The organism is Bradyrhizobium sp. SZCCHNS3052, assembly GCF_032484495.1.
In the GTDB taxonomy this organism is placed as follows: Bacteria; Pseudomonadota; Alphaproteobacteria; order Rhizobiales; family Xanthobacteraceae; genus Bradyrhizobium.
Window position 1 is genome coordinate 172745 of the sequence record NZ_JAUETB010000009.1, and the last position, 57671, is coordinate 230415.

Below are 57671 nucleotides of genomic sequence, written 5' to 3' on the forward strand. Positions count from 1 at the left end.
TCCATCATAAGGAGACGACGATGGCGCACGACGACGACCAGACGAAACTCAGCCGCCGACAAATCGTCGGCACCGCCGCGCTCGGCGCGGCCGGCGTTGCCGGCAGCATCGGCCTCGGCAAGAGCGTCGAGACCACGCCGGCCGCCGCACAGTCGCGACCGGCGCAAGGCGCCGGCAAGGCGGAGGTCGCGCCCGGCCAGCTCGACGAGTACTATGTATTCTTCTCCAGCGGCCAGACCGGCGAGTTGCGGATCGTTGGCATGCCCTCGATGCGCGAGCTGATGCGCATTCCGGTCTTCAACCGGTGCAGCGCCACCGGCTGGGGCCAGACCAACGAGAGCCGCAAGATCATGACCGAGGGGCTGCTGCCCGAGACGCGCGAACGGCTCAAGGACCGGCTCGGCATCTGGATGAACGGCGACTGCCACCATCCGCACATGTCGTTCACCAACGGCACATATGACGGCCGCTACATCTTCATCAACGACAAGGCCAACACCCGCCTCGCCCGCATTCGCACCGACGTGATGAAATGCGACAAGATCATCGAGCTGCCGAACCAGTACACCATCCACGGCATGCGTCCGCAGAAGTTCCCGCGCACCGGTTACGTTTTCTGCAACGGCGAATATGAGGTGCCGCTGCCGAACGACGGCAAGGTGCTCGACGACAAGTCGAAATACTGGTCGATGTTCTCGGCCGTCGACGGCGACACCATGAAGGTCGCCTGGCAGGTGATCGTCGACGGCAATCTCGACAACACCGACTGCGACTACCAGGGCAAATATGCGTTCTCGACCTGCTACAACTCGGAGAAGGGCGTCACCTTGGCCGAGATGACGGCAAGCGAACAGGACTGGGTCACGATCTTCAACATCAAGCGCATCGAGGAGGCCGTCAAGAAGGGCGACTTCAAGGAGATGAACGGCGTTCCCGTGATCGACGGCCGCAAAGGATCGCCTTACACGCGCTACGTGCCGGTCTCCAACAGTCCGCATGGCCTCAACACGGCCCCCGATGGCATCCACGTCGTCGCCAATGGCAAGCTGGCGCCGACGGTCACGGTGATCGACGTCCGCCTGATCGACAACCTGTTCGACGACAAGATCAAGCCGCGCGACGTCGTCGTGGCCGAGCCGGAGCTCGGCCTCGGGCCGCTGCACACCGCCTTCGACGGCCGGGGCAACGCCTACACTACGCTGTTCCTTGACAGCCAGGTCTGCAAATGGAGCCTCGATCTCGCCAAGCGCGCCTTCAAGGGCGAGAAGGTCAACCCCATCATCCAGAAGCTCGACGTCCACTATCAGCCGGGCCACAACCACGCCTCGATGGGCGAGACCAAGGAAGCCGACGGCAAATGGCTGCTGTCGCTGAACAAGTTCTCCAAGGATCGCTTCCTGAATGTCGGCCCGCTCAAGCCGGAGAACGACCAGCTGATCGACATCTCCGGCGACAAGATGGAGCTGGTGCATGACGGCCCGAGCTTCGCTGAGCCGCATGACGCCGTGATCGTGCACCGCTCCAAGCTCGAGGGCCGCGTGACCTCGATCTGGAAACGCGACGACCCGTTCTTCGCCGACGCCCGCAAGCAGGCCGCAGCCGACGGCGTCACGCTGGAGAGCGACGCCAAGGTGATCCGCGACGGCAACAAGGTGCGCGTCTATATGTGGTCCAGCGCGCCCGCCTACGCGCTCGAAAAGTTCGAGGTCAAGCAGGGCGACGAGGTGACGGTCTATGTCACCAACATCGACGACGTCGAGGATCTGGTGCACGGCTTCTGCATCGTCAACTACGGCGTCAACATGGAGATCGATCCGCAGCAGACCTCGTCGGTGACGTTCATCGCCGACAAGCCCGGCGTGTACTGGTATTTCTGCACATGGTTCTGCCACGCCATGCACATGGAAATGCGCGGACGCATGCTGGTCTCGCCGCGGAACGCGTGAGGGATGCGGCGCATGCGCCATATCAAGACTCTGGGGCTGGCGGCGCTCGTCGTCGCCGGCCTGCCCTTCTACGCCCGGGCGGCGACTCTGCAGGTCGGAGCTGACAACACCGACCTGCAGGCCCTGCTCGACCGCGCCGCCGACGGCGACGAGATCGCGCTCGCCACCGGCACCTATCGCGGACCGCTACGGATCAGCCACCGCTTGACGCTGGCTGGGGCTCCGGGCGCCGTGATCAGCGGTGGTGGCGAGGGCAGCGTCATCACCGTGGCGGCGCCGGGTACCGTCATTCGCGGCCTCGCGATCGACGGATCCGGCCGCGCGCTGGAGAAGATGGATTCCGGCATCTTCGTCGAGCAGGCCGCGCACGACGCAGTGATCGAGAACAACCGCATTGAAGGCAATCTGTTCGGCATCTATCTGCACGGATCAGCCAACGCCATGGTCCGTCACAACAGCATCATCGGCCTGCGCGCGACGCGCGGCGGCGTCACCGGCAACGGCGTCTCCGTCTGGAACGCGCCGGGCGCCAAGGTGATCGACAACCAATTCCGGTACGGCCGCGATGGCGTGTTCGCCATCACCAGCCGCAACAACGTCTTCAGCGGCAATCGCTTCAGCGACCTGCGCTTCGCGGTCCACTTCATGTACACCAACGACAGCGAAATCTCCGGCAACGTCTCGACCCGCAACATCATCGGCTATGCGATGATGTTCTCCAAGGCGCTCGTCGTGAGGGATAACGTCTCGGATCACGACCGCGACCGCGGCTTGCTGTTCAACGCGGCCAACGGCTCGCAGATCGCCGGCAACAGCGTGATCGGTGGGCTGCAGCCGGCAGAGCGCTGGGCCACCGCGGAGAACCGCGGCACCGACGAAGGCGTGCCGCAGGCCGATGCGAGCACGGCCACGCCGACCGCCGGCGCCCGTCCCGGTCCCGAGAAATGCGTGTTCATCTACAACACCAACAACAACCATATCACCGACAACTGGTTCGAAGGGTGCGAGATCGGCGTTCACTTTACCGCCGGCTCCGAGGGCAACGACATCAGGGGCAATGCCTTCGTCAACAATGCCAGCCAGATCAAGTATGTCGGCACCCGCCATCTCGACTGGTCGAAAGACGGCCGCGGCAATTATTGGAGCGACAACCCGGGCTTCGACCTCAACGGCGACGGCATTGCCGACACCGCCTATCGGCCGAATGATCTGATCGACCGCGTATTGTGGACCGCGCCGGCCGCCAAGGTCCTGATCAACAGCCCGGCGGTGCAGGTGATCCGCTGGGCGCAGGCGCAGTTTCCCGCGATCCTGCCCGGCGGAGTCGTCGACCGCCATCCCCTGATATCGCCGCCGGCGCGCCGCGCCGCTGCAGAAAGCGGGCCCCGATGACCGCGACGATCCATGTCGCCGACGTGATCAAGCACTACGGCAAGGTCGAAGCCGTGAGGGGCGTCTCGTTCGATCTCGCCGCCGGCGAGATGGTCGCGCTGATCGGCCACAACGGCGCCGGCAAGACGACGCTGATGAAGATGATGCTCGGGCTGATCCGCCCCACCCGCGGCACCATTGCCGTACTCGGTGAAAATCCAGCCGCCGGCGAGTTCTCCTCGCGGCGCCGCCTCGGCTACCTGCCGGAGAACGTCGCCTTCGATGCCGCGCTCACCGGCCGCGAGACGCAGAGCTTCTACGCCCGCCTCAAGCGCGAGCCTGTGAAGGGCGCGCTGGCGCTGCTCGATGTCGTCGGGCTGGGCGACGCTGCCGGACGCCGCGTCAATACCTACTCGAAGGGCATGCGCCAGCGCCTCGGCTTGGCACAGGCGCTGATCGGCCGGCCACGCGTGCTGCTGCTGGACGAGCCGACCACCGGTCTCGATCCCGAGCTGCGCCAGACGTTCTACGAGGTGATCCAGAAGCTCGCCGCCGAGGGCACGACGGTGCTGCTGTCATCGCATGCGCTGACCGAGCTGGAGGAGCGGGCCGGCCGTGTCATCATCATGAACAAGGGACTCAAGGTCGCCGACGGCACGCTCGACGAACTGCGCCGCCTCGCGCGACTGCCGACCCGGATCCGGGTCAAGGTCGCTGAGCTGCCGCCATCCGGCCGGCCCTCGTGGCTGCCAGAGACGACCTCCTATCGTCGGGTCAATGGCCACATCGTCGAGATCGACGCGGCGCCGGACGAGAAGATCGCTCTGCTGCGCCGTGCGACGGCCGACGGCACCGCCGTGCAGGATCTCGAGCTCATCCCGCCCAATCTCGACGAGCTCTACGCGCATTTCCTGCGCCACGCGGAGCGTTCGCAATGAATGCCGTGATCACCATCGCCGCGAAGGAAATCCAGCAGGCGATCCGCAACCGCTGGGTGCTGGCGTCGACCCTGCTGCTGGCAGGGCTCGCGCTGTCGCTGACCTTTCTCGGCAGCGCACCGACCGGCACCGTGGGCGCGCGCGCGCTCGACGTCGTCATCGTCAGCCTGTCGAGCCTGACCATCTTTCTGATCCCGCTGATCGCGCTTCTGATCTCGCACGACGCCATCGTCGGCGACATGGAGCGCGGCACCATGCTGCTGCTGCTCAGCTATCCCGTGGCGCGCTGGCAGGTGCTGCTCGGCAAGTTCCTCGGTCATCTCGCGGTGCTCGCCTTCGCGACCTGCCTCGGCTATGGCGCCGCTGCCGTAGCGCTGCTGATCGCCGGCAGTCACTTCGACAGTGACGGGCTCGCGGCCTTCGCCGCGATGATCGGCTCCTCCGTTCTGCTTGGCGCGGTGTTCGTCGCGATCGGCTATCTCGTCAGCGCAGTGGTGCGCGACCGCGGCACCGCAGCGGGGGTCAGCATCGGTCTGTGGCTCGTGCTCGTCCTGATCTACGACATGGCGCTGCTCGGCCTTCTCGTGATCGATCAGGGCCGCAACGTTTCCAGCGGCGTGCTCAGCGCGCTGCTGCTGCTCAACCCGACCGACGCCTACCGGCTGTTCAACCTGACCGGCTTCGCCAATGTCAGCCTGTTCTCCGGCATGGCCGGGCTCGCCGGCAGCAGCACGCTGTCGGTGCAGGTGTTGCTCACAGCGCTGGTGCTTTGGACGTTGGTGCCGCTCGCCGGCGCCGCGCTGGCCTTCTCCCGGAGGGAGCTATGAAACGCCTCGCTTTCGCCGGCTTGCTCATCGCCGCCTTTGCGCTTGCCGCCTGCAACGACAGGCAGGCGGCCGCGCCGCCGCCGCCGATCAAGCTGACGGCGGAGGCGATCGGGCATTATTGCGGCATGAATCTGCTCGAGCATTCTGGCCCCAAGGGACAGATCTTCGCCGCCAGCCTGATCGAACCGGTGTGGTTCTCCTCCGCGCGTGACGCCATCGCCTTCACGATGCTGCCCGACGAGCCCAAGGACATCCAGGCGATCTACGTCTCCGACATGGGCAAAGCCGCGAGCTGGGACAATCCGGGCGCCGACAATTGGGTCGAGGCGCGCAAGGCGGTGTTCGTGATCGGCAGCCGGGTCAGGAGCGGCATGGGCAGCGACGAGGCGGTGCCGTTCTCGGATCGGACCGCGGCCGAGCGGTTCGCTGCCGAGCACGGCGGCCGCATCGTCGGCTTCACCGAGGTGCCCCGCGACTACGTGCTGAGCTCGGCCGACGACAACGCCGGTCTGGCCGAGCCGGGTTCGAAGCAAACCACGGGAGTCCAGCGATGACACATCACCTCTCGCGCCGGCGCTTCATCCGCATCAGCGCCGCATTGGCGGGCCTCGCGGTTGCTCCTTCCAGGACGCAAGCGGCCGACAGCACAAGCGCATCGGTCGAATGGCGCGGCACGCTGCTCGGCGCCGTCGCCACGATCAAGCTTCATCACCGCGACCGGCAGGAAGCCGAACGGCTGATCACGGTGTCGATCGGCGAAGCCCGGCGGCTCGAGCGCCTGTTCAGCCTGTATCTGGAGCAATCGGCGCTGGTGACGCTGAACCGCACCGGCGTGCTGGTGGACCCCGCGCCCGAGCTGGTCGATATCCTCACACGCTCGCAGCGCTACGCCGCGATGACCGACGGCCGCTTCGACCCGACGGTGCAACCGCTGTGGACGCTCTATGCCGATCATTTTTCGCGCCCGGATGCCAATCCCGACGGGCCGCCGCAAGCGGCCGTGCAAGAGGCGCTGGCGCGGGTCGGCCATCAGCGGCTGAGCGTCAGCCGCGATCGCATCGTCATGCCGCGCGGCATGGCGCTCACCCTCAATGGCATCGCGCAGGGCTATGTCACGGACCGGATCGTCGAGCTCCTGCGCAGCGAGGGCGTGCAGCACAGCCTGGTCGACATGGGCGAAGCCCGCGCCATCGGCGCGCGGCCGGACGCTCAGCCCTGGGAGATCGCAATCGCCGATCCGGACATTCCCGACCGGACCGCTGCACTGCTTCCGATCATCGATCGCGCCGTATCGACATCGGGCGCCTATGGCTTCCGCTTCGATCCGCGAGGCCGCTTCAATCATCTGTTCGATCCGCACGACGGCGGCTGTGCGCAGCGCTATCGCAGCGTGACCACGGTCGCCGGCAATGCAACGGCGGCAGACGCGCTCTCGACCGCTTTCAGCCTGATGTCGGAGCCTGAGATTCGTGCCCTGCTGCCCCGCACCGAGGTCGAACGTGTCCACCTGATCGACGCGACCGGAGCGACAGTCGAGCTTGTCGCTTGAATTAGCTGCCGAATCAGTCGAGAGCGCGGCTAGAGGATAACGGTCGCCGGTCGAAGGCTGCACCGCTTGCTGCTAGGACCTGATGCGCGCTGGCGCGGCTGCCTCGTCAAAATCGCGCGGCCATCTCGACGAGCCGCCTGTGCGCCCGCTCACGCGCCACGCCGGTGTGCGCCGCCGGCCCGCTGGTCGGCCCGATCGCCACGAAGTGCAGGTCGCGAAGGCCCATGAAGCGCAGCGCCTCGCGCAAATAGGGCGTCGCGAGGTCGGTACGCCCCCGGCTGATGCCGGTGGTGAAGTCGCCGCCGCTGGCGAGGATCACCAGCGTCGGACGATCCTTCAGAAGCGGCAGGTAGCCACGCGACGGATCGAAGCGAAAGGTGAGACCCGGCTGATTGATGATGTCGAGCCAGTGCTTGAGTTTGTAGGGAATGCCGAAATTCCACATCGGCGTCGAGATCACGACGCGCTCGGCCAGATCGAGCCGCACCGCCATGCGCTCGGCCACAGCGAAGGCCCGGCGCTGGCCGTCGGTGAAGGCGCGGCCGCCCATGCGGGCATATTTCGCCTGCAGGATCTCGCCGTCGAACTCGGGCAGACTCTCGCGCCACAGATTCATCTCGTCGACGTCCCAACCCGGCCGCGCCTGCCTGAAGCGGTCCAGGAAGGCGCGCGCGCCGGCGCTGGATTCCGAATCTGCCCGCGGCGAGGCGACGAGATGCAGCAGCTTTGGCATGCCTCACCCCAGCGCCCTGATCACCGCGTCGGCCGTGGTCACGACAGCAACATTCTGCATGGCGAAGTTGATCGACGCATTGTGCCAGTCCGCGTTCATCGTCGAGCAGCAATCCTCCGGCACCACGATGAAATAGCCCTTGTCGGCCCCGGTGCGCGCGGTGTGCTCCACCGACATGTTCGTCCAGGCGCCGGTATTGATGAGGACGTCGCGCCCGGTGGCCTTGAGAATCGTCTCGAGCCGCGTGCCTTCCCACGCGCTCATGCGCATCTTCTCGACCACGAAGTCGCCGCTGCGCGGCTCCAGGCCGGCGACAGGCGCCGCGCCCCAGCTGCCGCGCACCATCGCCTTGCTGTCGACCAGCCCCTCGAACAGCGGTGCGTTCAAGGTCACGCCGGGCGCGCCCGGCTCGACCACGAACCAGACATGAACGATGACGACGCCGCGCGCACGCGCGACCTCGGCGAGCCGCCGGACATTGTCGACCACGCGCTGCTGCTTGGCATGACCGGGCGCGCCGGAATCCGCGAAGGCGCCACCGTCCATGATAACGTCGTTCTGCAGATCCTGGATGATCATCGCGCAGCGGCGCGGATCGAGCTGCATGTCACCAGATGCCAGCTGCGGCGCCGATGGCGCGGACGTCGCGCTGGACATCGCCAGACCTGCCGTTGACGCCCCTCGACTTCGCGCGCTCATATACGGCTCGTGGCGCGGACCGACCTTGGTCGCGATCGCATAGACCGAATGGGTCGCGGTGAGATAGAGCGTGCGAAACTCGGGACCGCCCCAGGCGAGATTGGCGACGAGCTCCGGCACGCGCACCTTGCCGAGCTGTTCGCCCGTAGGCGCATAGACCCAGACGCCGCCGGGTGCGGTGACCCAGACATTGCCGCGCTGGTCGCATTTCATGCCGTCGGGCACGCCTGGCTCGAGCTCGGAGCGGATGCCGCTGGCAAAGACGCGCCCGTTCGCCAGCGCACCATCGCCGCCGACGTCGAACACGCGGATCACCGCCTGCACCGTATCGTTGACGTAAAGCAGCTTCTCGTCCGGGGAAAAGCACAGCCCGTTGGGCTGGTCGAACAGATGGCGGTCAACCAGCAGCCGCGGCGGACCGCCGCCCGGCGGCACCCGGTACACGCCCTGGAAGCCGAGCTGGCGCGGCCGCTCCACACCGTAGACCGGCATGCGGCCATACCACGGGTCGGAGAAGTAGATCGTCCCGCTGGAGTGGACGCACACGTCGTTGGGGCTGTTCAGCTCCTGGTTCTCGAAATGCGATGCCAGGATCTCGCGGCGGCCGTCGGGACGCTCGCGCACCAGCGACGACGTCGCGTGTTCGCAGACGATCAGATTGAGCTCGGCATCATAGGTCATGCCGTTGCACTTGTTCGACGGCCGCCGCATCTCCACCACGCCACGCTTGGCGTCCCAGCGGCGGCGGACATCAGCCGGCATGTCGGAGAACAGCAGGAACTGCTCGACGGGATGCCAGATCGGCCCCTCGGTGAACTCGAAGCCGGTCGCGACCTGCGCCACCGGCGCGTACGGATCGATCAGAGTTTCGAACTCACTGCGCAACGTCACGTGGGTCATGGGGGCACCTTGTGCTGCTCACGCCGGAAACCAGTGCCGCTGCGGCAGCGACTGCACCAGCGGCCCCGGCACCTGGTCGTGCAGCCGTCCCACCACCACACCGCCTTCGATCTTGGCAGGACGATCGTGCACCGGCAGCAGATAGCGCGAACTCGACAGCAGCTTCTTGATCGCTGCCTTCTCGGCGCGTTTTGTCGTGCCGTGATTGCCGGTGGTGCGCGGCTCGCCATCCTGGATCTCGTTGAACGGCGTCACGATCTGGTCGTTGAAGTCGTAGATGACGTCGCCGCAGATGGTAGCGATGCCATCGGCAGTGTGGACGTGGATGTTCATCGAGCCTTCGGTATGGGCATTCGCAGCGTCGCAATAGACGCCCGGCATCAGCTCCACCGGACCGGTGAGCTCGAGGTCGAGGAAACGCAGCGCGCTCTTGGTGTGCAGCCGGTCGATCAGATGCTTGATGTCGGGCGCCGGATATTGCGGATGCATCAGGCCGGACACCGAGTATTCCAGCTCGCGGCGGTTGAGCACGACCGTCGTGTTCATCGGGAACAGATCGTCCTTCCCGGCGTGATCGATGTGCAGATGGGTGTGGCAGACGTAGCGGACATCGCCCATGCGCACGCCGTGCCGCGCCAATTGGTTCTCGATCATGTTCTCATGGTACTGCAGCCCGCGCATGCCCAGCGTCTCCATGATCTGGTTGGAGCGGTAGCCGGTATCGACCACGACCGGATACGGCCCGCCCAGGATCAGGAAGCCGAGCGTCAGCACCCGGCGGGTGCGGCCGCAATCACGGCCGAGCACGAGGAAGCTCGATTCCAATTCGATGTCACCATAGTCGAGAACCTTGATTTCCAGCGCCATGAGCGTTCCCTGTTGCTTTTGTTGTCGTTGCAGGCGGTATCATCCCAGCCGATAGACGCGCTGCGCCGTCCCTCCCATGACCTGCGCGCGCGCATGCTCGTCGAGGTCCCGGATGGCAGCCTCATAGGCCCCCACCAGTACGCGATAGTCGGTCCAGAGCTTCTCGATCGGAAAGTTCGAGCCGAACAGGCAGCGCTCGGGGCCGAACATTCCGACCGTCTCCCGCACCACGTCGGCGACATGCGCCGGATCGTTGCGGCGAATGAAGGTGCCGAGGCCCGAGAGCTTGCTGACGACATTGCTGCAGCTCGCCAGCCGCTGCATGCCGGCTCGCCATTGATCGCGACCGCGCGTGGACAGATCCTCCAGCATGCCGGCATGCTGGAGGATGAAGGTCACCGACGGACAGCTCTCGGCGAGCGCTGCGGCGCCCGCCATCTGCGGCGCGAAGACCTGCAGGTCGAAGGACCAGCCGTAGTCGGCGAGCCGTGCGATGTTGGCGCGGATATGGGTATCGCTGCAAAGGTCTGGGGACGAAGCGAAACGATAGAGCGGGTTCTCATGCCAGTGCAGCTGCATCCGGACCCCGCGCAGCAGGGGATAGCGCGCCAGCCGGTTGAACTGCGGCCGCGCATCTTCGACGCTCAGATCGGCATAGGCGACGATCGCGTGCGGAAAGCCGTGCTGCTCAGAAGTTCGCTGCACCCAGGCGGCTTCGTCCTCGAAGCCGTCCTTGGCCCAGTTGGTCTGGACGTAGACCGATTGCGTGACGCCGCTGCCGGCGATGTTGTCGAGATACTCCTCGATCGTGTAGTCGCGCCTGATCGGCTCATAGGGGCCGAAAATCCGCGGCTGCATCGGCCCGACCAGCCAGGGCAGATCGGCCTGACGCCAGATGTGGTGATGCGCATCGACATAACCGGTCATGCCGCCCTCCTCTGTGCCAGCGACAGAACATGCGCGACGATGGTCTCGTCCGACCCGCCGGCTGCGATGTCGTCGACGAATGGCGCGATCGCCTGCAACGCCTCGGTCTGCGGCTTGAAGCCGGGCCCCGTCGCGAGCGGCGTCAGCCAGCTCAGGCGCCAGGCGCGCAGCGACAGCCTCCACACGGCGTCACGGAGCACGTGATGGTCACCACGCTCGAGCCCGTCCGAGATGACCAGCACGACGGCGCCCCGCGCGTAGGTCGAGAACCGCGGCACCGCGAGGAAGGCCTGCAGCGCCTCGCCGATACGCGTGCCACCGTCCCAGTCGCTGACGAGATGCGAGGCAGCGAGCAGCGCCTGTTCGCGCCGCTTCAGCCGCAAGGGCCGCGTCACGCGTGTCAGTCGTGTGCCAAGCGTGAACACCTCGGCCTGGGGTACGGCCTGCACCAGCACGTGGGCGAGCCGCATGTTATCCTCGGTCCGCGCCTTCATCGAGCCGGAGACGTCGATCAGCAGCAGCAATCGTCGCAATCGAGGTCGCCGGTTCAGCCGCCGCAGCGACAGCACCTCACCGTCGCGCCTTATGCTCTCGCGCAGGGTCCGGCGCAGGTCCACGAAGCTGCCGCGCCGCGCGCGCATGCGCCGGTGGCCACGCCGTTTCGGCAGTTTTGCACGCGCCTGACGCGCGAGGCGCTGCAGGGCATGGCCGCCCGTCGTCGCAGCCAAACGGCGGGCGACCAGCGCTTCAACGCGCGTCGCAGCCAGACCGGACTCGTTCTGCTCCTCGGCGAGATCGGGATCGACAGCGCCGTCCCCTTCCTCCTGGAGACGCACGACATCGTCCTGCCTGTCGCTCTCGCTGAAGGCCGTTGCCTCGGCGACACCAAAATGGACGTCGAACAGCAGATTGTAGGTCGCGAGCCGCTCGGGAGGCGGCGCGAGGGTCGCAGTCCCGGCACGACGGATATCCTCGATGCTGACAGGCCCCAGCAGTTCGATCGCAGCGAGGAAGGCGGTGGTCTGCTCCGGCGCAATTGCGAAGCCGTTTCGCCGCAACAGCGCAGCGAATGTCACGAAGATCTCGGTCGCCTGCGGCAGGCGGGGCTCGCTCATGTCATCGTCTCCGCGAGCAGCGCGTCGAGCCGCGGCGCGATGAAGGACAGATCCTCCTCATCCTTCAGCGCGACTCCAATCGCGCGCTTGAACGCATCGGGCCAGCGCGCGCCGGTCTGGTTGAGCAACGTCGCCGCCTCCGCCCAATCGACCGCCTCGGCAATCCCGGGCGCCTTGCTCAGCGGCTCGCGCCGCAGCTTCGCCACTGCAGCCACCACGGCCCGCGCGGTCGCTTCGGCAACACTGGAGGCCCGCATCATCACGATGCGCGCCTCGCGCTCCGCATCGGGATAATCGATCCAATGATAGACACAGCGTCGGCGCAGCGCTTCGTGCAGGTCACGGGTCCGATTCGAGGTCAGCACCACGATCGGCCGCTCCGCGGCGCGCACCGTACCGCGCTCGGGGATCGATATCTGGAAATCGGAGAGAAATTCGAGCAGGAACGCCTCGAACTCCTGGTCGGCCCGATCGATCTCGTCGATCAGCAGCACGGTCGCATCAGGCGCGCGCAGGCATGCCAGCATCGGCCGCTCGATCAGAAAGCTCTCGCCATAGATGTCGATGCTCTCCTCGCCGGCTTGGCGGATCGCGAGCATCTGGCGCGGATAGTTCCACTCGTAGAGCGCCGCAGCAGCGTCGATACCTTCGTAGCATTGCAGGCGGATCAGCTTGCGGCCGAGCACCGCGGCGATCGCCTTCGCCGCCTCGGTTTTTCCGACGCCGGGCGCGCCTTCCAAGAGCAATGGCTTGCCCAGCGCGAGCGCGAGATAGGCCGCGGTGGAGAGCCCGTCATCGGCGAGGTAGTACGCCGCGCGCAGTGCCTTTTCCAGCGCCTGCGGCGAGTCAATGCCGACGATGTTGCTGCGGACCACCATGCTGCGTCACCGCCGCGTCTGCGGCCGGGCGCCGCCCTGGGCCTTGATCGCGCGCAGCACTTTCTCTGGCGTGATCGGCAGTTCGTCGAGGCGCACGCCGACGGCGTTGAAGATCGCATTCGCGATGGCAGGAAGCACCGGATTGGCGCACATCTCGCCAGGGCCCTTTCCGCCGAACGGTCCGTCGGGCGCCGGCCGCTCCAGCACGGCGATGTCGTGCGGACAGATGTCGCCAGGTCCCGGCATCAGGTATTCCACGAAGTCGCGCGGTCCTTGCTTCGGGTCCGGGTAGTACGGCTCCGTCGTCTCGTAGAGCGCGTGGCTCATGCCCATCCAGGCGCCGCCGACCAGCTGCTGCTCGACGAGGCGGGGATTGAGCGCGCGTCCCAGCTCATAGGCGCTGTCCATCCTGACCACGCCGACCTCACCGGTCTCGTCATCGACCTCGACCTCGGCGACGAGACAGGCATGCGCGTAGCAGGTCGCCGGGGACATTTCGCCAGTCTCGGGATCCACCTCCGACAGCGGCACCAGGAAGATGCCACGGCCGGAGATGGTCTTGCCCTGGCGGAACTGCGCGGCGATGGCGACGTCCTTCACCGAGATCGAGCGATGCGGCGCGCCCTTGACGTGGATGTTGCCGCGACCATCCGTTTCGAGATCGCTGGCGTTGACCTCGAGCTCCTCGGCCGCGGCCTCCATCATGACGCCACGCGCCTCCTTGGCCGCCGCCATCACGGCATTGCCGACGCGATGGGTGCCGCGCGAAGCGAACGAGCCCATGCAATGCGGTCCGGTGTCGGAATCGGCGGTGTCGACATAGACGTCCTCGACCGGCACGCCGAGCGTCTCGGCACAGATCTGCCGCGTCACCGACTTCATGCCCTGCCCGAGATCGATCGACGACAGCGCCACCGTGAACTTGCCGCTGGGGTTGGAATGCACCAGCGCCTGGCTCGGATCGCCGCCGAGATTCATGCCGATGGGATAGTTGATCGCCGCCATGCCGCGGCCGCGGTGCCTCGTCATGTCAGCGCCTCCTCGTGCCGAACACCGACGAGAACCGCGTCGCGCCGTGCCCCGGCGAAGGCGCCGGGCTCGTTGGCGGAGGTGGTGGCGGCTCGGGCTGTGGCGGCGCCGAGAGACCACGATCGTAGCTGGTGCGTTGCTGCGCCGGCGCAGGCCGCGCGCTCACCGGCTCTCGTGGCGTGGAGGGAACAGCCGCCCGCGCCCCGCCGCCATCCTTGCGCGAGGACATGCGCCGGAACTCCTCGCGGATCGGCCATTTGGCCTTCTCGGCCGCGACCTGGACGCATTCGATCAGCGCGGTGTTCTTGGCCTCGCGGCGATGCGCCTTCATGTCGCCGTCGCGATAGGCATTGAGGATACGAAACTCCATCGGGTCCATGCCGATCAGATGCGCGAGCTTGTCCATCTGGCATTCGAGCGCGAAGTCCATGCCGGTGATGCCGAAGCCGCGCATCGCGGTGGCCGGCGTGCGGTTGGTGAAGATGCAGTAGATGTCGCCATGGACGTTCGGGATCGTGTAGGGCCCCGGCAGGTGCGCGGCGCATTTGACCACCGCGTAGCTCGACAGCCGCGTATAAGCACCAGAGTCGAAATAGCCGCGGATCTGGCGCGCCACGATGCGGCCGTCACGCATGACTCCGTCCTTGATGTAGATGCGCTCGGCACCGCGGGGCGGCCCGAACTGCATCTCCTCCTCTCGTCCGAGCACGTAGCGCACCGGGCGCCCCGTCAACATCGCAGCGAGAATGGCGAGCGGCTCGGTCAGCGTGTCGACCTTGCCGCCGAAGCCGCCGCCGACCGTGCCGCCGATGAAGTGGAATGTGTTCGACGGCAGATCGAGGATCTTGGCGCAGGTGTCGAGCGAGAAGAACAGCGCCTGGGTCGAGGTATAGACCACGTAGCGGCCGTTGGTGTCGGGCGCGGCGATCGAGCCGTTGGTTTCGACCGGCGCGTGCTCGATCGGCGACATCTGGTAGCGCTGTTCCAAGACATGATCGGCGCCGGCAAAGCCGCGCTCGACGTCGCCAAAGCGCAACTTCTGGTGGTCGTAGCGGTCGTGATAGGTGAACGTATTCTTCGGATAGGTCTCGTTGACAACAGGCGCGCCCGGCTTCAGCGCCTCCTCGACGTCGAACACCGCCGGCAACGTCTCGTAGTCCACGCGCACCTTGGCGGCCGCCTCGTACGCCGCGCGCGGCGTATCCGCGACCACGGCAACGATCGGCTCCCCCTTGTAGCGGACCTTGTCGACGGCAAGCGTCGGCTCATCGTCCTTGCCAAAATTGATCAGGCTGAGCAGCGTATTGAGATTGCGCGGCACGTCGCTGCCGCGGATGATCCGCCGCACGCCCTCGCTCCGTTCGGCCTCGCTGGTCTCGATGCGGCGCAGCCGCGCATGCGGCTGCGTGGATCTGACGACCTTCAGATGCAGCATGCCCTGCAGCTTGTGATCGTTGAAATAGGTCGAGGTCCCCGTGACATGGCCGAGCATGTCCTGGCGTTGGGTGCCCTTGCCGACCTCGTTGAGATTGTCGTCGCGCTCGTCGGCGAAGATGTCCTTGCGCAGTTCCAGCATGGCGATCTCTCCTCACGCACTCGCGCGCAGCGACGCGGCCGCCGCCAGCACCGCATTGATGATCGGCTCGTAGCCGGTACACCGGCAGATGTTGCCCGAAATCGCCTCCACCACCTGCTCGCGGCTTGGCTGCGGGATCTTGTCGAGCAGCGCCTTCGCCGCCATCAGCATGCCCGGCGTGCAGTAGCCGCATTGCGCGGCAAAACCCTCGGCGAAGGCGCGCTGCAGCGGATGCAAATTCGGACCGCTCTTGATGCCGTCGAGGGTCTCGACCGCGCGGCCCTCGACGGCTTCGGCGAGCGTCAGACAAGACAGGTGCGCGTCGCCATCGATGAGGACCGTGCAGGCGCCGCAGCCGCCCTGGCCGCAACCGAATTTCGGCGTGAGGTCGCCGATCATCTCGCGCAGCACGACCAGCAGATTGGTGCCGCCGTCAACGAACAGCGCGACATCGCGACCATTGTGCCGGAACTGAAGTGGGGTCTTGGCCATGCTCTAGCTCTCCTGTCCCGACAACAGCCGCCGCAGATGCACGCCGACCACTTCGCGGCGATACCACGCGCTGGCCAGCGAATTGTCGGTGGGTGCCGTTCCCTCGGCCGCAGCAGCAGCGGCGGCACTGATCGCGCCGCCGTCGAACGGCCGCCCTTCGAGCGCGCGCTCGGCCGCCTTGGCGCGGATGGCGGTCGGGGCCATCGATCCCAGCGCGATCCGCGCGCCGGTCACGCGGCCGCCACTCTGTGGAAGATGCGCCGCAAGCGTGATCACCGATCCGCCCTTCGGCTTGATGCGGGCGATCTTGCGATAGCGGAACGCATCCGCCGACGCAGGCCGGATGCACGACACGCCGACCACCAGCGCACCGGCCTGGCGGTCGCGCGATTGCAGGAACTCCTCGATCGGCATGTCCCTGACGCCGAAGCCGCCCTGCAGCGAGACGATGCCGTCGAGCGCCAGCAGCGCCACCGTGAAGTCGCCGAACGGCGCCGGCGCGAACAGATTGCCACCGACGGTCCCCATGTTGCGCACCGCCGGGCCGCCGATCGAGCGCGCCGCCGGATGCAGGAAGGCGAGATCGCGTTCGGCCACCACGCGGGCGAAGGTGACGCCGGCGCCGATCCTGATGCGTGCGCCTGCCGCATCGATGCCCTGCAAGGTCCGGTCGGTGGCGCGGATGACCGTCGCAATCGAGACGTCGCCCTCGTTGAGATCGCGCATGACCAGCGTGCCGCCGCCCAGGTAGCGCGCGGCGCGGTCCGACGACAGCGCAGACGCTGCTTCGCTCGCGGCCTGAAACGTCTTCACCGTGACCGGCATCGATTCACCTCGTCCTCATGCCGCCTGCTTCAGATGCGATCGGATCGCCTCAAAGCCGGCCTGGTAGATGTTTTCTGCCACCATGCGCGACAGCGCCTCGGCCAGCTCGGGCCGCGTCGTGAAGCGGCTCTCCCAGTGCCAGAAGGTGCGATCACCATCGGTGACCGGCAGCAGCCGGACATGGGCGACGTAGTTGAACAGCTGGACCGGCGTATCGAGCAGACAGTAGCTGAAGCTCTGCTCGAGATCGGACAGCGCCAGCAACTGCTCGCGCAGCTCGGAGCCGTCCTTCAGACGAAAGCGCCTGACACAGCCGATCTTGTCGGACGTCTGCGAACGCTCGATCGCAGAGGTCGCCACCGCCGGGTGCCAGCGATCATGACCGTTGAAGTCGCGCAGCACCTCCCACACGGCCTCGGTCGGCGCATCGATGATGGTGCTCTTGACCACGTGCGGCACGGCGTCAGCCCCCGAACGCGCGCTTGAGCGCATCGAAGCCGCCCTGGAACACGCCGCCGCCGATCGAAGCCACCAGATCAGCCTCGCGCTCCGGCGCGCAGTCGAACTCGGCGGTCCACTCCAGAAACGTCTTGTCGCCGTCCGTGACCGGTGTCAGCCTGAGGGTCGCGACGTAGTTCGATACGCCCATCGGCGATTCCAGGATCGAGTAGGTGCAGAACATGTCGTAGTCCGACAGGCCGAGCAGCTTCTCGCGAATGCGGTCGCCGTTGCGAAGCCGGAAATCCCTGACGCAGCCGATCTTGTCGGCGGGCTCGCCGCCCTCGATCCGGCTTTCGGCGATCGCCGGATGCCAGTTCGGCAGGCCGTTGAAGTCGCGGACGCGCGCCCACACCCGATCGTTGCGGGCACTCACGACGGTGGAGACGTAAACCCTCGCCATCTCGCATCAACCCTTCTTGCGCGGACCGCGATCGGTCGGCGGCTCGGACGGGCTGCCCTCGCCCGATCCGGCGCCGCCGCCTGTCTCCTTGCGCGCCGAGGTTTCTTTCCGGATGCCCTGCATGTCCCGGGCCTCGCGGATCAGGCCCGGCATCTTGGCAAGGCTGCCGCCCTCGACGCCGATATCGGAGAGGATCGAGTCGATCAGCGGCGCCTGGACGCGGTAGCGCAGCGCGGAATCGATCACCTCGTCGGTCGCGCTGCGGCCGCCATTGCCGTTGCCGCCATTTCCGTTCAAGCCGTCGACCTGCAGGATGCGGATGCCCTCGATCTTCTCCATCGGCTTGACGCTCTCGCGCACGATGCCCTCGATGCGGTCGAGCAGCTTGCGCCGGAACAGCGAGTAGCGTGCCTGGTCGGTCAGGACGTTCTCGGCCTCGTTGAGCAGCTTCTGCGCCTCCGCTTCGACCGCGGCACGAACCCGCTCGGCCTCTGCGGCGATCCGCGTCTCCTCGGCCTGCTTCTCGGCCAGCAGCACCTCGACCGTCTTACGGCGGCGGGCAATCTCGCTCTCGCGCGCCGTGACGACTTTCTCCGCCGCTTCCGTTGCACGCGAGCGCGCCTCTTCGGCCGCGACCTTGGCCGCGGATTCCTCCAGCGATTTTTGATACAGCGCGATGGCCTTCTCCATCAGCGCCGTCTCGACGTCCTTCTCGCGGTTCACTTCGAGCTTACGCAGCTCGCGCTCGCGGCCGATGCGGGCCTCGTCGAGACCACGATCCGAGGCGATGCGGGCGCGTTCGACCTCCTCACGGGCCGCGATCTCGGCCTCCTGCAGCGACTGGACGCGCGCGACCTCGAGCTGCTCGATCGCCCGACGACGCTCCAACCGGACGGCCTCCAGCGCCTGCTCGCGCGAGACATCGGCGGTCTCGACCTGCTTGCGCGCGACGATCTCGGCTTCCTTGACCTGACGATCCGCATCGATGCGCTCGGCGCGCTTGGCGGCGAGCTCGATGACACGGGTTTCGTCGGCGAGCTCGATCGCCTTCTTGTGGTCGATGTTGAGCACCTCGCGCGTCCGCGACGAGGCAATGCGCTCGGCCTCCAGCGCCAGCTCGACCTCGATGCGGCGCCGCTCGACCGCCTCCCGACGCTTCAGATCGGCGGCCTCGACGGCCTCAGTGCGCTCGATCTCCAGGCTGCGCGTCTCCTTCTCCGACTGGATCCGCTTGGCTGTTACAGCCAGCTCCTGGGCGATGCGGGCCGCTTCGATCGCCTCGCGCGAGGCGATATCGGCCTCCTCGATGGTCCGGATCCGCGCGATCTCCAGCGCACGCACCCGCTCCTCCTGCGCGATGCGGCTGGCCTCCGTCGCCTCGCGCGCGGCGATGCCGGCGATCTCGATGCCCTGGTTGCGCTCGATCTCCAGCCTGCGCGTGGCGTGCTCGGCGGCGATCCGTTCCGCCGACAATGCCTGCTCGCGCGCGATCCGGGCGGCCTCGACCGCTTTCTGCGCCTCGATCTCAGCCTCCTGGATGTTGCGCACTTGGGCAATCTCGGTGGCGCGGGTGCGCTCGTCGGAGCTGATGCGCTCCAGATTGACGATCATGGTCTGCGCGATGCGCGCCTTCTCGGTCGCCTCGCGCGCGGCGATCTCCGCCTGCTCGATCGCGCGGGTGCGTTCGATCTCGCGGCGGCGTGTCTCCTCGTCATTGGCGATGCGCGCATCGGAGACGACGCGGTCCTGCTGAATCCTGGCCTTCTCCACCGCCTCGCGCGCGGCGATCTCGGCTTGCTCGATGGTGCGTGTCCGCTCGATATCGCGTTGGCGCACCTCGCGCTCAGATTCGATGCGCGCGGCGTCGATCGCGCGCTGGTTGGCGATCCGCGCCTTCTCGATGTCCTCGCGCGCCAGCAGCTCCCTCTCTTCGACGGCACGCGTCCGCTCGATCTCGCGCTGCCGCGTGTCGCGCTCGGCCGCGATTCGGGCCTCGGCAATCGTCAGTTCGTTCGCGATCCGCGCCTTCTCGATCGCCTCGCGCGCCATGATCTGTGCCTGCTCGGCCTCGGTCTCGCGCAGCGCCCGCTCCCGCGCCACCTCCGTCCGCTGCAGGGCGCGGCGCATCTCGATGTCGCGCTCCTGCTCCAGCCGCGCCGTCTCGCTCTCGCGCTCGATATCGAGCGCCTCGCGCTCGGCTTCGAGGTTGCGGGTCCGAATCTTGATCATCGAGTCCTGCTCGATATCGTTGCGCAGCTTGCGCTTGCTCTCGATGTCCTCCATCAGCCGCGTGAGGCCCTCGGCATCGAACCGGTTCGACGGATTGAAGAATTCGAGATCTGTCTGGTCCAAATCGGTGATCGCCACCGATTCCAGCTCCAGGCCGTTCTGGGCCAGCGCCTCGGCCGCGGCCGCCTTGAGACGGGACACGTAGTCGCCGCGCTGCTCGTGCATCTGCTCCATGGTCATTTCAGCGGCAACCGAGCGCATGGCCGAGATGAACTTGCCGGACAGCAGCGCATGCAGCCGCTCCGGCTCGAGCGTGCGACGGCCGAGCGTCGCCGCCGCGATCGACACCGCCTCGCGCGTCGGCTGGACACGAACGTAGAAGTCGGCCTCGACGTCGACCCGCATGCGGTCGCGCGTGATGACGGCGTCCTGCCGCGCGCGCGTGATACCCATCGGCAGCACGTTCATGTTCACCGGCGTATAGTCGTGAATGAAGGGCAGCACGAAGGCGCCGCCATTGATCACGACGCGCTCCCCGAGGAAGCCGGTGCGGACGAAGGACACCTCCTTCGAGGAGCGGTGATACAGCCAGTTGACGATGTAGACCGCGACCACGATGACGATGATCGCAATGATCAGCCAAAGAATCAGCTCACCGATCAAAGCCCCGGACATCTCATTCCTCCCTCAGTCTCTCGTCCGGCGAATGCGGCGCCTCGGCGCCGCTGCTGCCGGATCTCATGTTGTCGCCTCAGACGCGGCGCGGCCGCGCGCTGATCGCCTTGAAATGTCGCACCTGTTCCGTCAACGCGCGCTCCACCGGCAGCCGCTCCATCGAGGAGGCGCCGTAGAAGCCATGGCAGTTCTTGGTGTGCTTCATGATGAAGTCGGCGTCGGACGGCTCCGCGATCGGGCCGCCATGCGCCAGAACCAGAATCTCGGGGTTGACGCTGAGCGCAGCCGAGGCCCAGCTGTCGATCAGGCCGGGGCAGTCTTCGAGCTTGGGCGCGGTCTGCGCGCCGATCGAGCCGCCAGTTGTCAGACCGAGATGGCAGACGATGATGTCCGCGCCCGCGATCGCCATGCCCGCGGCCTGGGCTTCATTGAAGACGTAAGGCGTCGTCAGCAGGTCCTTGTCATGCGCGCGCCCGATCATGTCGATCTCCAGCGCGTAGGAAATGCCCGTCTCCTCGAGATTGGCGCGGAAAGTGCCGTCGATCAGGCCGACGGTCGGGAAGTTCTGCACACCGGAGAAGCCGAGTGCCTTCAGCTCATCGAGGAACCCATCCATGTCGCGGAACGGGTCGGTGCCGTTGACGCCCGCGAGCACCGGGGTCGACTTCACCACCGGCAGCACCTCGCTCGCCATCTCGACCACGATGGCATTGGCGTCGCCATAGGCCATCAGTCCGGCGAGCGAGCCGCGGCCGGCCATGCGATAGCGGCCGGAATTGTAGATCACGATCAGGTCGATGCCGCCGGCCTCCTCGCATTTGGCCGACAGGCCGGTGCCGGCGCCGCCGCCGATGATCGGCACGCCACGGCGCACCATGTCGCGAAACTTCTTCAGCAGCGGTGCGCGCTCATATCTCGGCATGACCATCACCTCGCCTGTCTGCGCCGCGCCGGCAGCCGCCCGAGCATCGGCCGGATGGCGCCGACGACCGCTGCTGCGAACTCATTGTCGTTGATGTGATGCGGCACGCGGATAAGGCGCCGGCTCGAGGTCTGCCGTACGGTCTGCTCGAGACTGCGGAACAGCGCCTCATCCGCCTCGCGATCGAAGAACGGCTGCCCAGGCGCATCGAGCGCGGAGACGCCCTTTTCCGGCAGGAGAAACCGGACCGATCCGTCCATGCGATTGAGCCGCTCGCCGATCCAGCGCCCCATCTGCGCGTTCTCCGCGGCCGTCGTCCGCATCAGCGTGACCTGCGGATTGTGCACGTGGAATTTGCGGCCGCGGTAGCGCTCGGGAATGGTCTCGGGCGCGCCGAAATTCACCATGTCGAGCGCGCCGACCGAGCCGACATAGGGCACGCGGCTGCGGATGATCGCGCCGAAGCGATCCTCGGTCGCCGGAAACACACCGCCCATCAGCAGGTCGCAGACCTCGGTCGTGGTGAGATCGATCACGCCGGCGAGCATGCCGGAATCGACCAGCTTCTCCATCGAACGGCCGCCGACGCCGGTGGCGTGGAAGACGAGGCACTCGTAGTCGTCGCGCAGCTCGGCCGTGAGCTTCTGCACCGCCGGCGTGGTCACGCCGAACATGGTGATGCCGATCGCGGGACGTTGCGGTCGGGCGCTGTCAGCGACAGCGGACTGCCGCTCGCGGGCCATCACCATGCCGGCTAGCGCATGCGCGCCATTGCTCAGCACCGCGCGCGAAATCGAATTGAGACCCTGAACGTCGGTGACCGAGTACATCATCGCGATGTCGGCCGGCCCGACATAGGCGCCGACGTCACCGGATGCGACAGAGGAGATGATCAGCTTGGGCACACCGACGGGGAGCTCGCGCATGCCCGGCGCGACCAGCGACGTTCCGCCGGAGCCGCCCGCCGAGATGATACCTGCGACATTGTCCTGCCGGCGCAGCCAGCGCCCGAACGCATCCGCCATCGCGGTGACGGATGCGCCGCGATCGGCACCGAACACGGCGGGACCGCCGCGCGGATGATTGAGTGCGATCTCCTGGGCCGAGACGTCGCAGCTCGTATGGCGTCCGCTGGTGGAGACGTCGACCAGCCGGGTGCGCAGCCCGTGGCTCGCGACGAGATCGCGGATGAAGCGCAGTTCGTCGCCCTTGGTGTCGAGCGTGCCGGCGACGATCACCGCGGGCGGACCTGACGTGATCGGCGCGGCGAGCTCACGGCCCTGGCGCGCGGCCTCGTCAAGTCGGCTGACGCTGGTGGAGAGCGTGCGCGCCTTGGCCTCGATCTGCGCGATCGGAACCGGCTGCGACCAGCGCGTCGGCAGCACGGGATTAGAGACGTAAACCTTGACGGGCGCAGCTTTCGGCGTCGTTGGCACCGCCGCACGCGCGGCGGGCATCTCCTGAACCTCGCCCGTCCCGAGATCGGTTTCGTCGCCGGCATGCTGGCCGACGCCGAGCAGGCGCTGCTGCAGTTCGCGGTCGGCGGCGAGCCGGGCCGAGTCGATGATGCGGTTGATGCGGCCATTGACCATGATCGCGACGCGGGACGAGATCGTGGTCGCAACGCCGATGTTCTGCTCGATCACGAGCACCGCCATGTCGCCGTCCTGGCTGAGCCGGATCAGCATCTCCTCGACCTGGGCGACGATGACCGGCGCCAGGCCCTCTGTCGGCTCATCCATGATCAGGAGCCGCGGATTGGTCAGCAGCGCGCGCGAGATCGCCAGCATCTGCTGCTCGCCGCCCGACAACTGCCCGCCGCCGTTGCTGCGGCGCTCGGCGAGCCGCGGAAACGTCTCGTAGACGCGCTCGACAGTCCAGGCGCCGCGGCGCTGGCCGGCGGCGAGTCGCAGATGCTCGTCGACGCTGAGCGAGCGCCACAGCCGCCGCCCCTGCGGCACGTAGCCGACGCCGAGCCGCGCGATACGCGCGGGATTGAGGCCCGTGATATCCTCCCCCCGCAGCCGCACCGTCCCGCCGGACGGCCGCAGCAGGCCCATGATGGCCTTGCACAGCGTCGTCTTGCCCATGCCGTTGCGGCCGACCAGCGAGAACACGCCGCTGTCGAGCCGGAGATCGACGCCCTGCAGCGCATGCGAATGGCCGTAGTACACGTCGAGGCCGCGGACCTCGAGCGCAGGCGCGGAGCGGCGGACGTCATTCATGGCCGCCTCCGAGATAGAGCTCCTGCACCTCCGGATCGGATTCGATCTCCTGCGGTGCGCCTTCCTTGAAGATGCGGCCGTTGTGCATCATCGTTACCCTCTCGACGACGCGCAGCGCCACGTCCATGTCGTGCTCGATGATGATGTAACCGATGTGCGGCGGCAGCGACGTCAGGATCTCGACCAGCTCGCGCCGCTCGGTCGGCGACAGACCCGCCGCCGGCTCGTCGAACAGGATGAATCGGGGCGCGCCGGCCAGCGCCAGCGCGATCTCGAGCTGCCGCTGCTGGCCATGGGCGAGCTCCGAAACCAGTTGATCACGCACGGACGTCAGATGCACGGCCTCGATCAGGCGCTCGGCCGCCTGCATCAGGGCGTCATTGGCGCTGGGACGCAGCATCGAGAAGCGCGCGCGCGAGACGCCACGGCATGCCAGATAGACATTGTCGCGCACCGACAGGCCGAGGAACAGCGCCGAGATCTGGTAGGTACGGCGCAGCCCGCGGCGGATCCGCTCGTAGGGCGGAAAGGCGGTGATGTCCTCGCCGAAGAAGCGGATCGTGCCTGAGGTCGGCAGGAAGTCGCCGGTCACACAGTTGAACAAGGTGGTCTTGCCGGCGCCGTTCGAGCCGAGCACCGCGCGCCGCTCGCCGGGCCGCACCGTGATCGTGATGTCGGTCAGCGCGGCGAGCGCACCGAACATCCGCGTGACACCGCGCAATTCGAGGGCTGCAGTCGAGCCGAGCGCCGAGAGCCGGTCCGCGACCCTATCCATGGCCGTGACCTCCGGGGCGCGACCGCGGCTCCGATGCCTCGCTGCGACGGCGCCACCGCTCATAGAGCCCGATGACGCCGTCGGAGGACCAGAACACGATAGCGAGAAAGCCGAGCCCGATCAGCAGCCGGAACCGGTTGCCGTCGAGCCCGACCTTCACCAGGAAGTCGAGCGCGAAAGTGCGCAGGATGACGAAGATGAAGGCGCCGATATAGGGCCCAACCGGCCGGGTAATGCCGCCGACGACGGCGACGATGAGAATGTCGATGCAGCGCTCGACCGCGACAGATCCGGGCGAGATCTGCCGATAGTTCCAGACCTGCAGCACGCCACCCATGCCGGCGATCAGGGCCGCGAACGCATAGGCGGCGATGCGATGTGCATTGACGTTGAAGCCGAGCGCGGCCATGCGTCTGGGATTGTCGCGCACACCCTGCAGCGCCAGGCCGAACGGCGCGCGCGACAGATAGAGCACAGCGAAATAGCCCAGTGCGGCCACCGCCAGCGTCAGGTAATAGAACGCGATGTCCATGCGCCAATCGACGCCGAGAAAATGCGGCGTGGCGATCGTGTTGATGCCGGTGTGGCCGTTGAATATCGCCCAGTTCTGATTGGTGAAATAATAGAACGCCGCGCCGATGGCGAGCGTGATCATGATGGTGTAGATGCCCTCGGTGCGTACCGCCAGCGCGCCGCCCAGCGTGCCGAACAGCACCGCGAGCACCAGGGCCACCGGCGTCGCCAACCACCACGGCCATCCCAGGCTGATATTGGCGTTGCCGCTGACGCCGAACACGGCGACCATGTAGCCGGCAAAGCCCGCGATCGTCAGCTGCATCAGGCTGACCATGCCGCCATAGCCGGCGAGGAACATCAGGCTCAGCGCGATGGTGCCGAGGATCAGGGTCGTGCCGAAGATCTCGATCAGGAAGAAGCCGTTGGCGATCAGTGGCATGATCAGCAGCAGCGCGGAGACCGCCCAGGCCCAGGGCTGCTCGGTGGCCGACCATGCGGCCGGCTGCCGTGCGGCGCCGCCTGCCAGCATGCTCTCCCGCGCACTTGCCTCCTGGATCAGCGACATCTCATCGCCTCGCCAGGAGGCCCTGGGGCCGCAGCGCGAGCACCAGCACCATGATCAGGAAGGTCACGACGATCGCATAGGTCGGGATGTAGACCGAGCCGAGCTGCTCGGCGAGCCCAATGATCAGCGCGCCGAGCGCGGCTCCCGGGATCGATCCCATGCCGCCGACGATGACGACGACCAGCGAGGCCAGCAAAAAGCGCGTGTCCTCGCCGGGTGAGATCGACTGGAAGGTTCCGCCGACCACGCCGGCAATGCCGGCCAGCCCCGCGCCCAGTGCGAACACCAGCACGAAGACGAGCTGAATCTGCACACCGGTCGCCGCCAGGATCTCGCGATCATCCACGCCGGCGCGCACGATCATGCCGACGCGGGTGCGGTTGAGCGCGAGCCACATCGCGACGCCGATCACGACGGAGCCGCAGAAGATCACCAGCCGCACCAGCGGATACTGCAGGAACACGGCCTCGCCCGACGATTTCATCGCCGTCATCAGCGGCAGCTGTACCGGCCCGATCAGCCAGGCTGGCGTCTGGATCTGATAGAAGTCGCCGCCGAACGCCCACAGCATCAGATCGGCGAACACGATCGAGAGGCCGATCGTCACCATGGTCTGGCGCAGGTCCTGGCCCTCCATGCGACGAAAGACGAGCAGCTGCAGGAGAACGCCGATGGCCGCGACGAGGATGAAGGCGGCGACGAAGGCGAGGATCCATGACCCGGTCGCGGCGGACACGCCGTAGCCCACATAGCCGCCGAGCAGATAGAGCGAGCCGTGCGCAAGGTTGACGTTTCGCATCAGGCCGAAGATCAACGTGAAGCCGCTCGCGACCAGGAAATACAGTCCGCCCAGCGTGATGCCATTGAACACCGCACTCAGGAACACCTTCTTGCGGCCGATCGCCTCCTCGAGCCCCGGCGGCCAGACGGCGAAGATCAGCCACGCCAGCAGCGCCAAGGCGAGAAGAAGAATGAGGGACCAGATCGGGTGACGCTCGATGAAGCGGCTCATCAGCCCGCCCTCACGACAAGAGGGACGGATCCGTCGTCACAGCGGAAAGGCGCATTCAGCCGAAGATCGCCGGGTCTGCCGGCCATCGCTCGTCCTCCCTCGTCGGATCCTTTTGCGGATCACGTTGCCCAGAGTGTAGCGGCAGACGAGAGTGCGCACTTGATCGACAGTCTCTTTTCGCGCGACGCGCAGCAGCACATCAGGCGCGCAGCACCTTTGCAGCGCGGCGATAGTCGGTCGGCGCCATGCCGACATTGCCGGCGAAGAAGCGCGTGAAGCCGCTCTGGGAGGTGAATCCGAGATCGAACCCAATGTCGGCAATCGGTGCTTCCGTTGCCACGACGGCATCGAGCGCCCGCTCCATCAGCAGCGTATTCAGATAGAGATTGGGCGTCACTCCGGTCTGGCTGCGGAACAGCCGATAGAAATGCGGCCGCGATAGTCCGGATTCGCGGGCGATCTGATCGAGCTCGATCTCGGCGCATGGACTGTCCGACATCAGCTTGATGCACTTGCGAACACGAAAATCCGTCACTTCCGCGCATGGCCGTTCGGGCATCTGCTCCGAAACGCGCCAGCTTTCCTCGTAGCAACTGTCGATCAGCTGCCGCAGCTCGCCGTCGAGGCAACCGAGCGATGGCGCGCCACATACCAACGCTGCGGCGCGGCGAATGCAGCGATCGAGCGCGGCGGTCCGCCGGAAGCAGGTACGACCAAACCGCAAGCCCTGCTCGCGCGCGGCCGATGGCGTGAACCACTCCGCATTGACGTAGAGCACGAAGAAGATGGCGCCGTTGCCGACATCGTTCGGCAGGAAATTATGCGGTTCCCACGGATTGACCGCGACGATCCAGTTCTCGCCGATCTGATAATGCTGATCGCAGACGTCAATATCGGCCGGCGTCCCGCCAACGTGAAAGATCAGATGTCCCTCGCGATGGGCATGCACATTGAATGGCCGATTGAGCTGATAAACCGTCGCACGGCCGAAGCGAGCATGAAAGACGGCGAGCGCCCTACTCATCACTTCCTCACCGAAATGGTTCTTATTATTCGTCAGCGTCGATCATCGCTTGGCAGAAAGCAAGGGACGCGACGACGCGGCCCGAGCCCGCTCGAGCCGCGTCGCCCTCTGCAGAAAGGTCAGTACTTCTTACATTCAGGCACGGTGCGGCTCGGCAGGCCGATCTTGGCGAAGGTGGCGGCATCATATCCCAGCGTCTGGTTGACGTCGGGAATCACCTTCACCACCTTGCTGAACAGCGCGCCCTTGCCGTCGTCGACGACCTCGGTGACGAAGTTGGTGCCGATGGCTTGGCGGTTGGCGTCGAGCTTGATCTTGCCGTTGGGGGCATCGATCTCGATCTTCGCCAGCGCCGCCTTGAGCTTGGCCTGGTTGTTCGACAGATCGCCATTGACCTCGCGCAGCGCCAGGATCAACGCCATGGTCGAGCCATAGTAGTTGGTGGCGAGCAGCGACGGGCTCGGGAAGCGCTTCTCCGGCGGGAACGAGTCCTGATAGGCCTTCACGAACTTCTGCCAGCGCGGATCCTCCCAGGTATCGGCCTGACCCGACGCCGCAATCGTACCGATCAGGGCGTTCTTGGCATTTCCCTTGGACGACAGGATGGTCTGGTCGATCATGATCGAGCCGCCCATCAGGTGCGCCTTGCCGCCTGCCTGCTGATACTGGTTGAGGAAGTTGACGGCATCGGCGCCGCCGAGACCGAGATAGATCGCATCGACATCATCGGGCAGCGCCGCAATCACCGACGCGAAATCCTTGGTGCCGAGCGGGACCCATTGCCGGCTGGTGATCTTGCCGCCCAGGCCGCAGAACTCCAGCGCCAGGCCGAACACCTGGGTGTAGATGAAGGAATAGTCTTCGCCGACGGTCGCGATCTTGCGATAGCCCTTGGTCTCGTAGGCATATTTGCCGAGGCCGACCTGCCATTGGGCGCCGTCCATGTTGAAGCGGAAGAAGTTCGGCGCGGGATCGACATAGGTCGTCTCCTGCGCACCGGACGCCGCGTTCACGAAGGTCAGCTCAGGGTGCGTCTTGGCGAAGTTCTTGACGGCGATGCCCTCGTCGCCCGACAGCGGCGACAGCAGGATCTGTACCTTGTCCTGCTCGATCAGCTTGCGCACGGCACGGACGGCCGAGTCCGGCGTGGCGTCGGTCGACGCGACGACGAATTCCAGCTCCTTGTCGCCGACCTTCTTGCCGAGCACGTTCAGCGCGGTGACGTGTCCGCGCATCCCGTCCTCACCGAGCACGGTATAGGTGCCCTCCAGCGTCGCCGTGACGCCGACCTTGATCTTTTCCTGCGCGAATGCCGTGCCAGACAGCAAAAGCGCCGTGAACACGGCGATACCTACACTTCGCATGTGCATCGAACTCCTCCCTTGTCGTCCATTGCTGGGGCACACGAGCGTGTGCCGGCCACTGTTTTTCTGGCCATGTTGGCAGCGGACCTTCCCGGCGCCTCGCGTCATCTCTGACGAGCGACGGTCAGTCCCCATCGACCGCGGAGGCTACCGGATGAGCCGAGCGCGCGTGCAACCCGCCTGGCCTCGACCTTGACGACGAGTCTCATTTTCCATGATGCGACGCGATAAGGGCGTGATGCATTCCGCGTGCGTCGCGGTCCCGTCAGTCCCCGGTAGGCGTGGTCGGCGACCTCGCCGCGCTGCAGAGCCCGAGCAACTCAACTGCCTCGGCCCGGCTCCCTCGGATTCGTCTTGGCGTTCAGTCGTCGCGATCGTACCGTCACCCGGGAGCGACGGATGCGACGCTTCCGGAATTCCAACCCGCACATCACGATATCGATGCTTTCATTCGGGCGCCGCACGCGGCGCCCGTGGAACGCGAGCCATTTCTCGACCTGCCGCACGACCACGCGGCCGAGGTCCAGCCGCCGCACCAGCTCTTCACGCGTATGCAGCGAGGCGATGTCGACGATGTAGTCGAGCCGCTCCGACATGGTCCGGCCGACGAGCCGCGCGTATTCACTCGATACCAGCAAGGTTACGACCCGCTCAGGCAGATGCGGCTCACCCATTTCCAATCCTGCACTCCACCGTGCCCGCCGGCCGACCCGGAAGGTCGGCAATCCGACGAATGCAGGCACGGCGCCCCCCGATGACAATTCGACCGTGACACGCCAGGGGCGGCCCGGTCCGCGCGACGATATCCTTTCGCCTCATTCCACGACGCCGCGCGCGGCGCGCCTACCGTGGCTCTGCACTCGACTTTCCATCACGAGTACACGCGCTCCGCCCGGTCCTGAGACGGCGCTGCATCCTGGTCTCTCGCCGTTGTCGACACGAGCGACTTCGTGATCTCCTGAGCCCGCATCGGCAGCACCGAGAGCAGCGTGTCGCTCAGGCCGTGCGAGGTTTCGGCGCAGCCTTGGACATAGACTTGTGGACGAAACGCCGGGCTTGTCTGCAGACGATAGTCGCGATCGAGCGACGCCGACTCGATGTAGCGGCTGATCGGATCGAGACACGCCGGGACCGGAGATCGCTCGTAGCCGGTGGCGAGCACGACGGCATCGTACACTGCCCGGCGGCGGACCTCCTCGTCCTTGTTGACGAACTCGAGCTCCATCCCCCCCGGGACGGCATGAGCTGCGACGATCTCGCTGCGCGGATGGAGCGTCAGCCTCCGAGCCCCGGCGACACGCTGTTGGTACGTCATCCGGTAGAGCTGATCGAGCAGGTCGGGGTCGACCACCGCATAATTGGTATTTCGGAAGCTGCGGACGATCGTCTCGCGTTGCCCGTCGGACCGCGAATGGAAATAATCGGTGTAGTCCGGGTTGAAGATCTCGTTCACGAACGGGCTGCTATCGGCCGGCTTGAGGGCGTGCCCGCGGAAGACCAGATCGATGTGGGCGTCGGGAACCCGTTCGCTGAGATCGAGCGTGACTTCAGCCGCACTTTGCCCGCCGCCGACGACCGCCACCCGCGGCGACCGGCCGTTCGATCCTGCCGCAAGCGACGAGCCGAGATAGCCGCTGGTGTGCACGACCCGCGGATCGATCGCGACCGCTCGGAATACCGACGGGATGTGCGGCACGCCGCCGACGGCGGCCACGAGGTGCCGCGTGACGCGTGACCGTTCTTTCCCGTCAGCCATGCGCGTGAGCACGCGAAGCGCGGTGACGGACTGGCCGGCGTGCACGGGCTCGACAGCCTCGACCGTCTCTCCATACGCAACCATGGCGCTGAACTGACCGGCGACCCAACGGAGGTAGTCGTTGAACTCGATCCGGCTCGGATAGAACGTCTTGCAGTTGGTGAAGTCGAGCAGCCGGCCGGATTTGTGCAGGTAGTTGACGAAGGTGAACGGACTGGTCGGATCGCGAAGCGATACGAGGTCCTTGAGGAAGGAGATCTGCATGTTGCTGCCGGGCAGCAGCATGCCGCCATGCCACTTGAAGTCCTGCTGCTTCTCCAGGAACAGGGACCGGCATTTCAAGCGCTGCTGTCTCGCGCAATCGTCGAGCGCGATCGCCAGTGCGAGGTTCGATGGCCCGAAGCCAATGCCGACGACATCATAGTCAGGGGCAGGATGATACGACATGGTGATGCTCCGTCCGCGCTAGGCTTCTGTGGGTGCTTCATTGGTCGCCGGCTGCCACAGCCGGTCGCCGAAAAAGCGCTCGCGCAGCAACATGACCAGGGTTGCCCGCTTGTGTGGGAACTCGAAGTTCTTGAGCCGGGCAAACCCAGCCAGATCCAGGTTGCGCAGCTGCTGCGAATGCGCCGCCGCCGGCTCGCCGACGATACGCTCGGTGCGGCAATCGTCGAGGAACATGTAGTGCATGAGCGAGGGAAGCCAGGCCGTGATGAAGCGGCGGCCTCGGAAGCCGTCCTCGCCAACGATCACGTGCCAGCCGCGATCATAGTCCGCCGCATCGTAGAACGGCGCGATGCGATTTTCCTTCGCCCAATAGAGCTCGAAATAGCCGAACGGCTGATCACCGAAGGAGCCGATCAGCGGCACCATGTGCGAGTCCGACATGATCCGCGACAGATACTGTCGGTGCTTGTCGATATCTCCCGCTTCATTCCAGAACGAGTCGACCCGCGGATCGTTGAGCCAGCGGTGGACCAGCAGGAGATCGCGAGCGATGTCGACGACGCGAAAACTGACGACGTCGGACAGCCAGGGAATGAAGCGGGCGTAGACGGTGCCGACCGGCTTGGGCGGCCGCCGCGGATGGCGCCTGCCGTCGGTCATCGCGTAGGACAGTGGAAACGCCGGGCGCGCGGCGTCCGTCAGCCAGTTCTCGCGAAGCTGCATCACCATGTCCGGATACAGCGCCAGCCTGCCGTCGGTCGCGACCGCAACGCCGTCTTTCGCCAACGCCGATGCTGCTGCCGGGTTGTCGTCAAGCGTGATGACGAGCCTCTCGAGCGACGGCGCCCAGCCGAAGACCGCTTCGGCCATTGCCGCCACTCCGCGCGACACCCGGCGCCAATCATCGATCCGGTCGTGCACGATCAGACGCGTCAGTTCGCCATCCGGCCGAAGGGACAGCAATGGCGCGCCGTCCGCGATCACCCGGAGCCCGTCATCGTCGCGAACGACCGACATTGTCGCATCGGTTGCGACAGGGAATGTCCGGACACTACCCCTAACGCTCGCAGTCGCGCTCATGCGAACTCCTTCCCTCTCATTGATCTGCACGGGCGCCATCTCTGTCCACTCCCGCTCAGGATGTAGATCGGCCGGCATGACGAAGACAACAAAGTCTGTAGCGCTGCCTTTAGATTAACTACAAAGATGCGGCTCACGGATTCGATGCTCCAAGCGACGGAGCGGGCTCCTGCATAACGGTCGTGAGCGTGCGTTGCCTTTGTGCCGGCTCGCGACGTTCAGCGGCGTCGCTGGCGTCAATCCGACCGTCGCGCAGGCGCACGATCCGATCGGCGCAGTGGAAGTAGCGATCGTCGTGTGAGATCACGACGATCGTCTTGCCCAGACGTTTGAGGTCGGCGAGCAGCTCGGTGTAGAAGATTTGACGGAACGCCGGGTCCTGGTCGGCCGCCCATTCGTCGAACACCAGCACCGGCCGTCCCTCGATCCAGGCATTGATCAGGGCGAGCCGCTTGCGCTGGCCCGTCGACAGGTCGGTGGTGGAGAATGCGCCGCCATCGATCGAGACCTTGTGGGCGAGCTCGAGACGGTCGAGATAGCGCTGCGCGAGCTCCGGCCGCTGACTGCTCTGCTGCGCCAAGGTGTCGAACAGGAAATAGTCCGAGAATATTGTGGTGAAGAGCTGCCGATAATCGTCGCGGGTCTCGTTGACGACCGGGCTGCCGTCGCGCAGCAGCACGCCGCGGTCGGGCACATAGAGTCCGAGCAGCAGCTTGATCAGCGTCGTCTTGCCGCTGCCGTTTTCACCGACGATGAAGACGATCTCGCCGCGGCGAATGCGAAGGTCGATCGGTCCGATGGTGAAGGGGCGCTCGGACGACAGCGCGGGGAAGGCGTAGGAGACGCCGCGCAGTTCGATCGATTCGATCTGGTCGGCGGTTCGATCCTGCGGATCATCGAGCAGTTCCGCCTCTGCGGCGGTGAAACGGTCCGACAACTCGGCGATCCGGCGCATCGCGACCTGCGCGCGGCCGAGCGACGGCAGCATGCCGATCAACTGGTCGATTGGTCCGCGCATGAACAGCAGCACCAGAACGAAGCCGCTGGACACCGAGGCCGGGCTGTCGGGCCACAGCAGTGGACGCAGCACCAGAGCGGTCCCGATCACCAGGAACAGGAGAACCGTCCCGAGCGCGCGCGCCGTCACGAGCAGATTGATGGCCTTGATCTGCACGTTGCCGATCCGGTCGACCGTCCGGCCGATCAGATCGACATGGACGTGGCGCCGGCGCGGGCGATGCAGGCGCAACTCCTTGGCGCCTTCGGAGATCGCGCGGTAATGCTTCTGCAGGTCGTCTTCGTATTGGCGCGCGAGAGTGAAGCCCATCATTCCGCGCTTGCGGGCGAGATAATGGACGAACGACCCGAGCGCGATCAAGGCTGCCGTTACCAGGAACAGCGGCCACGACAGCACCGCCAAGTAGATCAGGCAGCCGGCGACGATGACGCCCGACACCAGGAAGGCCGGAAAGAAGAACGCGAAATCGCTGATGGCGTCGACATCCTTGGTCAGGACCGGGATGAGGCGGTGCGACCGATAGGATTCGAGCTGGTCGATCGGCGCCATCAGGATCTTGGCGGCCAGCGACTTGCGCAACGAGGCCACGATCCGCTGGCCGACGACATTCGCGCTGATGTCAGAGCCGACCGACCCGATCACGATCAGAATGCAGAGACCCGCGAACGAGGCGACGAGGCCACCGACGTCGCCTGCCCCTGCGTAGAGGCCGCGGTTCGCCACGGCGAGCAGGCCCGCAACGCTGGCGCCGCCGAGGAGACCGAGCAGAATGGCTGCGGCGAGCAGCAGCCAATAGGGCCGCAGCAGGCTTCCGACGCTGGCAACGCCTGGATTGGATGGCGTCATCATGGATTGCCGGCTCCCATTCGCGTGGCGAAGACAGCGGCGAGCTTGGCGCCGATGTCGGCGCGGGCGTGCAAAGCGTCCGGAACCACGTTGCCCATGCGCAGGAACTCGTGGATCATGCCGGGATAGACCTTCAGATCCACGGCGGCGCCGGCCGCGCGCAAGCGTGCGGCATAGGCCCTTCCCTCGTCCGCCAGCGGATCGAACTCGGGGAGCACGATCAGCGCGGGCGCGACGCGCGTGAGATCGGACGCGGCCAGCGGCGCAAATCGCCAGTCGTGGCGATCGGCGTCATGGCGGAGATAGTGGTCGAAGAACCAGTCCACGGTCTCGCGCTCAAGCAGATAACCCGAACCGTATTTCTCGTAGGAGTCCGAGACCTGCTGCGGGCTGAGCCCGGGATAGGCGAGGACCTGAAGGACAGGCTGCGGTAAGGCCCGGTCGTCGCGCGCGGCGATCGCCAGCGCCGCGGCCAGCGTGCCCCCCGCACTGTCGCCGCCGATCGCGACCCGCCGCGGGTCGAGGCCAAGCGCAGGCCCCTCGCGCCCGATCCAGGCGAGGGCATCGACGCAGTCCTCGAATGCCGTCGGAAACCGGTGCTCCGGCGCCAGCCGGTAGGCGATCGACAGCACTGCCGCGCCGCTGTCATCGGCAAGGCCCCGGCACAACGGCTGGTGCGAGTCGAGGCTGCCGACGACGAAGCCGCCGCCATGCATGTAGAGCAGCACGGGCATCGGATCGGCGACGTCCAACGGCCGCGCTGCATAGAGGCGCCCGGCAATCTCCGTCGCGTCGCGCATCGGCAGCGCAAGCTGCCTCTCGAAGGCGAGCGGCGGCGGATCGACATCCAGCAGCGGCGAGGAGGCGTCGAAATCGGCACGCGCCTGCGCCGGCGTAAGTTGCGGAAACGGAATGCGCGCGCCCGATTCCGTTCCGAGCTGGATCATCTCGAGCAGTGCCGCGATATCAGGATGAAGGCCCATGGTCACCTCATTCAGCCGGTTCCGGCTGCAGAGCCGGTGATGTCTGCGCCGCCTGGTCCGGCTCCAGCCACGCGCCGAGCGCCGCCAGGAAGGATTCGTTGCTAAGGATCGAGAAGTGGTCGTCGCCGACCACGCCCAAATCTGCCGCCTGCGGCAGTCCCGCCGCGAGCCGATCGCGCTGTCGAAGCCGGCCGGAGGTCCACCAGCAGCCGGGCGCTGCAACGAGATCGGCCGGCCATTCGGCCGCCCGAGCCAGTTGCGCGAGGTGGCGCCCGACCCTGAAGGCCGCGACGATGTCGTCGACGCCGAGAAGACCGTCGCGCGGCTGCAGCGGCGCCGTGCCGATTGCATCGGCGACCAGGCGCCGGATCACCTCGTCCGTCACCGGCGCATCGCCGGAACGAATCGCCGTCACCTGCGACGCGATGGCTGAAGGCTGCACGCCCGGCGCCGCGACCGACAGCAGCGTCAGCAAGTCGTCGGTCCAATGCCGCCCGGGCGACGGCTGCTCGTCACCATGCGGAACGAAGCTGTCGATCAGCGCCAGGCGCTCGACCCGCTCACCGCGCCGCTCAAGTTCGGCAGCAACCAGGCACGCGACCAGTCCGCCAAGCGACCAGCCAATCAGATGATAGGGTCCCTTGCTTTGCTTCCGCGCGATCTCATCGACATAGTCCACGGCCATTGCTGTCAGCGACTCATCGGTGAAGGACGGTTCGATCAGCGTCCGGCACTGCAGTCCGATCAGTTGCCTCCGTCCCTCCAGACGCCGCGCCAGCGGCGCGTAGTCGAACACCGTGCCGAAGCCGCCGTGAAGACAGAACACCGGCGGCGAGCCATCGATCGGTGAACTCAGGGGCAGCAGCGCCGACGGCCGCATGGATGATGCTGCGGGCGTGCCGAGCAAGGCGCGAATGGTCGGCTTCTGGAGGAGATCCCGCAGCTTGATCTCGCCATCGAGGATCGGGGCACGGCGAAGGCGCGCGATCACATTGAGGCTCAGGATCGAGTTGCCGCCGAGCTCGAAGAAGTTGTCGGTGACGCCGACTTGCGCAACACCGAGGATCTCCGCCCACAGCTTCGCCATCGCGACCTCGGCGGGACTTTCCGGGGCGATGAACGCGCGCCCGGCTGCGATATCAGGCGCGGGCAACGCCTTGCGATCGACCTTGCCGCTCGATAGCGTCGGCAGGCGCTCGAGCACGATGATGCGGGATGGAATCATGTAGGCCGGCAAAGTCCGGCGCAGCGCGGCAGTCAGCGTTGCAGACAGCCGCTCGGCCGCAGCCGCGACGGCGTCGCCTGGCGCGCGTGGCGCCACATAGGCCACGAGCTGATTTCCTCCCGCACCCACCACGGCGAGCACGGCAGCCTGCGCGACCGCTGGGTCGCTCAGCAGAGCCGATTGGATTTCGCCAAGCTCGATCCGGAAGCCGCTGACCTTGACCTGATCGTCGCTGCGTCCGAGATATTCGATCGTGCCGCTCGCATCCCATCGCGCAAGGTCGCCGGTGCGGTAGAGGCGTGCGCCCTCGTCCGCCGAAAATGGATCCGGCACGAAGCGTTCCGCCGTCATGCCTGGCTTGGCGTGGTACCCGCGCGCGAGCCCGAACCCGCCGATGTAGAGCTCGCCGGCTGCGCCTGCCGGAACGAGATTCAGCGAGCCATCGAGGATGTAGGCGGTGCGGCGGCCGACGGGAATGCCGATCGGCGCATAGGCCTTGTCGCACGCCGTGTTGCCGTCGACCTTCCACACGAGCGGTGTCACGACGGTCTCGGTCGGACCATAGCCGTTGATCAGGATCTGCGGCTTCAGCGTCCGCCTGACCTTGTCGAAGCCGGCCTTGGGCATCGCCTCGCCGCCGAACGAATACAGCCTCACGGGCGGCGGATTGCCGGCCTGCTCCACCCACTCTGCGACCTGCTGCAGATAGGCCGGCGGCAGGCCGATATGCGTGATCCGCTGCGCATGAAGCTCAGCGACGGTCTGTTCGGGCGTCCACAGCTCCGCATCGCGCATGACCAGCCGAGCGCCCTGCGACAGCACCGTGAGCCACCGCTCATGCGCGCCGTCGAAGGTCAGCGACAGGAAATGCAGCTCGCTTGCGTGCTCGTCGAGCTCGTAGAGCGCAGCGGTCGCTCGGCAATGCATCGCCAGCGGTCCATGCGCGACGGCGACGCCTTTCGGCCGCCCGGTCGAGCCGGACGTGTAGATCACGTAAGCGAGACTCTCCGGATGCAGGCGTGGATCCGGCGCATGGTTCGGACCGCTGGCGGAATCGAACGAGGCCAGATCGATCGCCTGGACGCCTTCGATAACGGAGATGTCACGCGCGCCGGACAGCAGCATCCTCATCCCGGAGTCGCGCATCACATGAGCGATGCGGTCCGGCGGCAGCTCGGGATCGAGCGGGACATAGGCTCCGCCGGCCTTCAGCACGGCAAGCAGCGCGGCCATCGTCGCTTCGTTGCGCTCGACGACGACGCCGACGCGCTGGTCGGCCCCGAGCCCGGCCTCGACGAGGTGGAGCGCGATCCGGTTGGCGCGACGATCGAGCTCACCGTAGGACAGGTTCCGGCCGCCGATCGTCAGGGCGACACGTTCCGGATCGCGCTGTGCATGATCGCGGATCATCTCGTGGACGAATGGACGCATCGCGGCAGACGCCGCCCGGCCATTGCAGGCATCTGCGCGCTGCACATCCTGAGCGGTGGACGCATCGATCGCGCCAAGCCTGGCTTCCGGACCTCGTAGCATGGCCGCGAGCAGATGTTCGAATTGCGCCCTCACCTGCTCCGCCTGTTCCGGCGTGAAGTGGCTCGGCATATAGGTGAATTCGACCTGCAGCGTATCCTCGACCATGACGGACAGGTCCATCGGATAGTTCGTGACGTCGACGTTGCGCAGCTCGCTGAATTGAAGCGAGCCGTCACCCTGCAGCAGGCCTCGGTCGACGGGATAGTTCTCGAACACGATGATGCTGTCGAACATTGTCTCGCCGGCACGTCCGGCCCAGCTCTGGATGTCGTAGAGCGGCGTTTGCTCGAAGTTGCGCATCGCCGCGTTGCGGTCCTGCATGGCGCGCAGCCAGTCACCGATCGTTGCGGCCGGCGAAGGCGTCTCGATCACGGGCAGCGTATTGATGAACAGGCCGATCATCTGCTCGGCCCCGTCGAGACCAGCCGGACGGCCGGCGACGGTGACCCCAAATGTAACGGTCTGCTGGCCGGTGTAGCGTTGCAGCAGCAGCGCCCAGACGCCCTGGATGAGCGTGTTCAGGGTGATGCGCTCGTGCCGGGCGAACGCCTTCAATGCCGCGGTCGCATCCTTGTCGAGCCGGGTGTAGCAGCGCCGGTGTCCGTGCGCGTCGTAGCGCCGCGCGCCGAAGGCATCGGCCAGTTGCGTCGGCTGGTCGAAGGCCGTGAGTTGTCCTCGCCAGAAGCGCTCGGCGGCCTGCGCGTCCTGGGCCAGCAGCCAGGCAACATAATCGCGATAGTGCGCCGATTGAGAGACGAGCGCACGCCCGGCATAGCGCTGCAGGATTTCACCGATGAAGCGGGCCGAGCTCCAGCCATCCATCAGGATATGATGGTAGGTCCAGATCAGGCGATGACGATCGTGGTCGAGCTGCAACAAGCGGACACGCTGCAGTGGCGGCACCGCGAGATCGAACTCGGCATCACGCTCCGCGGCCAGCGCTGACGACAGCCGCGCCTCATCGACAGCTTGCCCACACCAGTCTTCCGTTGCGAACGGCACGCTGGCCGCGCGATGGACGGCCTGCAGCGGTGCGCCGGACAGCTCGCGCCAGAGAAATCCGGTACGCAGCATCGGATGACAGGCAGAGACCTCCTGCCACGCGGTGCGCAGCCGCTCGACGTCCAGCCCGCGGATCTCGACGCTGACTTGGTTGACATAGACGCCACTTCCGGCATCGCGCAGGCTATGGAACAGCATGCCCTGCTGCATCGGCGAGAGCGGGTAGACGTCCTCGATGCGGTCCCAGTCGACACCGAGCTGCGCGAGCTCCTCGCTCGTCAGCCCGGACAATGCGCCGCGCGCGCGAGTGATCGCGGGCTGGTCTTTCCGCGCCGCCACGCAGGCCGGCGCGAGCAGCTCGATCGTCTGCAGCCGGAACACGTCTCTCGGCTCCAGCTCGAGACCAGCCCGGCGTGCGCGACTGACCATCTGCAGCGAGATGATGGAGTCGCCGCCGAGCTCGAAGAAATTGTCGGTGACGCCGACGTCCGGCTGGTGCAGCAGCTCGGCCCAGATCGCAGCAAGTGCGGCCTCGGTCGGATTGCGTGGCGCGACGCGCTGTCCCTGCCCAAGCCGCGTATCGGGCAACGGCAACGCCTTGCGATCGATCTTGCCGTTCGGTGTCAGCGGCAGCCGCGGCAGCACCATCACGCGCGACGGCACCATGTAGTCCGGCAGCGTTGACGCGAGAGTCGCGCGCAGCTCGGCTCCGTCGAGCGCGTCGTCGCCGCTGACATAGCCGACGAGCTGCCGGCCGCCGCCGAGCTCTTGCGCCACCACGACGCTGTCGCGCACGCCGGTCTGCATGCGCAGCCGCGCCTCGATCTCGCCGAGCTCGATGCGGTGGCCGCGGATCTTCACCTGATGGTCGGCACGGCCGACATAGTCGAGCAAACCGTCGGCGCGCCACCGCGCCAGATCGCCGGTGCGGTACAGCCGCGCACCGGGATCGCCGAATGGATCGGGAATGAAGCGCTCGGCGCTGAGCGCCGCTCGCCGCCAATAGCCGCGGGCCAGGCCCTCGCCGCCGATGAAGAGCTCGCCTGTCACGCCGACGGGGGCGGGGTTGAGATCGCCGTCGAGCACGTGCAGCGTGGTGCTGCCGATCGGGCCGCCGAGGACAGGTGCGGGATCGCGTGCGTCGAGCCGATGGCGCGCCGACCAAACCGTGGTTTCGGTCGGCCCGAACACGTTCCAGGCCTCGGCTCCGAGCGCGAGCAGCCGAAGCGCCAGGTCGGGCGCCAGCGCCTCGCCGCCGCTCAGCAAGCGGCAGCCTTGAGGCAGCCAACCGCGCGCACCATCGTCATGATCGAGCAGCATGCGCCAGCTCGACGGCGTGGCCTGGATCAGGGTCACGCCATGATCGGCGACGATCGCCTTCAGCCTCGCCGGATCATGGGCCGAGGCGCGATCCGCCAGCACGATCCGCGCGCCATGAACGAGCGGCAGCCAGAGCTCGAGCACCGCGATGTCGAATGACAGCGAGGTCAAAGCGAGCACGCGGTCATCGCGCGCGATGCCCGGTTGCTCAGCCATCGTCGCCAGGAAATTCGTCACGGCGCCATGGCGCACCATCACGCCCTTGGGCAGGCCGGTCGAACCGGAGGTGTAGATGACGTAGGCCAGGTTGTCTGGATGGATGGCGACGTCGAGATTGCCGACGTCGACCGAATCTTCTCCAAACTCCTCGTCCAGCAGCCAGGCCTGGGCGTGGCCGTCCGCCAGCACTGGCGCGAGCTGGTCGTGGAGCGTCGCCTGCGTCAGCAGCAGCTTCGCGCCGCTGTCGGACAGCATGTGCGCGAGACGCTCGGCCGGATAGTCCGGATCGAGCGGCAGATAGGCTCCGCCCGCCTTGAGCACCGCGAGCAGCGCCACCATCATCGTGACACTGCGCTCCAGCGCCAGTCCCACCACCACATCGGGACCGACGCCGTGCTCCCTGAGCCTATGGCCCAGCCGGTTCGCGCGCGCATTCAGAGCGCCGTAGCTGATCGTCTCCTCATTGTGCACGAGCGCAATCGCATCGGGCGCGCGCCCTGCCTGGGCCTCGAACTGAGCGACGACACCCGGCGCTATCACGGCCCCGGCCGTTGCGTTGACCCGCGCCAGCAGCGCGATGTCCGCGGGATCATCAGCCGCAAGGCAGCCGACCGCCTGCTCGGCATCGCCAGTGATGGCCGCGAGCAGTTGCACGAACGCCTTGTGCAGCCGGCGAATCTGGGCCTCGTCGAAATGTTGCCGCTGGAAATTGAATACCAGCCGCAGCTCTGCTTCGAGACCGACGCTCACGAACAGCGGGTAGTTGCTCGTTTCGAGGATCCTCGTCCGGCCGACGCTCACGCGGCCGTCTCGGGTCTTCAAGGCCTCGTCCACCGGATAGTTCTCGAACACCAGGATGCTGTCGAACAGCGGACGCCCTGCCTGGCCCGCGATCCGCTGAATGTCGGCCAGCGGCATCCAGCCATGATCCCGCAAGGCGAGATTGCGATCCTGCAGGTCGCGCAGCCACGCACCAACCCGCCGCTGCGGATCCTCGGCATCGACCACGGGCAAGGTGTTGATGAACAGGCCGACCATCTCCTCGGCGCCAGCGAGCCCAGCGGGCCGGTCCGACACCGTCACGCCGAAGCAGACCGTATCCTGCCCGGTGAACCGACGGAGCAATTGCGCCCATGCCGCCTGCACCACCGTATTCAGCGTGACCCGTTCGCGGGTCGCGAAGCGTTGCAGCCGCTCGCTGAGATCGGCGTCCACCGCCATGGTGAGCGAGCCATGGCCGACGCGAGCGTCGACCGCAGGCCGCGACAGCAGGCTCGGCTCGTCGAGGCGGGCCAACGCCGCTCGCCAGAACTCGGCCGCAGCACCGTGGTCCTGCGCCTGCAGCCATGCGATGTAGTCGCGGTAGCGCGGCGGCTGTCCTTGCAGCGCCCCCTGCCCCTCGTGCTGCATCACCTCGGCGATGAATCGGGCCGAGCTCCAGCCGTCCATCAGAATGTGATGATGAGTCCAGATCAGCCAATGCCGGTCGTCGGCGATCCGGATCAGCCTTACGCGCTGCAGCGGCGGCCGCGAGAGATCGAAGCCGTCGGCGCGCTCGCGGTCTGCCGCCGCCATGAGCGCAGCATCCAAAGCGGCCGGAGCGAGCTGCGCCGCACGTTCCCGCCAATCTTCCGCGACGAAGGGAACGTCGGCACTGCGATGGACGACCTGCTGCGGTGGTCCCGGCAATTCACGCCACAGGAAACCGGTGCGAAGCACGGTATGGCGATTGCTGACCGCCTGCCACGCGGCTTGCAGCTTGCCGGCGTCGAGACCGCGGGTCTCGGCGGCAACCTGGTTGACGTAGACCCCGGTGCCGTCGTCGTGCAACGCGTGGAACAGCATGCCCTGCTGCATCGGCGACAGCGGATAGATGTCCTCGACCTCGCGCCAATCCAGCGCCAGCGCATCGAGCTCGGCCTGGCTCAGCTTCGACAACGGCACATCGGACGGCGTCACGCCATGGACGCCGCTCGTGCAGTGATCTACCAGCTCACGCAGCGCCGCCTCAAAACAGTCGGCCAGGCGCGCAATCGTTTCGCGGCGTTGACGCTTCCCGCTGAAGCCGAACGACAGCTCCAGACGACCGTCGAGCACCCTCGCATTGATCGCGATATGGTGGCGCAACGGGCTCGATGCGGCGCGCGACGGGCCGGCGCTCTCGGGCGCGATCGAGAACAGCGCCGTCTCGTCCGCGCTGCCATCGACCTGTCCGAGATAATTGAACCCGATGCGCGGCTGCACGCCCGTCGTCAGCGCCGCGCGCTGGGCATCAGAACCCAGGTAGCGCAGGACACCGTAGCCAAGTCCCCGGCTGGGGACGGACCGCAGCATCTCCTTGGTCGCCTTGATCAGCACCGCGGGCGGCTGCGATCCAGCCGCCAGTCGTACCGGGAACGCGGTCGTGAACCAGCCGATGGTTCGCGACAGGTCGAGCCCGCCGCCGAGATCCTCGCGGCCGTGACCCTCGAGTTCGATCGCCATGATCTCCCGGCCCGACCACAGCCACAGCGCACGCGCGAGCGCCGACAGCAGCAGATCATTGACCTGGGTTCTGTACGCCCCGTGCGCCGTGCCCAGCAGACGCGCGGTCAGCTCGGCGTCGATCGCGAGCGGCACGTCGTCGGCGTCTGCAATCGTATCCCGATCCGCATGATCGAAATCGCTCGGCACGTCCTCCGTCTGCCGGAGACCGGACCAATGATCCCACTCTGCAGCCGGCACATCCGAGGCCGCGTGCGCGCGCAGCGCTGCGCCCCATTGGGCATAGGCGTGCGTCTTGGGCGGCAGCGTCGCCTCTTGTCTACGCATGAGCTGCTCATAGGCAGCCGCGAGATCCTCCAGCAGCACACGCCACGACACGCCGTCGGTCACGAGGTGATGAATCACGATCAGGAGGCGCTGCCCGCCCTCCGGCAGATCGATGCCGACCAGCCGCACCAGACGTCCCTCCGCGAGCGAAAGGCTCGCCTGGACCTCAGCGGCGAGCGCGGTGACCGCCTCGCCATCGGCCAGCTCGCACGACCGAAACAGGTCGGAGACCGCCGGCGCCGGCCCGTGCTCGGCGCGCCAGATGCCGTCGATGCGTTCGAAGCGCAGTCTCAGCGCATCGTGATGAGTGACGACGGCCACTGCCGCGCGCCGCAGCACGTTCCAGTCGAGCCGCTGCTGCGGCCGCAGCAGCAAGGCCTGGTTCCAGTGATTGGGCGCCTCCAGCTCCTGCTCGAAGAAACGGAGCTGACTCGGCAGCAACGGGAGTGGCCCGGAGACGAGACCCTGCTCCGCCGTCGTCTCCAACCGGACGACCTGCCGCGCGTCGCGCGCCAGGGCTTCCAGCGTCTGATGCTTGAAGACGTCTCGTGGCTCGATCAGAAGGCCGGCCCGCCGCGCACGACTGACCATCTGCAGCGAGATGATCGAATCGCCGCCGAGCTCGAAGAAATTGTCGGTCATGCCGACATCGGGCTGATGCAGCAGCTCGGCCCAGATGGTTGCCAACGCAGCCTCGGCCGGCGTCCGCGGCGCAATCCGCATCGCTGCAGCGGGCGCCTCCGGCGCCGGCAGCGCGTTGCGATCGACCTTGCCATTCACCATCAGCGGCAGGCGGTCGAGGACCACGATCCGCGCCGGCACCATGTAGTCCGGCAACGTCGCGGACAATGCGTCGCGCAGCACCTCGCCATCGAGCGCGCCGTCACCGCAGACATAGCCGACCAGTTGCCGGCCAGCCCCGAACTCCCTCGCGATGACGACGGCCGCAGTGACCGATGGCTGCTGCAGCAGCCGCGCCTCGATCTCGCCGAGCTCGATGCGGAAGCCGCGAACCTTTACCTGGTGATCGGCCCGGCCGACATAGTCGATGGCGCCGTCGCTGCGCCAGCGCGCCAGATCGCCGCTTCGATAGAGCCGCGCGCCGGGAGGTCCGAAAGGATCGGGAATGAAGCGCTCGGCCGTCAGCGCCGCGCGCCCGAGATAGCCGCGCGCCAGCCCGTCTCCGCCGATATGGAGCTCGCCCGTCGTGCCCTCGGCGACCGGATTGAGGTCGGTGTCGAGAATGCGCAGGATCGTGCCTGGAATCGGAAAGCCGATCGGCACGCGCGCCCCGCTCGCCGCGCGGCAGTTCCAGAAGCTGGCATTGATCAGCGCTTCGGTGGGCCCATAGCGGTTGTCGAACCGGATTGCTGGGAATACCGCGTAGACTTGGTCCTTCAGCGGGACCGGCAAGGCCTCGCCACCGGAGAACAGCCGCTTCAAGCTCACGCATCGGCGAGCCTCCGGCTCAGCCACGAATTGCGCGAGCATCTGCGGCACGAAATGCAGCGTGGTCACACCATGCGCGGTGACCGCATCGACCAGCCGCTTCGGCTCGCGATGGGCCCCCGGCGCCGCGATCGCAAGCCGCGCACCGACCGTCAACGGCCACAGGATTTCCCACACCGCGACGTCGAAGCTGAACGGCGTCTTCTGCAACAGCGTTTCGCCGGGATCGAGCCCGTACTCCCGCTGCATCCAGGCGAGCCGCGCTGCCAGCGCACCACGCGTGCAGGCCACGCCCTTCGGCACGCCGGTCGAGCCGGACGTGTAGATCACATAGGCGAGGCTCTCGGCGTGGGTCGGACTCTGGAGATCCAAGCTGCCGGTGTCCGTGTCCTGCGAGGCGCGTCTGTCGCCGACGGCGATCAACTCGGCGCCCGCCCCTGCCGTGATCTCCATCAGCCGATCACGCAACTGCGGCTGCGTCAGCACCAGCCGCGTGCCGCTGTCGCCCAGCATCGCCGCGAGCCGCTGGCTGGGGTAATCCGGATCGAGCGGCAGGTAGCCGGCCCCGGCCTTCAGAACGGCCAACACAGCCACGACCAGGTCGGCGCTGCGCTCGAATGCCAAGCCGACCGGAGCATCCAGAGCGATGCCGGCCTGCATGATCTGTCGCGCCAGGCGGTTCGCCTGCGCATTCAGTTCCGCGTAGCTGATCCCCTCCTGATCGGAGATCAAGGCCATGGCCGCAGGCGCCCGTGCGACCTGCTGTTCGATCTGCGTCACGACGTCGACGAAGCCGTCTTTCACCGTCGGCGCGGCGGGTCCCGAGCTCCAGCCGAGCACCCGTTGCAAAGCGGCGGCGTCCAAGCCATGCAGCTCCGCGACCGGGCGGCTGCTGTCGTCGGCGATGCGCCCGAGCAGGCAGGCGAACGCCGCCTGTATCCGCTCGATCTGCACCTGGTCGAACCGGCTGCGATCGTAACGGAAGCCGAGCCGGATGCCGGCGTCGGTCACGAACACCGCGACCGTCAGCGCATAGTTGGTGATCGAGATCTGCTCGGCGCGGCTGGCGCGCGGCCCCCCGCCGGCCTGATCGCGCAGCGCCGCGTCGACCGGATAGTTCTCGAACACGAAGATGGTGTCGAACAGCGGCCGGCCGGCGCGGCCGGCAAGGCGCTGGATCTCGTGCAGCGGCATCCAGCCCTGCTCGCGCAGGTCGACGTTGCGATCCTGCAAGCTGCGCAGCCACTCGCCGACCGGCGTTTGAGGTCTCGCGTCCTCGAGCGCGGGCACGGTGTTGATGAACAGGCCGACCGCCTCTTCCACGCCCGCGATCTCGGGCGGCCGGCCGGAGATCGTGGCGCCGAAGCAGACGACATCCTGGCCGGTCAAGCGCCGCAGCAACTGGCCCCACGCCCCCTGCAGAAGCGTGTTCAACGTCACCCGCTCGCGCCGTGCCGCGACCTGCAGCCGCTCGGTCTTCACCGCATCGATCACGAGATCGATCGAGGCATGGCCGTCGGCAGGTGCGGCCGGCCCGCCCAGCGCATCGGCCAGCAGGCTCGGCTCGCCGAGCGTCGAGAGCGAGCGCGACCAGAACATGCTCGACGCCTCTCGATCCTGCCGCTGCAGCCAGGCAATGTAATCGCGATAGCGGCCGCGCGGTGCGCCCAGCGAGGCGCCGCCGACATGCTGCATGATCTCGCCGATGAGCCTTGCTGCGCTCCAGCCGTCGAGCAGGATGTGATGATGGGTCCAGATCAGGCGGAAAACGCCGCCGTCGAGATCGATGAGACGGACCCGCTGCAGCGGCAGCCGTGACAGGTCGAAACCGGCGCGCCATTCGGCTGCCGCCACCTCGGCCAGCGCCGCGTCACGCGCGGCCTGATCCATCGAGTCCACACGGTCGCGCCAATCCTCCTCGACGAAGGGAACAGGAGCCTGCCGATGGACGACCTGCTGCGGTGCGCCCGACAATTCTTTCCACACGAACGCGGTCCGCAGCACCGCGTGTCTCGCGGTCACCGCCTGCCACGCCGCGCGCAAGCGCGCCGCATCGGCGCCGCTGACGTCGACGGCGATCTGACTGACATAGTTGCCGCTGTCGCCGTCGCGCAGCGCGTGGAACAGCATGCCCTGCTGCATCGGCGACAGCGGATAGATGTCCTCGATATCGCGCCAATCGCGCGAGGCTCCGAGCAGGTCGAGCTCCGGCTGGCTGAGGCCCGACAGCGGAACGTCCGACGGCGTGAGGCCATGTACGCCGCTCGTGCAATGCGCGACGAGTTCGCGCAGCGCCGCGGAATAGCACGCGGCCAGCCGCTCGATCGTCGCGCGGCGATAGCGTCGGCGGCCGAAGCTGAATGTCAGCCTCAGCTGGCCGTCGAGCACCTGGCCGTTGATGCTGAGCCAGCGCCCGAGCGGCGCGCCGGCGCTGCGTGACGGCCCCGCGCCTTCCGGCGCGAGCGCGAAGGCAGGGTCAGGGCCGGCGCCGAACTGGCCGAGATAGTTGAACACGATCCGCGGCTCGGCGCCGCCCGCCAGGGCGGCGCGCTGCTCAGGGCTGCCGCAGTAGCGCAGCACGCCATAGCCGAGCCCACGCGCCGGGATGGCCCTTAATTCCTCCTTGATCGACTTGATGAGCGTGGCATCGTCGCTCGCGCCACCGGAGAGGCGAAGCGGAAATGCGGTCGTGAACCAGCCGACCGTGCGCGACAGGTCGATGCCTTCGAACAGATCCTCACGGCCATGGCCTTCGAGCTCGACCAGGCATTCATCGAGTCCGCACCAGCGGTTGACGGCGCGGGCCAGCGCCGCCAACAGCAGATCATTGACCTGGGTCCTGTAGGCAGCGGGTGCCTGCTTGAGCAGCTGCCCGGTCATGTCGGCATCGAACGACACGGCGACGTCTTCGCCATCGGCGACGCGGTCGGTCTCATCGTGATCGTCGTCGCATGGCAGGCCGCCGGCGGCACTGCGCTGTCTCCAATAGTCGAGCTGATCGGCCAGCTCCTCGCTCGCCGCGTAGTCTTCAAGCCTCCTGCTCCACGACGCCATGGACTGGCTCTTGGGGGGCAACGCAATCACAACCGCGCCCTGCGCCGCCTGTCGATGCGCCGACATGATGTCTTCGAGCAGCACACGCCAGGATACGCCGTCGACGACGAGGTGATGCACGACGATGAGAAGCCTCTGGCTGCCGTCCGCGACGTCCATGCCGACGAAGCGCAGCAACGGCCCCTGCAGGGACAGGCTTGCCTGCGCGGCGGCGGCAACCGAGGTGATCTCCGCCGCATCCTGAACAGCGCGGGTCCAGAGCAGATCGGCGCTCGCCGGCATCGCGCCATATCTCGCGTGCCACGCGCCGTCGCTCTGGAGGAATTGCAGTCGCAGGGACTCGTGATGCGCCACCACGGCCTCGACCGCCGGCGCCAACACCCGCCAGTCGAGCCGTGCCGACGGCACCAGCATCAACGCCTGATTCCAGTGATGCCGTTCGCCGGCGTCCTCGGCAAAGAAGCGGCGCTGGATCGGCAACAGCGGCACCGGATCGCCATCGCGCGCGAGCGGCTCGGCGGAGACGACCGCCGCCCGATCGCGGCGCGCGACCCGCGCCAGCCCTTGCAGCGTCTGATACCGGAACAGGTCGCGCGGCTCGATGGCAAGCCCGCGCTGGCGCGCACGTCCGACCACCTGCAATGAAATGATGGAATCGCCGCCGAGCTCGAAGAAGTTGTCGGTCAGCCCGACCCGCGAATGGCCGAGCAATTCAGCCCAGATCGCCGCCAGCTCCAGTTCAGCCGGGGATTGCGGTGCGACGTAGTCGGCCTCAGCAGACAACTGCTCGGGCGCCGGCAAGGCGTCGCGATCGACCTTGCCATGCGCCGTGAGCGGCATCCGCGACATCAGTACGATGCGCGCCGGAACCATGTAGTCCGGCAGTTCCTCGGACAACGCCGCGCGCAGCCCGGTCTCGTCGAGGCCATCCTCGCCGCAGGCGTAGCCGATGAGCTGCTGGCGTCCGCCGATCTCGCGTGCCACCACCACCGCCGACTGAACACCCGCCTGCCGCGTCAGCCGCGCCTCGACCTCGCCCGGCTCGATGCGGAAGCCGCGGATCTTGAGCTGGTGGTCGGACCGGCCGACATAGTCGATGACGCCATCGGCGCGCCAGCGCGCCAGATCGCCGGTGCGATACAGCCGCGTGCCCGGTGCGCCGAACGGATCGGGGATGAAGCGCTCCGCCGTCAACGCCGGCCGATTCCGATAGCCGGCCGCGAGCCCCTCGCCGCCGATATGAAGCTCGCCGGTGACGCCGACCGGAACGATGTTGAGATCGCCGTCGAGAACATAGGCCGAGCGCCGGCCGACCGGGCGGCCGATCGGCGCATAGGCGCAGTCGATCTCGGCATCGACGTCGACCTTCCAGACCAGCGGCGTGACCACTGTCTCCGTCGGACCATAGCCGTTGATCAGCTTGCGCGGCCGCAGCGCCTGCCTGACCTTGTCGAAGCCCGATTTGGGCATGGCCTCGCCGCCGAACGAATACAACGACACGGGCGGCGGATCGCCGCGCCACGCCGCGAAGTCGGCGAGTTGCTGCAGATAGGCCGGCGGAAAGCCGGCATTGGTCACGCGCTCCGCGCCCATCACGTCGAGCGTCTTCTCCGCCGACCAGAGATCGGCGTCACGCATCACCAAGGTCGCGCCGCAGCTCAGCGCGGTCCACAACCGCTCATGCGCGCCGTCGAAGGTGAAGGAGAGGAAGTGCAGCTCGCGCGACTGCCGGTCCATCTCGTAGAGACCGGCGGTGGCGTCGCAATGCATCGCGAACGGTCCATGCGCGACCGCGACGCCCTTCGGCACGCCGGTGGAGCCGGACGTATAGATCACGTAGGCGAGGCTCGAGGGATGGACATCGACCGCCGGGTCGCTCTCCGTCGTCTCGGCCGCCATCGCGCCGGGATCGACGACCGCGATGCCCGGCATCGGCGGCCATTGCGATCGTCCCGCCGCATCGACCAGCACGACGCGCGCGCCGGCATCCCGAACGGTGGCGGCGAGCCGCGCCGGCGGATGATCGGGATCGAGCGGCAGATAGGCCGCGCCGGCCTTCAGGACGGCAACAAGACTTGCGACGAGATCGGGCGAGCGCTGCATCGAGAGCCCGACGAGCTCGCCGGGTCGCACGCCGAGCGCCAACAGATGCTGCGCGATGGCATTGGCGCGGCGATCGAGCGCCTGATAGCTGATCGTCTCGGCCCCGAACACCAGGGCTGTCGCGCCCGGCCTCTCCTTTGCGTGCCGCGCGAGCATCCGGTGCACCGGCTGGAACCCCGCGAGTGCGGGCGCGCAGGCATTCCACTGCCTGACGTCGTCGCGCTGCCGGTCCGACAACAGCTCCAGCGCCGCGATCCGCTGCGTGGGATCCGCGACCGTTGCCCGCAGGATCGTCAGCCAATGCCCCGCGAGCCGTGCGATGGTCGACCGGTCGAACAGCGCGGTGGCAAAGGAGAACAGCGCCGAGACGTCTCCCGACGGCGCTTCCTCGCTGTCGAGCGCGAGGTCGAATTTCACCGTCTCGATCTCTGCCGCGATCGTCTCGATCTGCAGTTCGGACGCAGCCGGCGCATGTGCCGCCTCGCGCCGATGCTGATGGTTGTAGAGCACCTGGAACAGGGGCGTCTGGCTCTGGCTGCGCTGCGGCTGCAGCACGTCCAGCAGCCGCTCGAACGGAAGATCCTGGTGATCCCTGGCCTCGAGCGAGGCTTCGCGCAGGGCGTGAATGACGTCGGCGATCGTGCTCCGGCTGTCGATGCGCGTGCGCAGCACCTGGGTGTTGACCAGCAGCCCGATCAGCCGCCGCGTTTCCGACCGGTCGCGATTGGCGAGCGGAACGCCGACGCAGATGTCGCCCTGCCCACTGTAGCGATAGAGCACCAGCTTGAGCGCCGCGAGCAGCACGACGAACAGCGTCGTGTGATGCTGTCGGGCGAGCCCGCGCAGACGATCGGAAAGCTCGGCGCCGAGCGACAGGCGTATGGCATCGCCGGATTGGTCGGTCTGGGCCGATCGGGGGCGATCGAGCGGCAGTTGCAGCATGGCCGTGCCGTGCAGCCGGTCGGTCCAGTACCGGAGCTGCCGCTCCTCCTCCACGGCACCGAGCCACAGTCGCTGCCAGGCGGCGAAATCGGCGTAGTCGATCTCGAGCGCCGGCAGTGAGGCGGTTTCGCCGCGGACGGCAGCGCGATAGAGCTGCCAGAACTCCTCGGTAAGGACCTGCATCGACCAGCCATCGGCGACGATGTGGTGCAGCGTGACCGAGAGGATATGCTCGTGCTCGCCAAGACCGAGCAGCGCCGCGCGCAGCAGCGGTCCGGATTCGAGATCGAACGGCAGTGCCGCTTCCTCACGCAGCAGCCGGCGCGCCTGCTGCTCGCGATCGTCGCCCGCAATCTCGATACGGCGAAGCGCGACCGGCGCCGGCTGGCCTACGATCTGCTCCGGCTCGCCGCCGTCCTGCCGGAACGTGGTGCGGAGCGCGGCATGGCGCATGACGAGTCCGTCGAGCGCCTTCTGAAGCGCAGCGGCGTCGAGACGGCCCCGCAGGCGGATCGCGACCGGCATGTTGTAGGCGGAGCCGCCCGGATCCATCCGCCACAGGAACCAGAGGCGGGCCTGCGCGAACGACAACGGCGCGCGCTGCAGATGCTGGCGCGCGATCGGCAAAATCGACAGATCGATGCCCTTGGCCGCCAACTGCGTGAGGAAGGCCCGCTGCTTCGGCGCATCGAGACGCGCCAACCGGCGCGCGATCTCGCTGAGCTGCTGGGTCTGAAGTCCCGACTGATCATTCATTGGCGAACTCGACTTCCTCAAGCAGATCGAACATGGCGGCGATGTCGTCGCTGCGCCTGCTCGTCGGCGGGTCCGCGGCGAGCGCGGACGCCATGGCCTCGACCGTGGTCAGCTCGAACAACCGTTTCAGCGGCAGCTCCCGCGCAAGATCGCGCTTGATGCGGCCGACGAGCTGGACGGCCACCAGCGAGTCGCCGCCGAGCTCGAAGAAGTTGTCGGTGACGCCGACCTCCGGCCTGTGCAGCAGCTCGGCCCAGATCGTCGCGAGCGCCGCCTCGGTCGGATTGCGCGGGCCGACTCTGTGCGCCCCCGGCGGCTTCGCGTCCGGCCGCGGCAGCGCCTTGCGGTCGATCTTGCCGTTCGGGGTCAGCGGCAGCTCCGGCAGCACGATCACGCGCGACGGCACCATGTAGTCCGGCAGCGCCGTTGCGAGCGCGGCGCGGAGGTTACTGCCATCGAGCGAGGCCTCGCCGCTGACATAACCGACCAACTGACGGCCGCCGCCGAGCTCCTGCGCGACGACGACGCTGTCGCGCACGCCCGGCAGCTCCCGCAGCCGCACCTCGATCTCGCCGAGCTCGATCCGATGTCCGCGGATCTTCACCTGATGATCGGCGCGGCCGACATAGTCGAGCACACCGTCGGCTCGCCAGCGCGCGAGGTCGCCGGTCCGGTACAGCCGCGCGCCGTCGCTGCCGAACGGATCCGGAATGAAGCGCTCGGCACTCAGCGCCGCGCGTTTCCAATAGCCGCGCGCGAGTCCGTCACCGCCGACGAAGAGCTCGCCAGTGACGCCCATCGGCGCAAGGTTGAGATCGCCGTCGAGCACGTACAACCGGGTGTTGCCGATCGGGCTGCCGAGCAACGGCACGGGATTCGTCGCATCGAGGCGGTGACGCGCCGACCATACCGTGGTCTCGGTCGGCCCATACAGGTTCCAGACCTCGCTGCTCAGCGCGCTGAGCCGCCGCGCCAGATCCGAGGCCAGCGCCTCCCCGCCGCTCAGCAGGCGGCAGGCTTTCGGCAGCCATGGAGCGGTTTCGCTGGTATTGGCCGCATCGTGATCGAGCAGCATGCGCCAGCTCGACGGCGTCGCCTGGATCATGGTCACGCCGTGCCGTGCGACCAGCGCCTTGAGCGCCGCCGGATCATGGGCCGCGGCGCGATCGGCGAGCACGATCCGGGCGCCATGGGCCAGCGGCAGCCACAGCTCCAGCACGGCGATGTCGAAGGACAACGAGGTCAGCGCCAGCACGCGGTCGTCGGCCGCGATGCCCGGCTGTCCGGCCATCGTCGCCAGGAAGTTCGTCACCGCGGCGTGGCGCACCATCACGCCCTTGGGGAGCCCGGTCGAGCCGGAAGTGTAGATGACGTAGGCGAGGCTCTCCGCATGCCCATCGACGGAAAGATCATCGGTCTGGCCGAGGCCATCGCCGGCCGCTACGTCGAGCAGCCAGGCCTCGGCATCGCTCCGGGCCAGCACCGGCGCGAACCGGTCATGCAGCGTGGCCTGTGTCAGCAGCAGTTTGGCGCCGCTGTCGTTCAGCATGTGCGCGAGACGCTCGGACGGATAGTCCGGATCGAGCGGCAGATAGGCCGCGCCCGCCTTGAGCACCGCGAGCAGCGCCACCATCATCGTGACGCCGCGCTCCAGCGCCAGCCCGACCACCACATCCGGCCCGACGCCGCGATCCCGGAGCCGCCGCGCCAGCCGGTTCGCCCGCGCATTGAGCGCACCGTAGCTGATCATCTCCTGCCCATGCACCAGTGCGACCGCATCGGGAGCTCGCGCCGCATGGGCCTCGAACTGCCGGTGCACGCAGAGCGCATTTGCATCGTTGGTCGCCGTCGCGTTCCAGGCCTGCAGCAGCCGCGCGCGATCTTCGTCCGGAACGACGTCGATCCTGCGCACCGGCGTATGCGGCGCCGCTTCCAGCGCCAGCGCCAGCTGCTCGAGCGAGTGCTGCATCATCGCGCCGACCCGCTCGGGCGCGACCGGCGCCACGGCCTGGACCGTCAGGTGAAGCCCATGGCCGTCGTCGTCTACCGCCAGCATCAGCGGATAGTTGGTGCGCTCCTCGCCACCGAGCCATTCGACGCCTTGCAGGGACTCTGCATCTGTCCGCGCATCCTGCCTCCGGCCGTGCCGATAGTTCAGGATCGCGGAGAACAGCGGCGTCGGCGGCGCGACGCCGCTGCAGCGCTGGGCCATTGCCAGCGAGGCATGCTCATGCGCCATCAGCTCCGCCAGCCGCCCATGCGCTGCGCGAACGCTGTCCTCAACCGACGTGCCGTCGAGATCGAGCCGCAACGGCAGCGTGTTGATGAACAGGCCCAGGCTGCGGCCGGTATCGTGGCCGGCCTGCATGCGGCCGAGCAGCACGGTGCCGAACACGACCTGATCACGTCCGCTGCTGCGCGCCAGCACCTGGCCCCAGGCGACATGACAGAGGCTGGCGAGGCTCGCGCCAAGGCGCCGCGCCTGCGCGCGCAGCCGCGCGTCGAGCGTAGCCGGCACGGGCAGCCTCGCCTCGCTCGCGCCGTCGCCGTTGCTGCGCACCTCCATCAATCCGAATGGTGCCGTCGGCGCATCGATGTCGGCGAGCATGCTGCGGAAGAAGCGCTGCTGCGCATCCTGCCCGCCGGCCTTGCGGGTCTCGGCCACGAGGTTACGGAACGGAATCGGTGGAGGGAGAGCGCTGCGGCGGCCCGCCAGGATCAGTTGCACTTCCTCGTGCAGCGCCTGCAGAGTGGTATGGTCGCCGACCATGTGATGCAGCAGGACCAGCAGCAGCAGGCGATCATTTCGTGGGTCGCGGGCGACAATGAGACGCAGCAATGGCGCCTGGGTCAGGTCGAGCCGGCAGGACCTCGGATCGAAGCGGCGCGCCAGCTCGACCTGGGCCGGCTCGTTGCCTTCGAGCTCAACTTCGGTGACGCTTAGCGGTGCCTGGCGCCAGACCACCTGCGCCGGCACCGACAGCCCATCCCAGAGGAACGACGTCCGCAGGACGTCATGCCGGTCGATCACGTCCTGAACGGCCGCAAGATAGCGATCCAGCAGATCACGGCCCGCAAATGCCATCTGCGCGACCAGCACGTAGGGGTCGCCCTCGGTCGCGAGCAGATGATGGAACAGGATTCCCTCCTGCAACGGCGACAGCGCGTAGATGTCCTGGACGTTGGCGACGCCGCCCGGCACACGGCCCACCACGCGGTCGATCTCGCCCTGGCTCAGCGCGATCAGCGGCAGCATGTCCGGCGTGATGACCGGGCTCTGCGCCGTGATCGGGTTGTCAGGAATTGCGGTCTCCTCGCTTTGCCGCAGGCTGGCCGCGAGATCGCGCAGCACCGGCTTGGCGAACACCATCTGCGCATCGATCGTCAGCGCATGGCGCTTCAGCCGGTCCAGCATGCGGACGACGAGCAGCGAATGGCCGCCGAGCTCGAAGAAATGATCGTTGCGACCGACGCGCTCGATGCCCAGCAGCTCGCGCCAGATAGCAGCGAGGACCTGCTCGATCTCGCCGTGGGGCGGATCATAGGCGCCACGGCCGAACGCCTCGTCGTCCGGCGCCGGCAGCGCCTGCCGGTCGACCTTGCCGTTGGGTGTCAGCGGAAACGCATCGAGGCGAACGATCGCCGAGGGAACCATGTAGTCCGGAAGACACGCCTGCAAATGCGTGCGCAGGCGCGCAGCCCATGCGCTGGGATCACCTGCATCGTCCGCCGGCACCACATAGGCGACGAGCGTGAGATCGCCCTGCGCATCGCGCCGCGCCAGCACCGCCGAGTCCCGCACTCCGGCCTGCGCATTCAGCCGATGCTCGATCTCGCCGAGCTCGATGCGGAAGCCGCGGATCTTCACCTGATGGTCGTTGCGGCCCAGGAATTCGATGTTGCCGTCGGCGAGATGGCGGCCGAGGTCACCGGTTCGATACATCCGCGCGTCGGACGACAGCCCGAACGGATCCACGGCAAAGCGCTGCGCCGACAAATCGGGACGGTTGAGATAGCCGCGGGCAACCCCTGCCCCGCCGATCCAGATCTCGCCGACGGCACCGCGCGGCACCGGCATGCCCTGGGCGTCGAGCAGATAGATCCGCGCGTTGGCGATCGGGCGACCGATTGGGACGACACCGCCGGCGAAGCCGGGCGGACGGCGCCATGCGGTGGCGCAGACGGTTGTTTCCGTCGGGCCGTAGGCGTTGAAGACCGCGATCTCCGACGGCAGGGCCTCGAACAGCTCCGGCTTTGGCAACTCGCCAGCGAGAACGAGCACGTCGAGCCCGGAGAGCCGCGCGAGGTCCGAGCGGCCCTGCAGCATCGCCGGCGGCAACGTGGCATGGGTGATGCGATGTTCGGCGAGATAGTTCACCAGCTCCGCCGCATCGCGGTGCTCGCGGCTTCCGAGCAGATGCAGTTCGGCGCCGGCGCAAAGCGCCATGACGATGTCCCACACGCTCGCGTCGAAGCTGAAGGAGGCGAATTGCGCGATCCGGCTGTGCGGACCGGTGTCGAACAGCCCGATCTGGGCCTGCGCGAGATTGACCAGGCCGTGGTGCTCGATCATCACGCCCTTCGGCTGTCCGGTCGAGCCCGAGGTATAGATGACATAGGCGAGGCTGCGCGGCGTCAGGCCACGGGCAACAACATCCGGTGCGCCCTCCGGCAGCCCGCTCCAGGCCGGCGCATCGCTCTCCACATCCACAACCGGACATGCCACGCTGCCGAGCGTACTGGCGCTCGCGCCGTCACAGAGCAGCAGCGTCGGCCGGGCATCGGTCACGGTCTCGCGCAGCCGCTGCGGCGGATAGGTGGGGTCCAGCGGCAGATAGGCCGCTCCCGCTTTGAGGACCGCGAGCACGCTGACGATCGCATCGATGCCGCGCTGCTGGCAGATCGCGATCAGCCGGTCCGGACCAGCGCCCAGCGCGACGAGATGATGCGCGAGGCGATTAGCGCGCAACTCGAGCTCGCGATAGGTCAGGTTGACCTTGTCATGGACCAGCGCCACCGCCGACGGCCGGCGGCGCGCCTGCTCGGCAACGAGATCCTGAATGCAGCAGTCAGGCGGCGTGAACGAGCGCGTGCGGTTCCAGACATCCAGCAGCAGCGCACGTTCCTCGGCTGGCAGCAGCTCGATGCGATCGACCGGCTGGCTGGTGTCGGCGACCATGGCGCGCAGCACCGCCAGCAGATAGGTGCGATAGCGCTGCACGGTCTCGGCGTCGAACAGCGCCGTCGCGTAGTTGATCTTGCCGGAGATGCGTCCACCGCTCTCACTGAGATCGAGCTCGAGATCGAACTTGATCTTGTGCTGCTCGGTCGCAAGGCGCTCGACCGCCAGGCCGGGCAGCGCCAATGAGCCGATATCATTGCTCTGCCATGCGAACACCACCTGGAACACGGGCGTGTATTCCGGATGCCGCGGGGGCTGGAGCGCCTCGACAAGATGCTCGAACGGCAGGTCCTGATGATCCTGCGCCGCAAGGACGGCCGTCTTCACCCGCTCGATCAACTCGGCCACAGCTAGACCGCCCGAGAGGTCGAGCCGCAGCGCCAGCATGTTGACGAAGAAGCCGGCCAGGCCTTCGAGCTCCGAACGCATCCGATTGGCGGTCGGCGTGCCGATGACGAGATCCTGCTGGCCGGCCAACCGCGACAGCACGAGGGCCCAGGCGGCCAGCACGATGACGAACGGGGTGGCGCCGAGCGCGATGCTCAATTGCCTGATATCGGCCGAAAGACCGTCGTCGATCTCGACAGGCACCGCGGCGCCGGCGTTGGATCGCGGTGCAGATCGCGCCCGGTCCGTCGGCAGTGCCAGCAAGGACGGCGCGTCGCGCAGCACGGCGGTCCAATGATCGAGCTGCCGCTGCAGCCGATCTGCCGTCAGCGAATGGCGCTGCCATGCTGCATAGTCCGGATACTGAATCGCCAGCGGCGGCAACGGATCATTGCCGCCTGCAACGAAGGCGGCATACAGCGCCGAGAGCTCGCGGACGATGACGCCCATCGACCATCCGTCGGAGATGATGTGATGCTGGCTGAGCAGAAGGACATGATCATCATCGCCCAGGTCGATCAAATGGCTGCGGATCAATGGACCCCGCGCAAGATCGAACGGCGCGCGCGTACACTCATTCAGCAGATCGGCCAGCCGCGTTTCGCGGTCCGGCCGCCCGCGAAGATCGTGCACCTCCAGCGGCAGGCTGGTGTCCGGCGGCAACAGCGCGACCCGCGG

The 57671-nt window shown here is 67.1% G+C and carries 34 protein-coding genes (2 of these 34 running past the window's edge); 7 read left to right on the top strand and 27 right to left on the bottom strand.

Translation table 11 applies throughout. From position 1 onward, the window contains the following. The 7 genes in view from QX073_RS24920 to QX073_RS24950 are tightly spaced (at most 10 nt apart) and all read left to right on the top strand, a layout consistent with a single transcriptional unit that may run on beyond the window. A protein-coding gene (locus QX073_RS24920) for a 4Fe-4S binding protein (RefSeq protein WP_410052388.1) crosses the window boundary here: on the top strand, positions 1 to 10 show its final stretch. It extends 2291 nt beyond the left edge of the window; only the last 10 of its 2301 coding nucleotides appear in the window; the start codon falls outside the window, past its left edge; the stop codon is at positions 8 to 10. A 10-nt stretch (positions 11 to 20) separates the two neighbouring features. Next, complete coding sequence (gene nosZ / locus QX073_RS24925) at positions 21 to 1946, top strand: TAT-dependent nitrous-oxide reductase (RefSeq protein WP_315717460.1); 1926 nt, start codon at positions 21 to 23, stop codon at positions 1944 to 1946. 3 nt (positions 1947 to 1949) lie between these two features. Continuing rightward, positions 1950 to 3338, top strand: coding sequence for a nitrous oxide reductase family maturation protein NosD (locus QX073_RS24930; RefSeq protein ID WP_316226537.1), 1389 nt, complete (start codon positions 1950 to 1952; stop codon positions 3336 to 3338). Then, complete coding sequence (locus QX073_RS24935; RefSeq protein ID WP_316226538.1) at positions 3335 to 4255, top strand: ABC transporter ATP-binding protein; 921 nt, start codon at positions 3335 to 3337, stop codon at positions 4253 to 4255. The genes QX073_RS24930 and QX073_RS24935 overlap by 4 nt, the downstream gene beginning before the upstream one ends. Beyond that, entirely contained in the window at positions 4252 to 5082 is an 831-nt protein-coding gene (locus QX073_RS24940) for an ABC transporter permease (protein WP_316170908.1), read from the top strand. The genes QX073_RS24935 and QX073_RS24940 overlap by 4 nt, the downstream gene beginning before the upstream one ends. Further along, a complete protein-coding gene (locus tag QX073_RS24945) occupies positions 5079 to 5636 on the top strand; it encodes a nitrous oxide reductase accessory protein NosL (protein ID WP_315717454.1) in 558 nt (185 codons plus the stop codon). The genes QX073_RS24940 and QX073_RS24945 overlap by 4 nt, the downstream gene beginning before the upstream one ends. Next, entirely contained in the window at positions 5633 to 6631 is a 999-nt protein-coding gene (locus tag QX073_RS24950) for an FAD:protein FMN transferase (protein ID WP_316226539.1), read from the top strand. Before QX073_RS24945 ends, QX073_RS24950 begins: the two co-directional genes overlap by 4 nt. A gap of 106 nt (positions 6632 to 6737) precedes the next feature. Here QX073_RS24950 and QX073_RS24955 read toward each other — a convergent pair whose 3' ends face one another. From QX073_RS24955 to QX073_RS25085, 27 genes are all read right to left on the bottom strand, one after another. Beyond that, positions 6738 to 7364 carry an NAD(P)H-dependent oxidoreductase gene (locus tag QX073_RS24955; RefSeq protein ID WP_315752539.1) on the bottom strand — a complete coding sequence of 209 codons (627 nt, stop codon included), beginning with the start codon at positions 7362 to 7364 and terminating at the stop codon, positions 6738 to 6740. A gap of 3 nt (positions 7365 to 7367) precedes the next feature. Continuing rightward, entirely contained in the window at positions 7368 to 8963 is a 1596-nt protein-coding gene (locus QX073_RS24960) for an isochorismatase family protein (RefSeq protein ID WP_316226540.1), read from the bottom strand. 18 nt (positions 8964 to 8981) lie between these two features. After that, on the bottom strand, positions 8982 to 9830 hold the full coding sequence (locus QX073_RS24965) for an MBL fold metallo-hydrolase (protein ID WP_315717450.1): 849 nt from the start codon (positions 9828 to 9830) through the stop codon (positions 8982 to 8984). Between the two features lie 39 nt (positions 9831 to 9869). After that, the gene (locus QX073_RS24970) at positions 9870 to 10757 is read right to left on the bottom strand and encodes an amidohydrolase family protein (protein ID WP_316202750.1); all 888 of its coding nucleotides are present in this window, start codon (positions 10755 to 10757) and stop codon (positions 9870 to 9872) included. Then, positions 10754 to 11872 carry a VWA domain-containing protein gene (locus tag QX073_RS24975; RefSeq protein WP_315752536.1) on the bottom strand — a complete coding sequence of 373 codons (1119 nt, stop codon included), beginning with the start codon at positions 11870 to 11872 and terminating at the stop codon, positions 10754 to 10756. Before QX073_RS24975 ends, QX073_RS24970 begins: the two co-directional genes overlap by 4 nt. Beyond that, on the bottom strand, positions 11869 to 12750 hold the full coding sequence (locus QX073_RS24980) for a MoxR family ATPase (RefSeq protein ID WP_315752535.1): 882 nt from the start codon (positions 12748 to 12750) through the stop codon (positions 11869 to 11871). Before QX073_RS24980 ends, QX073_RS24975 begins: the two co-directional genes overlap by 4 nt. Before the next feature lie 6 nt (positions 12751 to 12756). Beyond that, the gene (locus tag QX073_RS24985; RefSeq protein WP_315717446.1) at positions 12757 to 13779 is read right to left on the bottom strand and encodes a xanthine dehydrogenase family protein molybdopterin-binding subunit; all 1023 of its coding nucleotides are present in this window, start codon (positions 13777 to 13779) and stop codon (positions 12757 to 12759) included. A 1-nt stretch (position 13780) separates the two neighbouring features. Then, the gene (locus tag QX073_RS24990; protein ID WP_316184413.1) at positions 13781 to 15355 is read right to left on the bottom strand and encodes a xanthine dehydrogenase family protein molybdopterin-binding subunit; all 1575 of its coding nucleotides are present in this window, start codon (positions 15353 to 15355) and stop codon (positions 13781 to 13783) included. Positions 15356 to 15367: 12 nt separating this feature from the next. Then, positions 15368 to 15847, bottom strand: coding sequence for a (2Fe-2S)-binding protein (locus tag QX073_RS24995; RefSeq protein WP_315717444.1), 480 nt, complete (start codon positions 15845 to 15847; stop codon positions 15368 to 15370). A gap of 3 nt (positions 15848 to 15850) precedes the next feature. Further along, positions 15851 to 16672 (bottom strand): FAD binding domain-containing protein, encoded by an 822-nt coding sequence (locus QX073_RS25000; protein ID WP_316226541.1) that lies wholly within the window; start codon positions 16670 to 16672, stop codon positions 15851 to 15853. A 15-nt stretch (positions 16673 to 16687) separates the two neighbouring features. Beyond that, on the bottom strand, positions 16688 to 17131 hold the full coding sequence (locus QX073_RS25005) for an SRPBCC family protein (protein ID WP_316226542.1): 444 nt from the start codon (positions 17129 to 17131) through the stop codon (positions 16688 to 16690). Positions 17132 to 17135: 4 nt separating this feature from the next. Then, positions 17136 to 17573: an SRPBCC family protein gene (locus QX073_RS25010; protein WP_315717441.1), complete on the bottom strand. Its 438-nt coding sequence runs from the start codon at positions 17571 to 17573 to the stop codon at positions 17136 to 17138. Positions 17574 to 17579: 6 nt separating this feature from the next. Then, entirely contained in the window at positions 17580 to 20477 is a 2898-nt protein-coding gene (locus QX073_RS25015; protein WP_316226543.1) for a flotillin family protein, read from the bottom strand. A gap of 76 nt (positions 20478 to 20553) precedes the next feature. Further along, positions 20554 to 21399 carry a phosphoenolpyruvate hydrolase family protein gene (locus QX073_RS25020; protein ID WP_316226544.1) on the bottom strand — a complete coding sequence of 282 codons (846 nt, stop codon included), beginning with the start codon at positions 21397 to 21399 and terminating at the stop codon, positions 20554 to 20556. 5 nt (positions 21400 to 21404) lie between these two features. Next, positions 21405 to 23624, bottom strand: coding sequence for an ABC transporter permease (locus QX073_RS25025; RefSeq protein WP_316226545.1), 2220 nt, complete (start codon positions 23622 to 23624; stop codon positions 21405 to 21407). Then, entirely contained in the window at positions 23617 to 24399 is a 783-nt protein-coding gene (locus QX073_RS25030; protein WP_316226546.1) for an ABC transporter ATP-binding protein, read from the bottom strand. The genes QX073_RS25025 and QX073_RS25030 overlap by 8 nt, the downstream gene beginning before the upstream one ends. Then, positions 24392 to 25480, bottom strand: a complete 1089-nt coding sequence (locus QX073_RS25035) for a branched-chain amino acid ABC transporter permease (protein WP_410052389.1) — start codon at positions 25478 to 25480, stop codon at positions 24392 to 24394. Before QX073_RS25035 ends, QX073_RS25030 begins: the two co-directional genes overlap by 8 nt. 1 nt (position 25481) lies before the next feature. Next, positions 25482 to 26492, bottom strand: coding sequence for a branched-chain amino acid ABC transporter permease (locus QX073_RS25040; protein ID WP_316226547.1), 1011 nt, complete (start codon positions 26490 to 26492; stop codon positions 25482 to 25484). A gap of 199 nt (positions 26493 to 26691) precedes the next feature. Further along, positions 26692 to 27516, bottom strand: coding sequence for an AraC family transcriptional regulator (locus QX073_RS25045; RefSeq protein WP_315827785.1), 825 nt, complete (start codon positions 27514 to 27516; stop codon positions 26692 to 26694). A gap of 119 nt (positions 27517 to 27635) precedes the next feature. Next, positions 27636 to 28886: an ABC transporter substrate-binding protein gene (locus tag QX073_RS25050; protein ID WP_315752524.1), complete on the bottom strand. Its 1251-nt coding sequence runs from the start codon at positions 28884 to 28886 to the stop codon at positions 27636 to 27638. Positions 28887 to 29200: 314 nt separating this feature from the next. Continuing rightward, positions 29201 to 29554, bottom strand: coding sequence for a hypothetical protein (locus QX073_RS25055; protein WP_315752523.1), 354 nt, complete (start codon positions 29552 to 29554; stop codon positions 29201 to 29203). A 197-nt stretch (positions 29555 to 29751) separates the two neighbouring features. Next, on the bottom strand, positions 29752 to 31083 hold the full coding sequence (locus tag QX073_RS25060; protein ID WP_316226548.1) for a lysine N(6)-hydroxylase/L-ornithine N(5)-oxygenase family protein: 1332 nt from the start codon (positions 31081 to 31083) through the stop codon (positions 29752 to 29754). An 18-nt stretch (positions 31084 to 31101) separates the two neighbouring features. Next, positions 31102 to 32163, bottom strand: coding sequence for a GNAT family N-acetyltransferase (locus QX073_RS25065; protein ID WP_410052390.1), 1062 nt, complete (start codon positions 32161 to 32163; stop codon positions 31102 to 31104). Between the two features lie 133 nt (positions 32164 to 32296). Further along, positions 32297 to 34030 (bottom strand): cyclic peptide export ABC transporter, encoded by a 1734-nt coding sequence (locus QX073_RS25070; RefSeq protein ID WP_316226550.1) that lies wholly within the window; start codon positions 34028 to 34030, stop codon positions 32297 to 32299. Continuing rightward, positions 34027 to 35010 (bottom strand): alpha/beta hydrolase, encoded by a 984-nt coding sequence (locus QX073_RS25075; RefSeq protein ID WP_316164880.1) that lies wholly within the window; start codon positions 35008 to 35010, stop codon positions 34027 to 34029. The genes QX073_RS25070 and QX073_RS25075 overlap by 4 nt, the downstream gene beginning before the upstream one ends. Before the next feature lie 7 nt (positions 35011 to 35017). Then, entirely contained in the window at positions 35018 to 51424 is a 16407-nt protein-coding gene (locus QX073_RS25080; RefSeq protein WP_316226551.1) for a non-ribosomal peptide synthase/polyketide synthase, read from the bottom strand. Continuing rightward, positions 51417 to 57671 carry the 3' portion of a non-ribosomal peptide synthetase gene (locus QX073_RS25085; RefSeq protein WP_316226552.1) on the bottom strand. It continues 336 nt past the right edge of the window, so only the last 6255 of its 6591 coding nucleotides appear in the window; its start codon lies off the right edge, out of view; it ends in the stop codon at positions 51417 to 51419. The genes QX073_RS25080 and QX073_RS25085 overlap by 8 nt, the downstream gene beginning before the upstream one ends.

Excerpts from the sequence above, each read along its gene's own strand:
- nosZ (WP_315717460.1), top strand. The coding sequence starts at position 21 with ATGGCGCACGACGACGACCAGACGAAACTCAGCCGCCGACAAATCGTC.
- QX073_RS24930 (WP_316226537.1), top strand. The coding sequence starts at position 1,950 with ATGCGGCGCATGCGCCATATCAAGACTCTGGGGCTGGCGGCGCTCGTC.
- QX073_RS24935 (WP_316226538.1), top strand. The coding sequence starts at position 3,335 with ATGACCGCGACGATCCATGTCGCCGACGTGATCAAGCACTACGGCAAG.
- QX073_RS24940 (WP_316170908.1), top strand. The coding sequence starts at position 4,252 with ATGAATGCCGTGATCACCATCGCCGCGAAGGAAATCCAGCAGGCGATC.
- QX073_RS24945 (WP_315717454.1), top strand. The coding sequence starts at position 5,079 with ATGAAACGCCTCGCTTTCGCCGGCTTGCTCATCGCCGCCTTTGCGCTT.
- QX073_RS24950 (WP_316226539.1), top strand. The coding sequence starts at position 5,633 with ATGACACATCACCTCTCGCGCCGGCGCTTCATCCGCATCAGCGCCGCA.
- QX073_RS24955 (WP_315752539.1), bottom strand. The coding sequence starts at position 7,364 with ATGCCAAAGCTGCTGCATCTCGTCGCCTCGCCGCGGGCAGATTCGGAA.
- QX073_RS24960 (WP_316226540.1), bottom strand. The coding sequence starts at position 8,963 with ATGACCCACGTGACGTTGCGCAGTGAGTTCGAAACTCTGATCGATCCG.
- QX073_RS24965 (WP_315717450.1), bottom strand. The coding sequence starts at position 9,830 with ATGGCGCTGGAAATCAAGGTTCTCGACTATGGTGACATCGAATTGGAA.
- QX073_RS24970 (WP_316202750.1), bottom strand. The coding sequence starts at position 10,757 with ATGACCGGTTATGTCGATGCGCATCACCACATCTGGCGTCAGGCCGAT.
- QX073_RS24975 (WP_315752536.1), bottom strand. The coding sequence starts at position 11,872 with ATGAGCGAGCCCCGCCTGCCGCAGGCGACCGAGATCTTCGTGACATTC.
- QX073_RS24980 (WP_315752535.1), bottom strand. The coding sequence starts at position 12,750 with ATGGTGGTCCGCAGCAACATCGTCGGCATTGACTCGCCGCAGGCGCTG.
- QX073_RS24985 (WP_315717446.1), bottom strand. The coding sequence starts at position 13,779 with ATGACGAGGCACCGCGGCCGCGGCATGGCGGCGATCAACTATCCCATC.
- QX073_RS24990 (WP_316184413.1), bottom strand. The coding sequence starts at position 15,355 with ATGCTGGAACTGCGCAAGGACATCTTCGCCGACGAGCGCGACGACAAT.
- QX073_RS24995 (WP_315717444.1), bottom strand. The coding sequence starts at position 15,847 with ATGGCCAAGACCCCACTTCAGTTCCGGCACAATGGTCGCGATGTCGCG.
- QX073_RS25000 (WP_316226541.1), bottom strand. The coding sequence starts at position 16,672 with ATGCCGGTCACGGTGAAGACGTTTCAGGCCGCGAGCGAAGCAGCGTCT.
- QX073_RS25010 (WP_315717441.1), bottom strand. The coding sequence starts at position 17,573 with ATGGCGAGGGTTTACGTCTCCACCGTCGTGAGTGCCCGCAACGATCGG.
- QX073_RS25015 (WP_316226543.1), bottom strand. The coding sequence starts at position 20,477 with ATGTCCGGGGCTTTGATCGGTGAGCTGATTCTTTGGCTGATCATTGCG.
- QX073_RS25020 (WP_316226544.1), bottom strand. The coding sequence starts at position 21,399 with ATGCCGAGATATGAGCGCGCACCGCTGCTGAAGAAGTTTCGCGACATG.
- QX073_RS25025 (WP_316226545.1), bottom strand. The coding sequence starts at position 23,624 with ATGAATGACGTCCGCCGCTCCGCGCCTGCGCTCGAGGTCCGCGGCCTC.
- QX073_RS25030 (WP_316226546.1), bottom strand. The coding sequence starts at position 24,399 with ATGGATAGGGTCGCGGACCGGCTCTCGGCGCTCGGCTCGACTGCAGCC.
- QX073_RS25035 (WP_410052389.1), bottom strand. The coding sequence starts at position 25,480 with ATGTCGCTGATCCAGGAGGCAAGTGCGCGGGAGAGCATGCTGGCAGGC.
- QX073_RS25040 (WP_316226547.1), bottom strand. The coding sequence starts at position 26,492 with ATGAGCCGCTTCATCGAGCGTCACCCGATCTGGTCCCTCATTCTTCTT.
- QX073_RS25045 (WP_315827785.1), bottom strand. The coding sequence starts at position 27,516 with ATGAGTAGGGCGCTCGCCGTCTTTCATGCTCGCTTCGGCCGTGCGACG.
- QX073_RS25050 (WP_315752524.1), bottom strand. The coding sequence starts at position 28,886 with ATGCACATGCGAAGTGTAGGTATCGCCGTGTTCACGGCGCTTTTGCTG.
- QX073_RS25055 (WP_315752523.1), bottom strand. The coding sequence starts at position 29,554 with ATGGGTGAGCCGCATCTGCCTGAGCGGGTCGTAACCTTGCTGGTATCG.
- QX073_RS25060 (WP_316226548.1), bottom strand. The coding sequence starts at position 31,083 with ATGTCGTATCATCCTGCCCCTGACTATGATGTCGTCGGCATTGGCTTC.
- QX073_RS25065 (WP_410052390.1), bottom strand. The coding sequence starts at position 32,163 with ATGAGCGCGACTGCGAGCGTTAGGGGTAGTGTCCGGACATTCCCTGTC.
- QX073_RS25070 (WP_316226550.1), bottom strand. The coding sequence starts at position 34,030 with ATGATGACGCCATCCAATCCAGGCGTTGCCAGCGTCGGAAGCCTGCTG.
- QX073_RS25075 (WP_316164880.1), bottom strand. The coding sequence starts at position 35,010 with ATGGGCCTTCATCCTGATATCGCGGCACTGCTCGAGATGATCCAGCTC.
- QX073_RS25080 (WP_316226551.1), bottom strand. The coding sequence starts at position 51,424 with ATGAATGATCAGTCGGGACTTCAGACCCAGCAGCTCAGCGAGATCGCG.